The following is a 57671-nucleotide window of genomic DNA, read 5'->3' as shown; positions in this document are numbered from 1 at the left end:
TTTGTACCAGTAAAGTGCATTTGAAACATCTCCAAAAAGAGTTAATGCATCAAGAAATGTATTTTTTAGCGGCACATTATAACTTAGGTTGATATTACTGATTTTAATGTAAGTAGCATCATAAACATATTTGCTCATATTTGGAATCAACGTATTGTTTCCTGGAGCAGGCTGTGTTACGATATCTCCAGGATTTTTCCAGTAATCCATTGCGTTTACAGACAAGTTTCTGTTAATAGTGTTTCTGTATTTTGCAATGATTTCATCTGAAACTAATTTACTTCCTCCCCATTGATAAGCTCCTGTTATTGATAATGTTATATCATTATATGAAATTCGGTTGCTAAAACCTCCAAAAGCTTTAGGTTGTGTGTTTCCAATTGGTTCCCAGTCAGCATTTGTAAACAATCTTGCATAAGTAGCAGCATCATACACCTGACCATTCTTTTTTATCATATCACGACCTGTTGCAGGATCTACACCAACCCAATTAACTCCCCAAATTGTTGAAGTGCTGTGACCGATTTTTTGAGCGATAGCAAGGTTCGCTACAGAATATTCGTCTCCCAAACCTTTTAAGTCTGTTATTTTATTTTTTAAGGTAGCGATGTTAAAAGAGGTACTCCATTTAAATTTACCTTTTTGAAACCATTTAAATTTTGTTGTAAATTCAAAACCTTTGTTATACATATCAGCTGCATTTAATTCTACTGACGTATAACCATTTTCTGCTGGAATTTCGCGGGATACAATAAGATCAGATAAGTCATCGTAGTAATACTCTAATGTCATTTCTACAACATTAAAGACATTAAAATCGACTCCAGCATTAAATTTTTTATTTTTTTCCCAGCTTAAATGCCCGTTTGGAGCAGCACTCGGATTAGCATAATTTCCACCATTATAACCGTTTTGAGCAAAAGTGTATAAACCCTTAGAGCGATAAGAACCTATTCGTGAATTACCTGTAGAACCATAACTAACTTTTAATTTTAAGAAATCAATCCAGCTGTTTGATTTTAAATAGTTTTCATTACTTATAATCCATGCCAGACCTGCTCCGCTGTTTAAAGCAACGTTGGTATCATCGCCAAAAACAGAACTTTGGTCGCGTCTAAAATTTCCTAAGAAAAAATATTTCTTTTTATAATTATAGTTAACCTGTGAAAATAAAGAAACACGTGAAGCATTACTAATCTCGTACTCATAAGTTTGTTTTGTTCTTCTCTCATCTATTGTAAGCGTCTCAGGATTATCGTCTTGTAATGCATTTGAAACAGGATTAATAACATTTGGATTAATAAAACCAGTTCCTGCCATATAATTGAATTTTCCTTTTTCTTCAGCTAATTCAAATCCCAAAACTCCGTCAATGCCATTATTTTTATTGATTTCTTTATTGAAAAGGATTTGACCCTGCCAGTTCCATTTTGTTGTTTTTCTGTTATTAATGGCTCTTCTTCCCCAGTTATTATAAGTAATGCCATCCAAAATAAAACTACCGCTTGTACGACCACTTTCATTTTCTCCTGAGAAATAGCGGTCTTGTTCTTTGTCTTTAAAATCTATTCCAAAAAGAGTTGAGAATTTAAAAACATCATTAAGCTTATAATTTAAATTTAAGCTTCCTAATATCCCATAAGTATCAGTTTCATTTTTGTTTTGCGCAATAGCGGCTAACGGATTTCCTCCAGTTACACCTGTTAAACCAGTTAAAGTATAAGAACCATCTTTATTATAAGGACTTAAAGTAGGAAGGTAAGCAAATGAATAATAAATATTTGGAGCTGTTTTTTGTATGTAACTTGGATTCAAAAATAGATTTACATCTAATTTTGAAAGTTTATAACCTAAATTGATACCTGCATTTAATTGTTTTGTTTTATTTCCCAATTGAGGTTCATCAATATCTAAATATGATATATTAGTTCTGTAAGAGAATTTAGAATCTGCTCCAGAAACATTAAAATTATACTTATTGTAAATTCCATTAGTATTTAATAAATCAAACCAGTCAGTATTGACGCCGTTATAAGAAATAAGTGCGGTAGAACTTGTACCTTTTAGATATGCATTTCGCATCTCGGTATACTGTTCGCCATTTAAATATTTAATTTGATTTATGGCAGAAGAAACTCCAAGCTGGTTAGAAAAACCAAATTTTGTTTTTCCAACTTTTCCCTTTTTAGTTGTGATCAAAATTACACCATTTGCTCCATCTGCACCATAAATACCAACTGCAGCCGCATCTTTTAATACTGTAAAGCTTTCAATATTTTCGGGAGCAATTTGTGCCAATGGATTTGACAAACTTTCTGAAAATGAAGTTCTACCATTAAAGAAGGAGCTGTCAATAAAAGTTTCTTCGCTCATAATAATCCCGTCAACAATTATTAAAGGCTGAGTAGAAGTACCCGTTATGTTTCCATTTATTGGTGTCAAAGTTCCCTGACCTCTAATGTTGATTTTTACTGGTCCGCCAACTCCAGATGTGTTCTCAATTAAAACCCCTGCAATCTGTCCTTCAAGCATTTTATCTATACTTTCAGAAGCTTGTTGTACAGGAATATCTTTAGCTGTAATAGTTGAAATACTTCCTACAATTTCTTCTTTCAGTTTTTTAGTTCCGTATGAAGAAGTGATTACAACCTGATCCAATTCGTCACTAACTTCTTTAAGATAAAAAACAAAATCTTTTTTATAACCAGCGGTTTGAGTCTGTGTTTCCATTCCCAAGAAACCAACTTCAAGCACCTGATTTTTAATGTTGTTTCCTTTTAGTTCATAAGCAAATTTTCCATTATAGTCCGTTATAGCGCCCATTCCAGTTCCTTGAATGCGAATTGTTGCTCCAGGAAGTGGCTGTCTGACTTTTGCGCTGTAAACGGTTCCTTTTATAATTCGATCGGTTTCCTGTACATCCGAATTAGATTGGTCAATAGGCGTTGCATCTGTCAATAAAACCTGCTTTTTCTGAATGTAATAGGAGATATTTGTGCCTTTTAATAACTTTTTTAAAGTAGTTTCTAACGAAGCATTATCAACATCAATATCGGCTAACTGCTCTGCATCGATTTTTTTAGCATTATAAATGATTCTAAAATCAGATTGTGCTTCAATAGATTTGATAATTTGGCTTATAGGTTTGTTTTTGACATGTAAAGTAATGGTTTTGTTTTGCGCAAAACCTTTAAAACTGGATATAAGGAGGGCCAAGAAAAACAGAATTTTTCTTAAGTTATTGGGTATCATTAAAGTCATGTTTTATTTAGTTGTGGAAAATAGGTTTAATGGTAATTGTTTTTTGTTCAATAGAATAATTAAAAGGCGTGTCACGTTTTAGAAGATCTAAAATGTTTTCGACACTAGACTCACTGATTTTAATTGAGCCAGTAAAATTCTGTTTGGCCAAAACAGCATTTTCGTTGATGATTTCAACGTCGTAGGTACGCTCAATTATTTTTGTAATGGTAGAAAATGGGGTATTGTTGAAGGCAAGTTCACCTTGTGTCCAAGCTTCATAAAAAGAAGTATCAACATTTTTCGTTGTAATTTTCTTAGACTGATTCTGCCATATAGCCATTTGGGAAGGCTTTAGCAAAACAGTATTTAAAGGATTTTCTTTTTCAGACATTTTAATACTTCCTTCAACCAAAACACTGCTCACGGTTTTGTCTTCAGGGTAAGCACTTACATTGAAACGCGTTCCAAGAACTTCAATTTCAACCTGATCTGAATGTACAATAAACGGATGCTGCTTGTCTTTAGCAACTTCAAAAAATGCTTCACCGGTTAAATAAACATTTCTATTACCGTTTATACCAAATTGCTCAGGATAACGTAAAGTAGTTCCTGAATTTAAACTTACCAGAGTACCATCTGAAAGTTTTAGTTTAAATGTTTTTCCGTACGGAATTTTTAAGGTATTGTATAAAACGTCTTCATCCTGAACTTTTCCGAAATAAACAATCTGATCAGGGAATTTTCTGGCAACCAGTTCGCCTTTATCATTCACCAATGTATTCAGATTCTTTTCGGTAAAAAATTCCAAACGTCCATCGCCTAATTCCAGAACAACTTCTTTTGAAACAGCTGTTCTTTCATTAAAATAAAAAGCCAGTTTTCCTAAACCAAATAAAACAACAAGAATGGCCGCGTATTTAAAATACGTTCTTATTTTATTTTTTGGTTGTAATGCCACTACTGGAACTTCACGTGAAATAGTTCCGGAAAGCGCGGTTAAGGCCCAAGTCTTTTTTAAAGATATAAATTGCTTTTTGTTTTCTTCTGAGGCTTCAATCCATTCAAAAAGTTGCTGTACTTCTTGTTCTGAAGCTTCATTAGATAAGTATTTATAAATTATTTCCGATGTCATAAATGCGTTTTTAAACTTCTCGCTATTGTTAGTACACTTCAGAATTAAAATACCCTACCTTTTATTCTTAATTATTATAAATAAGGATAAAAATTAAAAATAAATAATCGGATAATTTGGTCTTTAAAATCTTCAAAGCCTTTGTCATATGGGCTTCTACGGCTTTTAAAGTCACTTCCATTTCTTCGGCTATTTCTGCATTTTTTTTATTCTCGAAACGTTTTTTTATGAAAACTTCACGGGTTTTTGGAGGCAGTTCACTAATAGATTCCTGAATAATGCGTTCTAATTCTGTTAATTCCAGAGTGTCAAATTGAAGAGAATTTAAAACTTCGATATCTAATTCTCTTTCTTTGTGGTTAAGGAGGTCATTCTTGAATTTGTCTTTCACTTTGTTGTGACGAATTAAATTCAAGCATTTAGATTTGGCGTAAGTAAACAAGAAAGCCTGAATTCCGTTAAGAGATTCCACATTTTCTTTGTTTTGCCATAAGTGTAGCAGGGCTTCCTGAGCAAGATTTTCAGCTTCATCAGGATCATAAATGAACTGAACGCTGAACGATTGGATTCTTCTGAAGTATTTATCGTAAAAAAAAGTATAAGCAGTTTCGTCGCCTTCTTTAAAGGAATGGAAAAGATCTAATTCGAAACTGTTATTTTGGTTCATTAAACGAAATTTACTTTGAAAAGCAATATTAAGTAAATTTTAAAAACTACTTGTACCTGCTAAGAAAGCGGCAAATATAAAAGTTTATTTATATTAATTCTAAATAAAATAAAATTAATGAATGTTTGAAGAAATTTTATTCAGAATAGGATTAGTTTAAGTGTTTTTTACCGCAAAGGACACAAGGTTTTTCCGATATGCTGGGCTTAAAAAAACGCAATCCGGATAGCTATCGGGACGCAAAGCTTTTTGTAGAAAACTTTGCGAACTTTTTATTTGAAGAATGTAACTTAAAACCTTAACGTTCTCTACTTTAAAAAAAAACTTATTTTTTAGCCACAAGTTAATATTAATTGTGAAGAAATTCATTGTGTTCCAATGGTTGAAACCATTGGCTATGTTTTGTAGTCTTTGCGAACTCTCATTACAAAGTTTAAATGCAAAGCTTAAAAAAAACTTTGTGAACTTTGCGTAAATCTTAGCGCCCTTTGCGGTAAAAAGAGATTAAAATCTGTGTTGAAAATTAATATTAAGAGGAAAAATTCTTTGTGTTCCAATGATTGAAACTTTACTTTACAGATTACTGTATAACAATTGTAAAGTATGAAAGTCAGAAGATCCATCGAAATATTTATGCAAGACTTCCTGAAAAATGGGTTCGCCATTTTGAACACTGGCAAATAATGTCATTGAAGATTTTAGCTTTTCGATATCATCATTTACAAATATTTCGTCGACTGTTTCCTCTTTTTTGATTAATTCGGAAGTGATTTCAACCAAATGTTTTCCTAAAATGGGATGTTCGAGAAAAGCAATAGCTTCATCGGCATTTTTAATTTCATAAAATTTGGAAGTATCGCTGGAACCCATTCCTTTTATTTGAGGAAATACAAACCACATCCAAGGAGATTCCTTTTTACCATTTTTAATTTCGTCAAGAGCAGTCAGATACAATTTGTTCTGCGCATCTAAAAAACGAAGCAGTTCATTATTGTTGTAGGCCATTACTTACTGATATTTTTGGGTGCTATCAGGTGATAAATCTACTGAAAATATATTTACTTGTATGTTATGTAATTCTTTTTTTTAACAGTGTTTTCAACCAAAAAGTTAAAAAAGAATTATTGGAAATTTGAAGAAAAATTTTAATAAAATAAAGTAGATTTTATAAGAGCAGTTTTTCAATAAATAATTATGTTTAACAGAAAAAATAGTACTAACAATTTATTTTATTGTTATAAAAGTGAGTTTTAATTCGTAATTCTGTTATGATTTTCCTATTTTTACTAGACAGGCAGTTTAATAACTGCTTTAATGAATTAAAATTTCAATTGATATTTACCACTTAAATATCAATTATTCTAATCGGGCAATTCGCTCACATAAAAAACAAATGCTTATGAAAATAGGATTAATCGGATTCGGAAAAACTGGAAAATCAGTAGCTTCAATATTATTAGAAAATAAAAATTTCTGTTTAGAATGGGTTTTAAGACAAAGTACCGTTTTAGAACACAGATCGGTTCCGGAATTTTTTGGAGTGCAGTCAGACGAACCCGGCTTAATCTATTCTAGTTCCAAAACTTCTATAGACGAATTACTGGAAAAACACCCAGTTGATGTTATTATCGATTTTTCTTCTAGTGAAGGGATTTATACTTATGGAGAAGTTGCGGCGAAGAAAAATGTAAAAATCATTTCGGCTATTTCGCATTATAAAGACAAGGAATTAGATTTTTTGAAAAAACTGTCTAAAAAAACAACTGTATTTTGGTCGCCTAATATTACTTTAGGGGTTAATTTTTTATTGTTTGCATCTAAATTTTTAAAGAAAATTGCGCCATGGGTTGATATTGAAGTGAATGAAGAACATTTTAAAACCAAACAAGGAACTTCTGGAACTGCTGTAAAAATTGCTGAAGCTTTGGATGTGGATAAAGAAAATATCAATTCGGTTAGAGCAGGAGGAATTGTTGGCAAGCATGAGGTTATTTTTGGATTTCCTTTTCAGACTGTACGTTTAATTCACGAATCTATTTCTAGAGAAGCTTTTGGAAACGGGGTTATTTTCGTTGCCGAAAATCTTAAAGAGAAAGAAAAAGGATTGTACAATTTTGAAGATATCTTGACGCCTTATTTTACTGTGTAGTTTTTTAGTTTGCCACGAAGGCGCTAAGGCACAAAGTTTTTTATTTCATTTTTGTCATTTCGACTGAAAGGAGAAATCACACTCGTATTTCCACAAAGAGAATCGCTAATCTTTGTAAAGTTTCTAGTGTGATTTCTCCTTTCAGTCGAAATGACAAATCACAAGTAATTATTTCCTAAAAGCCAAAGCTTTCATATATTCTAAATTCATTTTAGCAATTGAAAGTACCGAAATTCCCTGCGGACATTCAATTTCACAGGCTCTTGTATCGGAGCAGTTTCCAAAACCCTGAAGATCCATTTGTTTTACCATGTTAATAGCACGTTTGGGAGCTTCTACTTTTCCTTGTGGGAGTAGGGTTAAATGTGTTATTTTGGCTCCAACAAACAAAGCTGCGCTGGCATTTTTACACGAAGCAACGCATGCTCCGCAACCAATGCAGGCTGCTGCGTCAAAAGCTTCTTCCGCAGTTTCATAAGAAATAGGAATACTGTTGGCTTCAGGTGCTTGTCCCGTCGAAGCTCCGATAAAACCTCCTGAAGCAATAATAGTATCAAATGCTTTTCTATTTATTTTTAAATCGCGTAAAACGGGAAAAGCTTTGGCACGAAAGGGTTCGATATAAATGGTGTCGCCATCTTTGAAGCTTCTCATATGAAGCTGGCAGGTCGTTGTGTTTCTTAAAGGTCCGTGAGCCCTTCCGTTAATCATAACACCACATTGCCCGCAGATTCCTTCCCGGCAATCGTGATCGAATTCGATAACTCGTTCGCCTTGCTGAATTAAAATTTCGTTTAAAAGATCCAACATTTCAAGAAAAGACATATGTTCTGAAACTTCATCAATTTCATAATCTGTCATTTCTCCTTTTGATGAAGCATCAAACTGCCGCCAAATTTTTAGATAAAGTTTCATGGTATTTATGTTTGTTGTTTGTTGTTTGTTGTTGTCTTTAGTTGTCGGTTTTAGTTTTTTTTAGCGCTTATTTTTTTACTCTTAACCTATAACTTTTAACTCCTAAACTTATTTGTAGCTTCTTACCGCAAGTTCAACTGCTTCGAAAACTAAAGGTTCTTTATGGAGTTCTGGTTCTTTATTTTGTCCTTTCCATTCCCAAGCCGAAACGTAGCAGAATTCTTCATCATTTCGTACGGCTTCTCCATCTGGAGTTTGGTATTCTTCTCTGAAATGGGCACCGCAGGATTCTTCACGTTGTAAGGCATCATAGCACATTAATTCGGCTAATTCTATGTAATCGGCAATTCGGCCAGCTTTTTCCAGTTCACTGTTTAAAGTATTATCGCCTGTAATTCTAAGGTCTTTTTCAAATGAAGCTTTTAATTCTCTAATTTCAATTATGGCTTCTTCGAGATTTTTTCTGCTTCTGGAAAGACCGCATTTTTCGTAGAGAAGACGACCGATTTTTTTATGAAAATAATCTGCTGAAAGTGTTCCGTTGGTATGCAAAAAACGATCTAATTGTCTTCTGACAGCATTTTCAGCTTCTTCAAAAGCAGGATGATCTATGTCGAATTTTGTAGTGTTTAATTCGCCAGCCAAATAATTTGGAATCGTGTAAGGTGCAATAAAGTAGCCATCTACGCAAGCTTGAAGCAGTGAATTTGCTCCAAGACGATTGGCGCCGTGATCTGCAAAATTAGCTTCGCCTAAAGCAAATAAACCTGGAATTGTAGTCATCAATTCATAATCGACCCAAAGTCCGCCCATCGTAAAATGTGCCGAAGGTGAAATGAGCATTGGTTCTTTATAGGCGTTTATTCCTGTAATCTTTTCATACATGGTAAAAAGATTACTGTATTTAGCTTCAATTGTATCTTTTCCCTGCGCTTTGATAGCATCTGAAAAATCTAAATAAATAGCATTTTTCATTGGTCCAACGCCATGCCCGGCATCGATTCTTTCTTTGGCGGCACGGGAAGAAATATCTCTTGGCGCTAGATTTCCAAACGAAGGATAACGGCGTTCTAGATAATAATCTCGTTCTTCTTCTGGAATCGAATTGGCATTTCTGTCATCATTCGCTCTTTTAGGAACCCAGATGCGCCCGTCATTTCGAAGCGATTCTGACATTAAAGTCAATTTAGACTGATTTTCTCCATGCTGTGGCAGTGAAGTAGGATGAAATTGAATCCAGCTTACACCAGCCATAAAAGCTCCTTTTTTGTGCGCTCTCCAAACGGCAGAACTATTACAGCCCATTGCAAGAGTAGATAAATAATATACTTTTCCGTAACCGCCTGAAGCCAGTACAACGGCATCAGCCACATGGCGTTCCAGTTTTCCTGTTTCGAGATTTCGGGCTATTATTCCTTTGGCTTTGCCATCGATAACAACTAATTCAAGCATTTCGTGGCGTGTGCACAATGCTACTTTTCCTAAAGCGGCTTGTCGTTCTAGAGCTTGATAAGCACCCAATAAAAGCTGTTGTCCAGTTTGTCCTCTAGCATAAAAAGTTCGCGAAACCTGAACTCCACCAAATGATCGATTATTTAAATAACCTGCATATTCTCTTGCAAAAGGAACTCCTTGGGCTACAGCATGGTCAATTAAAGCAGCGGAACATTCGGCTAAACGATATACATTGGCTTCACGCGATCTAAAATCGCCGCCTTTAATAGTATCATAAAACATTCTGAAAGTGCTGTCGCCGTCATTTTTGTAGTTTTTTGCAGCATTTACACCACCTTGCGCAGCGACAGAATGTGCCCGTCTAGGAGAGTCCTGAAAACAAAAAGACTTAATATTATAGCCTTGTTCTGCTAAGGATGCCGCGCATGAAGCGCCTGCAAGCCCTGTACCAACGACTATAATAGTAAGCTTTTTTCGATTTGCCGGATTTACCAGTTTGGCTTTAGCTTTATAAGTATTCCATTTTTCTGAAAGTGGTCCTTCGGGTATTTTTGATTCCATCATTTTTTTGTGGTTTAAAATGAATTGATGCAAAATTGTAAACGCAACGATACTTTAGGGACTCTAATGTACTATAAAAATCTTATAAAATGAAATTATTGTTTGCTGATTATCATTAGGTTATTTAATTATGTCATGTTTAGGTAAAAATTATTTGTTTGATATGTCAAATAAATAATTATATTTGATATGTCAATTAATTATATCAGAATGAAGAAGAAAACACCAACAGGTACAGTACTTTATACTATTGAACAGACCATAAAGGAGTACAGGAAAATTTGCCAGAAAAACATTCAAAAGATTGTTAGCGATATTACGGTTGATCAATGTTTGGTATTAATTATTTTGAATGATAATTCAAATATTTCTCAGATCGAGATGGCAAGACTCATTTTTAAGGACAATGCTTCTGTTACTAGAATTATTGAATTAATGGTTAAAAAAGATTATCTGCTAAGAGAAGAAAACGAATTGGATAAAAGGAAATCGAAGCTTGTAATTACCGAAAAAGGTTTGCATACAATAGATTTGTTGACTCCTGTCTTTAATTTAAATCGAAAAACGGCACTCGATGGTTTGTCTGCAGAAGAAATTGAACAACTTGATCGAATTCTTCATAAAATAATTTTAAATTGTAAAACTTCATAAAAATGAAAAAACATATTGCATTGTTATTGTTTGTATTTTCGATTGGTTTATATTCAGAAAATACAACAGCTCAAAAGAAAGAAATCAATTTATCAGATTTAGATAAAAAGCTGGTTATAGATTCATTATCTAAAAAACTTGAAGAATTTTACATAAGGTCAAAAACGATTGGAGAAATCAGTAAAAAACTGAATGAAAATTTAAAAAAAGGAAGTTATAAAAATATTTTGCTTGCGAATGAATTTGCTTCAAAGCTTAGTGCAGATTTAATAGAAGCGAGTAAGGATTTGCATTTTAGGGTTATGTATGAGCCTGCTTGGGCAGAAAGCCAGCAAAAAGTCAAAGAAAAAGAGACACAGGAAAAGATTAAAGCGGCAGAATTAATAGAAGCTAAAAAGAAGAATTTTGGCTTTATGCAAGCTAGAATTTTGGAAGGAAATATTGGTTATTTAGAGTTTAATTATTTTGAAGATCCAGCAATTGGAAGTGAAACTGCTGCTTCAGTAATGCAATTCCTTAATAATACAGATGCATTATTAATTGACTTGCGTAAAAATAACGGAGGAGCTATGGAAATGGGACAATTTATCAGCAGTTATTTTTTCTCAAACAAAGAATTACCGCTCTATAAATACTATTATTTTGAAGAAAACAGAAAAAAAGTAGAAAGAGAAATGTGGTTATTGCCATCTGTTCCTGGGAAACGATTAGATGCAATTCCGATTTATATTTTAACAAGTGGTGCTACTTTCTCTGCTGCTGAATGGATGAGTTATTCTCTTCAAAATTTAAAACGCGTTACTATTGTTGGGGAAAAAACGGCTGGAGGTGCTCATCCTATAACTAGAACGGTATTGGCTAACGGCTTTTCTGTAAATATTCCGTTTGGAGAGGTCAAAGACCCAATTACCAATATGGACTTTGAAGGAAGAGGAGTAATGCCAGATATATTATGTAAAAGTGAAGAAGCGATAAACACCGCTCATTTATTAGCATTGAAAAATTTATCAGAACAAAATAAAGATGCTGCAAATGATCTTAATTGGTTTGTTCCTGTGGTCAAAAACAGACAGAAAGCTCTTGTTGTTAATGCTGAACTTTTGAAATCTTATGAAGGTAAATTTGGAAAATCTGAATTGGTTTTCGAAAACTACAATTTGTATTTTAGGTGGAACAACATAATCACACTTTTGTTAACACCATTAGAATCTGATTTATTTATAGTGGATGGTACTGACGATTATCGCATAAAGATTGTATTCGAAAATAACTCAGTAAGCGCAATTAAAAGAATCTACCGTGATGGACAGGAAAGAATCTATAAGAAAGATTAAGTATCAGAATTTTTAAAAATAAAAAAACTCCAAATGTTATAAACTTGGAGTTTTTTTATTTTCCGATAATTTCCTTACGGTGTAAAGTGCCCCACTCATTTAATGCCCCAATTACTTTATATAAGGTATGACTGTGTTCTGTTCTGGCATATTCAACAGTGGGCGGGAACGTATCATAAACAGTTCTGATGACCAATTTGTTTATCTCTAGATCTTTAAGCTCTTTAGAAAGCATTTTATCTGTAATTCCGTTGATGTCTTTAGAAATTTCCTTAAATCGTTTCGGTCTGTTTGATAAAGCTATCAAAATTGGGAGTTTCCATCTGCCGCTTAAAACCTCCAAGGCATCTCTCACAGGTAGTAATGCAGCAAGACATTCTTCTGGCTGACAGTTCATTTCTTTTGTTAATTCGCTCTTTGTTTTCATATAAATGATGTTACTATCCTCAAGGATAGCGCTATCCTTAAGGATAGTACTATAAAAGAGATAGCAAATGTAGATAAGTTTGTATCGTAAAACAAACAATAATAAGTTATGAGCCAAAAAATTCTACAAATAATTACCAGTACAAATGGAGAAAACTCGTTTAGCAATCAATTATCAAAAGCAGTTATTGAAAAATTAGCTGTAATTCATCCAGATACTGAGGTAAAAATACTTGATTTGACTAAAACACCATTGCCATATTTAACTAATTCACATATCAGTGCCGTTTATACTCCAGCAGAAGCACATACGCCAGAGCAAGCAGAAGTCTTAAAACATTCAGATGATGCGATACAAACTTTATTAGAATCTGATATAATTGTAATTGGCGTGCCATTGTATAATTTTGGAATTCCAGCAGTTTTAAAAGGATGGATTGATCAGGTAGCACGAGCAGGAAAGACTTTTAGTTATGCAGATGGAAGTCCAAAAGGTTTAGTTACCAATAAAAAGGTCTATCTTTCCATTGCTTCGGGGGCTATATTTTCTGAAGGTCCTTATAAAAGTTACGATTTTTCGGAATCTTATTTAAGGGCTGTTTTAGGATTTTTAGGAATGACAGATGTTACGACTTTCCGTGTAGAAGGAACAGCAATTCCAGATTTCGCAGCAAATGCATTGCCAAAAGCTTTGTCTTCTATTGAAGAATTTGCTTTTTAAAAATTGAATTTAGGTCAACTTTAAACAAAAATAATCTGCCAGATCTGCTGAATCAGCGGGAGTAATTTTTTAGCTCGCAGATTCAGCAGATTTTTTATAAAAGAAAATAAAACAACTTAAGATTATTTCTCAATTATCATAGTTACTCCCTGACCGCCGGCAGCACAAATAGAAACTAATCCTCTTCCTGAACCTTTTTCATTTAGTAGTTTTGCCATTACACCAATAATTCGGCCACCAGTTGCAGCAAAAGGGTGTGCGGCAGCCAAACTGCTTCCTTTCACATTTAGTTTTTCTCTATCAATGGCGCCTAACGTTTTCTTTAGGCCGATAGATTCGCTGAGTTCTGAACTTTCCCATATTTTTAAAGTCGCTAAAACCTGCGCAGCAAAAGCTTCATGAATTTCATAATAATCAAAATCCTGAAGATTTAGTCCTGCCTTTTCCAGCATTCTGGAAACAGCAAACAAAGGAGCTAATAACAAATTCTGCTGATTTTTAACGTATTCAATAGCTGCAATTTCTGCAAATGTAATATACGCCAGAATTGGAAGTCCGTTTTCTTTTGCCCATTCTTCGCTAGCTAAAAGAACACAAGAAGCACCATCTGTAAGAGGAGTAGAGTTTCCTGCTGTCAAAGTACCATTAACTTTATCGAAAGCAGGTTTTAGTTTAGCTAATTTTTCAATCGTTGAATCTTTTCTTAAATTATTGTCTTTTTCTAATCCGTTGAAAGGAGTAATCATATCATCAAAAAAGCCTTCATCATATGCTTTTGCCATATTCAAATGACTTTTTAATGCGAATTCATCTTGATCTTCTCTTGAAATTTTATAGTGTTTTGCAGTAATTTCAGTATGACCACCCATTGAAAGCCCTGTCTGAGATTCTTCGTTTTTAGGAACCAACGGACTTAAATCTTTTGGACGAAGTTTTAAAAAGGTTTTAATTTTTCCACCCAGCGATTTGGCTTGTCTGGCTTCCAACAAAATTTTTCTAAGTTTTTCACTTACGGCAATCGGCATATCACTGATGGAGTCAACGCCGCCAGCAATTCCAGATTCAATTTGTCCTAAAGCAATTTTATTGGCAATATAAACGGCACTTTCAATTCCTGTATCGCATGCTTGCTGCAAATCGCACGCAGGAGTTGCAGGATCAAGGCTTGTTTTCATTACACATTCTCGGATTAAGTTGTTGTCGTAGGTGTGTTTTATTACAGCACCACCGGCAACTTCTCCTAATAATTTACCTTTTAGATTGTATTTGTCAATAAGTCCGTTAAGAGCGGCTGTCATCATTTCTTGGTTTCCAACATTTGCGTAAGCGGTATTGGCACGTGCAAACGGAATTCTATTGTAACCTACAATAGCTACTTTTCTTATTGTATTAGGATTCATATCAGTAAGGTATTGGTTAAATCTGTCTTTGGATTTTTGCAACATAAAGATAGAAAGAGAATTCATTATACCACTTAATGTAGATTAATATTATGAAGAAATAACTTTAAAAAATAGCTGGTAAAAGATATTTTAGTGTCAAATGCATATAAATTGTTATATTTATTTAGAATGATTAAAAATAATTTGGATAAGTTAAGATTTGAATATACTTTTGGGGCTTTAATTTTAATCAAACCAAAATGAAAATAGTTTTTAATAAAAAAGTGTATTTTTTTGCATTGCTTTTGACTTCATTAAATATGATGGCACAGGAGTTTGGAAAAGTAACAGGAAAAGTTACTTTGATTGGTAACAAGCCCGCAGAAAATATTGCTGTTGCTTTAAAGGGAACAAAATATTCAGATGTTACAACAGTTTCAGGTCAGTATGAAATTACAAGAGTAAAACCAGGAACTTATACCATTGTGATAAGTGGTGTTGGTATTCAAGCATTGGAAGATAAAATCGTGGTTATTTCTCAAAAAACAACAAGTAAAAACTTTTCACTTTCTGAAACTCAGGAAGATCTTGATGAGGTAGTTATTACAAAAAACAAATATAAACAGGACAAACCTTCGTTATCATTGCGTCTTCAGACTCCTGTTCTTGAAATTCCTCAAAATATACAAATCGTAAGTTCTCAAACCTTAAAAGACCAGCAGATTACAAGTATGAGTGACGGTGTAATTCGTAATGTAAGTGGTGCAGTGCGTTTGGAACATTGGGGAGATTTGTACACTAATATCACTATGCGTGGTTCTCAAATTCAAGCTTTTAGAAATGGCTTTAACGTAGTTTCTTCTTTCTGGGGGCCATTAACTGAAGATATGAGTTTTGTAGATCATATCGAATTTGTAAAAGGACCGGCTGGTTTCATGCTTTCCAGCGGAGATCCAAGCGGACTTTATAATGTGGTAACTAAAAAACCAACGGGAATAACAAAAGGTGAGGTAAGTGCTATTGTAGGAAGCTATGATTTCTACAGAGTAAGTTTAGACCTTGACGGAAAATTAGATAAAAAGGGAAAACTATTATACCGTTTTAACGGAGCTGCACAAAAGAAAGGTTCATTTCGTCCATATGAACATAATGACCGCTATGTAATTGCACCAGTAATTTCATATCAATTTGATGACAAAACAAAATTGACATTTGAGTACAATTTTCAGTATGCAAATATGACAGAGGTTGGTTCTTATTATGTATTTGGACCAAAAGCAGGCGGTTACGCTACTATGCCACGTAATTTTACTATGACAGCACCAGGTTTGCCTGATACCAATATTCAAGATCATAGTGGTTATTTGCAATTTGAACATAAATTTGATGACAACTGGAAATTAACAGCACAGACTTCTTATTTTAAATATATTCAGCAAGGTTACAGTTCATGGCCATCCGCTGTAGGTCCTGCAACTACTGCAAATGGAGATATTGCAAACGGAGAAATTATTAGAAATGTGGGCATCTGGGATGCAGATAGTAATATGTTTCTAGGGCAGATTTTCGTAAATGGTAAATTTAGCACTGGAGCGGTAAGTCATAAAGTTTTAGGAGGAATAGATTTAGGAGATAAAGATTATGCTGCAGATTGGGGACAATCTCATGATCTTGATACCGCTGCTAATCCTTTTAATATTTATAACCCAAATTACGGAACTCCATCAAACGGTTTCCCACAATTTGATCATGATACGCCACTTAGCCAAAGAGCTGGAGGACTTTATGGTACAAAATATGCTGCGGGTTACATTCAGGATGAACTTGGTTTTTTTAGTAACAGATTAAGATTAACCCTTGCAGCGAGGTATACATGGATTAGCCAGACTAGTAGCTATGAGACAGAACCAAACGAGGATAGTCATATAACACCTCGTGCAGGTTTAAGTTATTCTATTACTAACGATTTAGCGGTTTATGGATTATATGATCAAGCTTTTACACCTCAATCAGGGGTTGTAAGAGATGGAGAATTAAAACCATTAACAGGTAACAACGTCGAATTTGGTATCAAAAAAGATTGGTTTGATGGTTCATGGAATACTACCTTATCCGTTTATAATATTATAAAGAAAAATGAATTAACTTCAGATCCGTTAAGTACTCCGCAGAATCCAACTAAAATTGTTTTAGGTGAAAAAAGAGCTCAAGGTTTTGAATTTGATTTAAGAGGAAAAATATTTGATGGTCTTAATCTGATCGCAAATTATGCTTTTACAGAATCTACTGTGACGAAATCTAATGTAAGTGGAATTAATGTAGGCGATGTTGTTCCTGGATATTCAAAACATACAGCAAATGCGTGGCTGAATTACACTGTTCAATCTGGTAAAATAAAAGGATTAGGTGCTTCAATTGGGGGAACTTTCCTTGACGGACGTGAGACAGATACTTGGGGCGAAGGTCTTCAAAGATTACCTTCTTACTTTAAGTTAGATGGAGGTGTATCTTACGAAATCGGAAAAGTAAAAGTTACGGCAAACGTATTTAATATTTTAGATAAATATCTATACAGCGGTTCTTACTACGAGTGGTTGCAAGCTTACTACTGGCAGGCAGAAGCAGGAAGAAACTTTAGAGTTGGTGTGACTTATAAATTTTAAAGGTGCTAAGGTTCTGAGAAGCTAAGATTCTAAGGTTTCAAGGTTCAGAGGAACAAAAGAACAAACAATTGATATCTATAGATTTATGAATTGCCTCCAGTTTTAACTGGAGGTAATCGATAAATAGAGAGAGAAAGGCTTTAGCCAAACTTTATTAGTTTGGCTAAAGCCTTTTCTGTTTTCTTCTCTTTTTTTATCCATCTAAAGCTGGACGCTATTCAATTGTTGAAATAATAAATAGCTGCTTAATCTGCCAGAATCATTTTAATCCCGATAGCTATCGGGAGCGTGAAAATTTAATTACAAATATTATTAAAATAGAAATAAATAAAAAATCCTTTTAATCTATGTATCCCGATAGCTATCGGGAGTGGCAAAAGATTATCCCTTTCTAATCAATGGAATTAATTTTGTTCCAATTAATTCTATTGCGCTCATTAATTGTTTGTGCGTCAATCCAGCATTATCCATTTGGAAAGTAAAACGGTCAACGCCTCCAAGTGCTTCACTATGACGAAGGATTTTCTCAGCAGCTCTTTCCGGACTTCCAACAATTAAGACTCCTAAATCATCAATTAATCCGTCAAATTTGCCTTTCGTTACGGGAGGCCAGCCTCTTTCATATCCTAGTTTTGTCCATAATTCGGCATAACCTGGATAGTATTCTTCGATTGCACTTTCTGTTGTGGTTCCAACATAGCCAGGCGAATGCAATCCAACTTTTAATTCGTTAGCTTTAAAACCCGCTGCTTTTCCAGCTTCTCTATATAAATCAATTAAAGGTTTAAAACGATGTGTTTGTCCGCCAATAACGGCAACCATTAACGGAAGACCAAGTGAACCCGCTCTAATAAAAGATTCAGGAGTGCCTCCAACGCCAAGCCAGATTGGTAGTTTTTTCTGTAAAGCTCTTGGATAAACTGGTAAGTCATTTAAAGCGGGACGAAATTTTCCTTCCCAAGTCACAAACTCATTATCTCTAATTTGTAAAAGCAGTTCCAGTTTTTCTTTAAAAAGAGTGTCATAATCTCTCAAATCATATCCAAAAAGCGGATAAGCTTCAATAGCAGAACCACGACCAACAACAATTTCGGTTCTTCCTTTTGAAATTAAATCTAAAGTGGCAAAGCTTTGATAAACACGAACAGGATCCGCCGCGCTTAAAACCGTTACAGCACTTGCTAAACGAATATTTTTTGTTCTTGCCGCCGCCGCACTTAAAATAACGGCTGTAGCAGAATCTAGAAATTCTTTCTTGTGATGCTCTCCAATTCCGAAAACATCAAGACCAGCCTGATCTGCAAATTCGATTCTCTGCAATAACTGCTCCATGGCATCAACACTACTCAACGTGTTGTTATCGCCATACATTGCCGAAGCAAAACTGTCTATTCCTATTTCCATAAATGCTATAAAATTTCAATTTCAATATCAATACCAATATCAATGTAAAATCTACAATTTTCTAATGAGAAAAACCGAATGAAATACTGATAATAATAATGACAATTACAATTAAAGTAATGCCTACATATAAATAATCTTTCTCCAATAAAAATGAAAAAAGCGATAGTAAAACACGTAATACAGGAGTTAAAAACAATAAAATAATTCCTGTGAAGATTAAAGATGCGCCGTCTCCCTGAATTGCTCCATGGTAAACTGAAGCGATTACTTCAAATATATTTCGGTCATTTTCTTTAAAAACAGAATAATCTTCAATCTGGCTTCCGTGGTTCATTAAATAAACAATTCCACCAATAAAAGCGACTGATAACGAAATCCAAACACCATAACGTAGTAAGTTTCCGATGATGGTTTGAAAGTCTTTTTCTCCAAATTTTTCTTCTTGTACCATATTAGATTTTTCCATTTAGTCCGTTATAAATCATATTTACTGCCAAAACAAAAATCAGGCAGGCAAAAAATACTCTTAATTTTTTCGGATTTGTTTTCACTAATATTTTAGCGCCAGCCATTGCTCCAAACAAAACGCCAATTACAACCGGCATACAAATTCCAGGTTCGATATATCCTTTCTGAATATAAATTACGGAACTTGCCATTGCGGTAACACCCATCATAAAATTACTGGTTGTAGTAGAAACTTTAAACGGAACTCGCATAATATTATCCATTGCAATTACTTTAAAAGCACCCGAACCAATTCCGAGTAAACCAGACATCATTCCGGCAACGCCCATCATACTGAAACCGCCAATCACATTTTTGGTTCCGTACTTGATAACTTCACCGTCGTGAGCAGGATAAGTACCATCTAATTTTAATTTTTTAGCCAATGGACTAGATTCTAAAACAATATGTTCTTCTTTTTTACGAAGTGAATTAATTGCTGAGAAAATCAACGTTAGTCCAAATAAAACTGCAATAAATGAAGTAGGGGCAACGGTAGAAAGTAAAGCACCACAAACCGCACCAATCGTAGTGGCGATTTCGAGAAAAATTCCCATTCTCATATTAGTAATTCCTTCTTTTACATAAGCGGCAGCAGAGCCTGAAGAAGTTGCAATTACCGAAACCAAAGCGGCTCCAATGGCATAATGAATATCGACTCCGAGAAGAATTGTGAGCAGCGGAATGATTATAATTCCCCCGCCCAAGCCTGATAATGAACCGATAAAGCCTGCTAAAAAGGCACCGAGTATCATAATCAGTGTAAAGGTAAGTATTGTCATTTAAAATATGTTTTTGTATTTGCTAATTTACGAATACATATTTGTTCAAGACCTTAAATATACCTTAAAAATATTTTTGCTTTTATAGGGATTTTTTTAACCGCAAAGTGCGCAAAGATTTTTACTCAAGATTGCGAATACAAACGCAAAGTTCGCAAAGCTTTGTCAATATACAGCTTTGCGAACTTTGCGTTTTTTTATAACCTCGCATAAAAAAATCTTTGCGCCCTTTGCGGTTAAATTTTTGTTTGGAAATGCCTGACTAAACCTTCAATCTCAGCTTAGTAGGCGGATAACCAAATATCCTTTTAAAAGCAATACTAAAATTAGAAACATTCTGATACCCCGAAAGAAGACTGATTTCCTGAATGGAAAGTGTAGTGTCTGTTAAAAAATGTCTCGCTTTATTCATTCTGATTTCCTGCAGATAACCAAAAACAGTGTCGCCAAAAACAGTCTTAAAACCTTCTTTCAGCTTAGTTTGGTTTACGCCGACTTTTCTAGCCAGTTCTACAATAGTAAACGGATTGTCAATGTTTTCACGAATTAACTGCGCGGCAAATTTTATTTTTTCAACGTCGTCTCCAGCTAAGTTTCTGGATTGTTTTTCGATGTCTAAATTATGATGACTTAAAGCAATAAGTTCATAGATTTTAGATTCCATATAGATTTTTCGGGTCAAACCGCGGTAAAAACAGTTTTTGATGTCTTCTATAACGCTGAATATTTTAGCACTTATTTTGATTTCGTTTTTAGCTAAAGCGTTGCTATTATTTTTTTGAATATTATTAAGGAAACTGTCCATTATTTTAGATTCCCCTTCGTATTTAGTCAATACATTTAAAGGAAGATGGATGTCAAAAGTATTATATACAATATCTTTTTTGAAGTCAATTTTGGCATGATTGTCTTCGGCAGAAAGAAAAGTGATGTTTCCAGACATTGGCGAAGCATAACCTTTTGCAGAGCCAGGATTTATGTATCCGATTTTTTGATTCGTAAGATTAAAATGCATTTCTAATAATGAAGAATCTCCATGCCCAGAAATCGCAACATCATCATGTAGTTGATAGTTTCCCTGAAGAATTGATAACTCTTCTGTAATAGTATGTTCGTGGAATAAAATATCGCCTTTAGGTGTGACAAATTTGATGTCTTTTTCGTGCTGAAGTACTGTTTCAGGCAGTTGTAGTTCTGGTTTTTTATCTATTTCTAGAAAATCCACAAAATCATCTGAGTCAATTTTAAATGCCATCCTTTATACTTCTAAATTCATAATTAAAACTTCCACTTTCATAAATGCATCGATTGGTAATCAAATACTTTTGCACTGCAAATATAATTTATAATAAGTTTAAATAAAAACAGCTTTGACATTTAAATTACACCTTATGTTTATGTTTCTGGTTGGCTTGTTCGGTGCAAATGCCTGTCCAGTATATATTCATATTGAAGATAATCTTGGAAATCCTGCTTCAGGTTTAACCGTTTTGGTTAACAATAAATCAATGGGAATCAGCAATAGTTCAGGAATTCTGGAGTTTTCGCTTAACGATGGAAATTACACTATTGAAATTGTGAAAAACGATATTATAAAATCTAGAAAAACCGTTTCTGTTGTTTGTGGTCAGGACAATCATTTTAAATTTCAATTAGATTCTCCTAATAGTGATTCGGCCAATTTAAAAGAAGTTACTATACAGAATAAAAGTGTAAAAAAACAGATCGAAGAATCTCCTTTTTCGGTTCAGGTTATTGATTTTAAAAAACAATATGATAAAGCGGGCGATGTTGGCGATTTTTTAAACCGAGCTTCGGGAGTAAAAATCAGAACTAACGGAAATATAGGCTCTCAAGTACAGGTCAATCTGGGCGGACTTCAGGGAAAAGCGGTTCGTATTTTTAAAGACGGAATTCCAATTGAGTTGTTTGGACACGGTTTCAGCCTTGGAACTATTCCCGTAAACATGCTGGATCGTGTTGAAATTTACAAAGGCGTTATGCCAGTTTATCTGGCTTCAGATGCATTGGGAGGCGGTGTAAATCTTGTTACCAGAACTTCCACTAAAGATTTTGCTGAAGTATCGTATGAAATTGCTTCTTTCAATACACATCGTGCGACAGCCAATTTATATCTTCAAAATAAAAACAATTTCTACGGAGGTTTTAATGGTTCTTTTAATTATTCTGATAATAATTATAAAGTAAATGTCCCAATTCAAAATGCTACCAATGAAGAGTACAGAAATGTAAAACGTTTTCACGATATGACCAGATCCAATTATGGAGAAGCATTTGTGGGATTAAAAGAAAAAACATGGGCAGATGATCTTCGTCTGACTTTAATTTATTCTGATTTTTATAAGCAGATTCAAAATGATGCCGGTATGGTAAGTGTTTATGGACAGGCATTTTCTAAGGAGCAGAATTACACGGGAATGATCAATTACCGCAAGAAATTCTTTGATGATAAGCTTAAAGTAAATTTCCTGACGAATTACAGTCATTTTAATACCAAATTTATTGATACTACTACAGTTCGTTACAATTGGTTAGGAGAAGTTATTGCTGAGAACATGCAACAGGGAGAGATTAGAACAGGAAACAATCAGCGAATGAAATACAATTTTGTTTCTTCGAGATTGAACTTGGAATATGAACTTTCTGATCGTAATTTTTTAGAATTCAGTCAATTGTATTATGCGCAACGCAGAAAAGGAAGCGATCCTCTTGGAGCAGTTTCTGTGATTGACGGAGTTGATGTTTTGACCGTTCCGGCAACTTATCGAAAAGATAATATGGCATTCGCCTGGCGTTCATTATGGCTTGATAAGAAATTAGAAAGCATTGTAGCAACCAAATATTATCATTATTATACAGATGGATACACAACTGATAATTACGGTTTTGCATGGAAATCTTCAAAAGATGACAGTCAGTTTGGCTATTTAGGAGGACTAAAATGGGAAGAGAACAATTATTTATTGAAGTTTTCTTATGAATATGCAACGCGCCTTCCAGATGAATATGAAATTTTTGGAGATGCGAGATTAGTAAAAGAAAATCTAGATCTTAATCCTGAAAAAAGCCATAATCTGAATTTAAATGGTCAGTATTCTATTATAAAAGAAAACAGCAGCTTAACCTTTTCTGCCAATTTATTCTATAGAAAAGTTCAGGATATTATTTTTCTAGAATTGGATATTCCGTTCAACCGATACATTAATTATGAGAATTCAGAAATAAAAGGTTTTGAATTTGAAACCAATTATGCTCCAGCAAAATGGCTGAATACAGGATTTAATGTAACCTATCAAGACATTCGAAGAGTTGGAATTAAAGAAGCTGCTTTTAAATACTTAAATGATTCTAGAGTGCCGAATATTCCGTTTTTGTTTGGAAACTTTTGGGCGAATACTTTCTTCGGAAACTTATTCGAAAAAGGAGACAGCTTAAATTTTACTTGGAATGCTAATTATACACATAGATTTTTCTTAGTTGAAATTCCAAAAAATCAGGAACCGCCTTTATTTGGTTCCGTAAAAGATTTCCAAACCTCATTAATTATTCCGAGAGACGGCAGAATCGGACAGTTTTCTAATGATGTGGGAGTTTATTATCATTTTGCAGATAAAAAAACAACGGTTTCAGGCGAGTGCCGAAACATTGGAGATGTCCGATTGTACGACAATTTTAACGTGCAGCGACCTGGAAGATCATTCCATCTTAAACTAGTTTATAATTTTTTTTAAATAAAACCAATAAATCAGATCAACTATGAAAAGAAGCAACTCACTTCGTTCAGTACTGGCAGGGATAGCTGCTTGTATGCTTTTATTTTCTTGCAGCAGCAATGATGATAATAATACTCCGGACAACGGAAACTCAGACGATACTTTGCCAAAAAATGAAACTTGGATTATATACAACGGTGCTGCTAACTGGAGCGGTGGTGTTTATGCCTTAAAAGACAATAAATCAAGAGAAATCAACCTTTCTGGATTACCGTTTTTACAGGTAACTTCTTCTTTAGGTGGAAGAGTATTTGGAAAAAGTCTTTTTAAAGTAAATGACGTTTCTAATGCAAAACAAGGAATCAATAAAATGGGACTTGATGCAACTGGAAAAGTGGTAGATCAAGGATTTTTAGCATCTCTTTCTAATGCTTACGAAACAAACTATTTAGTAGCAAGTGCAACAGAAGGTTACTATTGGGATAAAGTAAGAGGTGGATTAAAATTACAGAAATTCAATCCAACTACTATGGAAAGAACTGGGGAAATTGATTTTTCTTCACTTTCAGAAGGACAGCCTTTAGAATCTATCGGGCAATTAATCATTGCAAAAAGAGAAAATAAATTATATCTAGATTTATTATTAGGAGATAAAGCAGCAGGAAACTGGCAGGTAACTCCTGTAGTAAAAGAAGTAGCTATTGCAGTTTATGACTTGACTACAAACAAAATCGAAAACGTAACTAAAATGGGTACTACAACTAATTTAGGTGTATTTATTGACCACGTTTTATGGAGTTTAGACGAAGTTACAGGAGATTTATATTTTGCTTCTGTTGGTGATATGAAAACACAGCCAAGTGATTATTCGTCAAAAATCCTTAGAATCAAAAAAGGAGAAGTTAATTTTGACACTACATTTGCACTTGACATGAAGTCTTACCAATTCCCAGCTGAATTCAACAGACTTTTTGCTTATAACAATAAAATCTATACTACAATTCCATCAAGAGCAGTTTCTTACTATGGAGGTGGACAGCACGGAGTTAGATACAGAGACGATGTTTGGTTCTGGAATGAAATTGATGTAACGACTAAAAAAGCAACTCGTTTGAACATTCCACCAGATAATTTCTACACAACTCAAAATCCATTCTACCACAACGGAGATATCTATTTCTTATCCAACAGTACTTCAGATGGTTTTTCAGGAGTTAATCAATACAATCCTGTTACAAAAGAAATTAAAGAAACTTTCCGTTTAAAAGAAAGCGGAAGAATTCAAGGATTTGATATTATCAAAGACTAATTTTTAGTAGTTAGTAGTTAAGGGTTATTTGTTAAGGGTTAAGGGTTAAGAGTTAGAAGTTGATCATCAACGTTTAACTCTTAACCCTTAACTTTTATATCCTATTATCAACAGCAAAAGCCGTTTTACCAATATTAGCAAGCAAAAGTGCGGCTGCAACGCTTGTCCAGACCGAATAATCAAAAGGCGCTTTTACAGAAACTGAAACCGCCATTGCAAATCCGAAAAAGAACAATAAAAAAGCAGTTCCTAAAGCTGCGATTCTAGTTTTAAATCCAAACAATAATAGCAGACTGAGTATAACTTCTAAGAAAGTTGCCATTGCACCCAGAATCTCGGCAATTGATTTGTCTGCATAAGGATTTAGGGTTTGAGTATACATTACGAAGTTTTCCCAATTTCCCCAAGCGACTCCATTTGAGCCCGGCGCTCCCCAAATTCCAAATCGATCAGCTACTGCTGAAAGCATTGTGATTGCTAAAACTATTCTTAAGATTAAACCTGCTTCCAGTATGGTTATGTTTTTCATTTTAATGGATAATTTTATTTCAGTATCATTAACGAATTCTTTTAAAATAAATAAAAGAAAATCGTTCGGTTATTTGTAATAACGACATAATGATCGCCAAATTGTTTAAAATAGCCGATAAAATGCATAAAAAGCAATTGAAAACTTTAAAGAGGGTAATTTATAATTCAGGACTTATTTGAAGATGTTCGAGTTTTTTTTCCACCAAAGTTTTTTCGCCCACGTTCTTAAATCCGAGTTTTAAATAAAGATTTTTTGCGAGCGGATTATCTTCTTCAACTAATAGACCTAAAGTCTGTTTGTTTTGATGTACATATTCGTTAATCAAAAACTGAAGTAGTTTAGAGCCAATTCCTTTTCCCTGATGATTTGGGTTTACCCCCAAAGAATCGATATAAAATTCACCGGCACGTGTTTCAAACTCCGGATCAAATTCCGGGTTATAATGTGCTCTGACGTATTCTATAATTGGATTACGTAAAGTTTCTATATCAGAACCATTGTAAATATTGACTGCGCCAATGATTTCTCCATTTTCCTCAGCCACAAAACAATTTTGATAAGAATACTGATTGCTTTCTCTTTCTATAAAATATTCCAGAAAGTCTTTCGCGGAAGCGTAATCTTTCTTAGTTAAAAATTTATAGACAATATCTTCCATTGCTAATAATAATATAGGTGCAATATATTTAGAATCGGATTTGTTGGCTTTTCTGATATTCATTTTAAGAAATTTAGATGTAACAAATTTAAAGTTTTATTTAAACACATAGAAACATAGTTATTGTTTGTGGATAAAGGCGTTTTACTTGCATAAATAAACATAGCTTTCACGTATGCGATACTTACTTCTCAATCTTGTCATCCTGACGAAGGAAGGATCTTCGTAAGTAGCTCCGTATAGTGAATCGCCAATCTTTGTAGAGTTTCTTGCGGAGATCCTTCCTTCGTCAGTATGACAAAACTGTGCGGGAGACTATGTGAAAAAAATATATTCTCCCGCAGATTCTGCAGATTTAGCAGATTAATTCTGGAAACATCTGCATAATCCGCTAAATCTGCGAGAAAAAGAATTCTATATAAATAGTCAATATATTTTCACGTAGATTTATAAGGATTTGAGCAGATTAAAAAAAAATCTATGTTTATCTGCTTAAATCTGCAGAATCTGCGTGAAAGAAAAAATCTTAGTCTCTTTGAAAAAAATATATTTCTCCCGCAGATTCGGCAGATATTGCAGATTTGAATTGGGGATATCTGCTTAATCCGCTAAATCTGCGGGAGAAAAAAACTTTAGCCCTTTGAAAAAAATATACAAATTTTGCCCCAACTTATACCAACATTAACATTCAAACAGCGACTATCTTTGTTACTATATTTTAAACCAAAAATTTAAAACAATGAAAGCAATAGGATTTAAAACCTCATTATCTATAGAAGAAAAAGACAGTTTTATTGAATTTGAAACTACGAAACCAATACCCGGAGCACACGATTTATTGGTAAAAATCGATGCCATTTCAGTAAATCCAGTCGATTTTAAAATTCGCCAGAGCTCGGCAAAAGATACCGTTTTGGAAACTCCGAAAATTATCGGCTGGGATGCTGTCGGAATTGTACAGGCAGTTGGCGAAAAAGTAACTTTATTTGAAGTAGGAGATCTAGTTTATTATGCCGGAGATATTACCAAGCAAGGAAGTAATGCCGAATTTCAGATTATTGATGAAAGAATTGTCGGTAGAAAGCCAAAAACGTTAAGTGCTGAAGAATCAGCTGTAATTCCGTTAACCGCTTTAACGGCCTGGGAAATTCTGTTTGACCGAATCAGAGTTAATGCTGACAAAGACAAAGGAAAATCAATTCTAATCATTGGAGGCGCGGGTGGAGTAGGTTCGATTGCGATTCAGTTGGCGAAGAAAATTGCAGGATTAACTGTTATTGCAACCGCATCACGTCCTGAAACTATTGATTGGTGCAAACAACAGGGAGCCGATTTCGTAGTTAATCATAAAGATTTAGTGAAATCAGTAAGAGAAGCAGGTTTTGAAAACGTTGATTTTATCTTGGATTTTGTAGACACCAATGCCTATTGGGATACAATGGTCGAATTAATTAAACCTCAGGGACATATCGCTTCGATTACAGGAAGTGCTGAACCTTTAGTTTTGAATAAATTGAAAAGTAAAAGTGTTTCTTTTTCCTGGGAATTGATGTACACCCGCTCTATGTATCAAACAGAAGACATGGTAGAACAGCATAATATTCTCAATATTGTTGCTGATTTGTTGGACGATGGCATATTGAAAACAACTCTAAAAGAAACCTATCACGGACTTACAGCAGAAAATTTAAAGAAAGCACATCAGCTTTTAGAATCTGGAAAGACGATTGGTAAAATTGCTATTAAATTCTAAAAGGTTTTCTACTTATTGAAAAATATCTTTGGATATAATTTTAAACACATAGAAACATAGATTTAACCTTTAAACTACTACTCTCAATCTTGTCATTCCTCGCTCCTCGGAATGACAAACTGGGTGAACTATGTGTTAGAAACTAGTTTCTTTCTCTATTCTTTTCGAAATATAAAAATCTATGTTTCTATGTGTTTAAATATATTTTACATTTAATCAATTATTTAGAATAATTTTAAATAGTATTATTTGAATCACAACAATTTTTGTATTTTAGCCGAATTACAAGCCTAATTTGTATTTCATTTTTTAAAACCCAAAACTAAATTGTTATGATTTCAAAAAACACAGACCTTGGATTATTACTAATAAGAATCAGCGTTGGAGGTTTAATGCTTTTCCACGGAATTTCAAAAGTGCTTCACGGAATTTCTTTCCTTGTTGACAATATGGGCGCATTTGGATATGCTGTTTATATTGGTGAAGTTTTAGCACCAATTGCTATTTTATTAGGTTTCCGTACCAGAATAGCAGCGGTTCTTCTTGCCGTTACCTGTATTGTAGCGATTGCTGTGGCACACGCTCAGGATATTTTCTCGATCAGCGAACACGGAGGATATGCTTTAGAATTGTTAATGCTTTACTTTTTTGGTGCTATTGCTCTGTTTTTTACCGGAGGAGGAAAATATGCAGTCTCTAAAAATAATAAGTGGGACTAATTTAAAAGTCATTTTATAAAATAACAAAAGCTCTAAATTTCGATTTAGGGCTTTTTTTGTTTCAAGTTTGAAGGATCAAGAATTATAAATATTTATGCATAAGTTGAGAATCTTTGAAAGCTTTAAAATAAAATGAAGCAACTAAACCTTGCTTTCTTTGCGAAAATCCTTTGAGAACTTTGCATTACAAAAAAACTACTTTTATCGGATAAAATCACACTTTCACAGAACAGATGCTATATTCTACCGATCATTATTTTAATTGATATACTCTCGATATACTTTTGATTCCAATTAAAACCTTAAAATTCAAAAATATGTCACCATTGTCACCGCTTATCTGGATCATAGTCATTTCGCCTCTTTTAGTATTGGCACATTTTAAAACGGAGCAATCAAATCTTAAATACGTTGCTTTTTTTATTCTTTATTTTTTGGCTGATATGCTGTTACAGCAATACGGAAAAGTATTAATGCCGTTAGATTTTCTGGGTTTAAAGTTCAATTGGTCAGGAAAAATACTAAGTTTATTTTTAGGAATGTTGATCATTTTCTCCGTTTCCAAAGAAGAAAGAATCAAAATCGGATTTACCTCGAAAACCAATTCAAAAACACAATTAAAGTTTGGATTACTGTTTTTTCTGGGATTCACTTTATTTGATTTCGTTTTTAAAATGATCTTATTTCCAAAAGGCGAAACATTCGATTTAGAAACTTTTCTTTTTCAGGCGACAATGCCGGGCTTAACAGAAGAAATTGCTTTTAGAGGTATTTCGTTATGGCTTTTAAACAAAGCTTTTGCGCCAAAATGGAAGTATCGCGGAATAGAATTTGGCTGGTCGTTTGTTATTATAACCGTTTTATTTGGAGTAGGGCACGGAATGGTTTTAGACCAGGATTTGCATTTAAAGTTTGACCTTGTCACGATCATTTATCTTACACTGATTTCGTCTTTAAGCGTAGGTGTTTTGAGATGTTTTTCAGGGAATCTGATTTATTCTATTTTGGGGCATAACGCCATTAATTTGATCAACGCTTTAATTAGAATTTTATAATTTTTGTGTGTGGATCATTTTTAAACACATAGAAACATAGTCATTTGTTTGTCTAAAAAAGAATAGAGAAAGAAACTAGTTTCTCACACATAGTCCACACAGTTTGTCAGGATAACAAAATTATCGTGTTAAAAAGTGGAAACCACATTCATTAAAGAACTGAAAAGCCTTGAACCGCAAAGAAAAACTATGTTTCTATGTGTTTAATATTACATCAGCGAGAAAAAATAAATTATATTTGAAACTGCTTTACAACTGTATTACATGCCAAATACCACAACTGCTTCGGGCTATTTTTTAGATAAAATAGCGTCCTTAAACTTTGATCTGTTTTTTACCAAAAGAAATCGAATTTTACTGCATCTTTTGATGTGGTTTGTGTTTTCTGTTTTATTGTTTTTGAGTTATGTAATCGGTTATCATTTGGTTTATTTTGATGCCGTTCTGCTTACTATAAGAATGGCTTTGGTTAATATTATTGTCTTTTATATGTTGTTTTATCTTTTGCTTCCAAAGATTTTCTCAGTAAGCAAAACTAGAATTATAGTGCTTTTAGTGTTGGTTTTCCCAGTTTCGATTTTTCTATGGATGGCTTCAACATACTTTGTTTCCCTTTTATATTATATTTTAGGTCTTGAAGTTGATTTTGGAGAATTAAAAGGCGTCATCAAAATGAGTGCAGAACAGACTTTTTTAGAAGCTGTTTCTTTAAAAAGAATGCTTTCGCAGACTATAATCATTATTTCTCTGCTTTCCCCTTTTTGTTTTGCTAAGATTTTGGTTGAAATTGTAAAACTATACCACAGGAAATTTCAAATAGAGAAAGAGAAATTGGCATTGGAAATTCAGAATATTCAAATGGAAAAAGATTTTCTGAAAGCGCAATTAAATCCACATTTTTTATTTAATACTTTGAATAATTTATACGGATTAACGGTTAGGAAAGACAATCTCGCGCCAGAAATTATCCTGAATCTTTCGGATATTATGAGTTATACTTTGTATGAATCAAATACTGAAATCGTTCGCCTAGAGAAAGAATTGGATTTTATCCAAAATTATATCGCTTTAGAAAAGATGCGTTATGCTGATGAAGTCAATATTCAGGTCAATATACAAGGAGAAAACCAAACCGCAGGACTTTTTATTGCACCACTTTTGACTTTTACTTTCATTGAAAATGCTTTTAAATACGGATTAAAAAGCACTCAAAATGCCTTTGTAAAACTTGAGATTAAGATTGAAAACAACACGTTTTGGTTGAGTTTAGAAAATGATGTTGATGAAAGTTTTACAACTGAGAATTTCGGTGGAATAGGAGTAGAGAATGCCCGTAAACGTCTGGAATTATTGTATCCGGATCAATACGAATTGGAAATTAAAAATCTAAAATCGTCTTTTAAAGTTGATTTAAAAATAGTTTTAAGAAAGTAATGGAAAAGTTGAAATGCATTGTCGTAGATGACGAACCGATTGCGAGAGATATTATAGAGTCTTTTATTAGCGAAATCCCTTTTCTGCAATTGGAAGCTTCATTTGGAGAACCTGCAAAGGCATTGATGCATCTGCAGGAAAATACAATTGATATTGTGTTCAGCGATATAGAAATGCCAAAATTCACAGGTTTAGAACTGGTACAATCCCTTACGAACCCTCCTGTCATTATTTTTATAACAGCGCACCGCAATTTTGCTTTGGATGGATTTGAAACCGGGGCTTCAGATTATCTGGTAAAACCGGTTCGTTTCGATCGTTTTTTAAAAGCGGTAAATCGCGCCAAAGAATACCTTTCATTAAAGAAAACAGCTTCTGTACATCAAATCAATTCAGATCGCATTTTTATTAAATCGGAAGGAAAACTGATTAAGATTTTATTGAATGAAATCCTTTATGTAGAAGCGCAGGACGATTATTTGAAATTTGTCATTAACGGCGGATCTTATAAGACCTTAGGGACTTTAAAAGCAATGGAAGAAGTTTTGAAACTTCCAATGTTTTTTCGTGTTCAGCGTTCTTTTATCCTAAATCTTGAAGCAGTCAGAAGCTTAAATGGAAACAGGATCGAATTGATTGATGGGAAAAATATTTCTGTGGCTTTGAATAAAAAGGAGGAATTGTATTCGCTGTTAGGAATTAGATAATTTTTTTTAACCGCAAAGTCCGCAAAGGATTTTCGCAAAGAAACGCAAGGTTTAGTTATTACATTTTATTTTAAGTTCGCAGAGAGATAACTAAAAGCTCCAATTTTCAAACATAGACCGCGGTTTCAACCGCGTGGACGTCCAGATATGCATTGTGTTATATGCGTTGTGTTCCTGCGGTTGAAACCGCAGGCTATATTTTAAAAACATTTTGACTTAATTTTTTATAACTCTTTACTATTCCTTAAAGTTTGTCATTGCAAGAAACTCAACAAAAATTGGCAATTAAACTATTGCTATGTGTTTTGATGTAAATGAAATGCCTTTTTGCGTTAGTAGTATCTATGTTTCTATGTGTTTAAAATAATTAACGATTCGTCTGAATATAATCCGAAGGCGACATATTAAAATGCTTTTGGAAATTTCGCCCAAAGCTCGTTTGTGATTTGTAACCTACCATTTCTGCGATTTCGTACATTTTATAATTTTCATTCAATAATAATTCCGCGGCGCGTTTTAAGCGAACAATATTAATCAGTTCGTTTGGACTTAGATTCGTGATGTCTTTGATTTTTCGGTATAAAGTCGAACGGCTCATATTCATGATTTCGGCAAGCGATTCTACACTCAAATCCTGATCGGTAATGTTTTTAAGGATTTCATCGTCGAGTTTTTTTAGGAATTTTTCATCCGTTTTATTGTGGGCGATGCTTTTAATATGCGAAAGAGGTGAACTCGCGTAGTAATTCATAATCTGTCTTCGGTTTTCGATCAGATTATTGGCCTGTACTTTTAAATAATCCATAGAAAATGGTTTCGCGATATAAGCATCGGCGCCCACTTCAAGTCCGTCAATTTGTGATTTGAGCGAGTTTTTCGCAGTTAATAAAATAACGGGAATATGACTCGTTTCCAGATTGGTTTTAATGGTTTTGCACATCGTAATTCCGTCCATAATTGGCATCGAAACATCGGAAATTACCAATTGAATGTTTTCGTTATGAATGATTTTCAGCGCTTCTTCACCATTTTCAGCTTTCAAAATAGCATAAGTTCCAGCCAATTCTGAGGTAATAAAACTCAAAAGATCTTCATTGTCTTCAACCACCAAAATCTGTGCTTTTTCGTTTTTGATTTCAACAGTTTCTTTCGATGTTTCAGTTTCTTCTTCCTCTTTTTTAGAATCGGCGTAAAGCATAAATTCCTGTTCCTGATGTAACGGAACAGTCAATTCGAAAATGTTATAATTTAAATCTTCCACTAATTTCAAATTTCCGTTATGCAATTGTGCCAACGAATGCGCTAGCGAAAGTCCAATTCCAGTTCCGGAAGCCGTACTGCTGTCATCGACTCTAAAGAAAGGTTCAAAAATCTTGTCTTTTAAATGAATCGGAATCACATTTCCGTCATTTTTTACAATTAAAGTCAGTTTCTTTTCATCTCGAAACAAAGAAATGATGACTTTTTCGTTTGAGTATTTGATGGCATTATTGATTAAATTGCTTAAAATCTTTTTAAAGGCTTCTTTATCAACAAAAGCAAAAATATCTTTTTCACCCAATTCCAATTCAAACTGAAGTCCGCGTTCTTCGATTAACTGGCTGAATCTTAAATGAAAGTTTCGAACCATCGAAGAAATATTCGTTTCAACAAAAGTCAGTTTCAATCCGCCAATTTCCGATTTTCTAAAATCAAGTAATTCGTTAACTAATTTCAACAAACGGGAAGTATTTTTTTTCATGATCGAAAGATGTTGAGGAACTTCTTTCGATTCGTATTCTATGCCTAAAAGTTTCTCCAAAGGCCCTTTTATCAAAGTCAACGGCGTTCTGATTTCGTGTGCTACATTCGTAAAAAAATCAATTTTAGCCTGATAGATTTCTTTTTCTTTTTCATCATTCAGATGTTTGATTTTGCGGTTATTCTTAATCTGAGTAAGATTCTGCGAATAACGAATGATGTAGTAGAATCCGGCGCATATTAATACGAAATAGAGAATATAAGCCAAAGTACTCGCGTAAAACGGTGGCAGAATCGTGATTTTTAGTTTCACTTCCTTACTCCAAACACCAAAACTATTTAAGGATTTTACTTTAAAAACATAATCGCCAGGCGCCAATTCGGTAAAGAAAACCTTGTTGTTTCTTCCTAAATAAACCCAATCATTGTTTACATTTTCCAATTGAAACCAATATTCGGTCAATTCTGGCGCGGTATAGTTTAAAGAAGCAAATTCGAGATTAAATGAAGACTGACTGTTGTTGAGTTCCAATTCGTCCAGAAACGAAATTGATTGTGAAATAGGCGAGTCGGGACTGTTTACTTCGATATCCTTATTATTGATCTGAAGATTGGTGATATAGATAAAAGGAGTGTATTTGTTTTTGGTAAAATGCTTCGGATTAAAACTGATCATTCCGTTCAGATTTCCAAAATACATATCGCCGTTTGCATCTTTAAAAGCCGAATTGTAATTAAACTGATCACTCAATAAACCATTTGCAGTAGTAAAAATCTTGATTGTTTTATGATCCGGGCCAAATTTTACCAAACCTTTAGAAGTCGTTAGCCATAAATTTTTAGCATCATCTTCTAAAATGGAATAGAAAACGTTGCTTGGCATTCCGTTTTTGGTAGTGAATTTGGTAAAAGTGTGTTTCTTTCGATCCACCAGATTTAAACCATTTTCTGTAGCAATCCATAAATTTTTGGAACTGTCTTCAAAAATAGCATTCATGGTATTGTTGCTGATTCCATTTGGATTTTTATAATCGTAGGTAAAAACCTCTTTCTTTTTGGTTTTCGGATTATAAAACAACAAACCGTCGCGATAACTTCCCGCCCAAAGATTACCGTCGCTGTCTTCTTTAAAATTGGTATAATGAAAAGTCTCCGGAAAGAATTTCAGGATTTCAAAATTATCAGCCTGTTCATTATATCGGTAAAGGCCAGATGTAGTCACGACAATCAAATCGTTATTTTTCATTTCATAAAAAGAAAAAATAAAGTTGCTGTGCAGACCGCTTCCATCATTGGCACTGTAATGTTTTAAAATCTTGCCGGAATTTCGATCTAGAACATCCAAGCCATGCTCAAAAGTTCCGACCCAGATTTTGTCTTTTCTTGGCATTAAAGCATGAATATTATAGTAGGAAACAGGATAAGAAGTAAATTTTTGTGTTTTCGGATTAAAACGATTTACACCCGCATCTTCCGTTCCAATCCATAAATCACCTTGATCGTCTTTATGAATTTCTCTGACAGCGCTTCCGCTAATAGAATTCTGGCCTTCCTGCGGAAAGTATTTTTTAAACTGGGTATATTGTTTTTGATGATAATTGACACCGCCAAAATAAGTTCCAATCCAAACACCATTTTCTTTATCAATCAAAATAGAATAGGCAGCATTGTCTGAAATCGCATACGGATCATTGTAATTCTTTTTAAGATTTACAGCCGTTTTGGTCTTTAAATTATAAACATAAACGCCGGATTCGCTTGCAATCCAAAGTTCATCGTTTCCTCTTTTCTTAAATTGACGAACAAAAACGGGTTCTTTAATGCCAAATTTCAGTTCGTTTGTCGTTTTGTCTTTTCGATTGTAAATCAGAATTCCGTCGTCTTGTGTTCCAATTACGACATTTTCTGGATCAACGGCATAAATTACTGTAATTCTGAAATTCGCTTTATTCGCTGGCGGATTTAAGGTAATATTTTCAAAAGAATGATTTTCTTCTGAATAATGATAAATCTTATTTAAAGAAGAAGCCCAGATTTCGCCTTTGTAATCTCTCGTAATAGAAGTAGAAACAAAATATTTGTTTGGGTTGAAAGTGGTCGTTTCTTTTTTATTTGGTGCATACTTATACAAAATGTTGCCCGAAATGAACCAAATGTTGCCTTTTAGGTCGTGATTGATGTCATTGATACGATCATTAATGGCTTCATTCAAAATCGAGAAACGATCCAGCTTCTTGTCATAATGATATAAACCTTTATCGGTTCCAACCCAGATGGTGCCATTATTTTCATGTAATGACTGAATATAATTGCTTCCAAGGCTGTGAATCGGATCTCCATTGCTTCTGTAGGTCTTAAAACGATAACCATCAAAGCGGTTCAAGCCATCTTTTGTTCCAAACCACATAAAACCGTCATTGTCTTGTAATGAGGTTAATACGGTATTGTTAGAAAGCCCTTCTTCGACCTGAAAATGTTTAAAATAATATTCCTGAGCATTTGAAAAATGTATCGAAAAAATGCTGAAAAGTAAAAAAAGAAAGAATTTACGCATAAGCTGTTTTTTAAGGCTGAAATCAATGTTTCTGCAAATCGTCTCAATATTCTACAAAATGTTGCAAGGCTTGTTAATATTGACCTTTTTTGTACAATTTGAATCATTTGCGAGAGATATTGACACAAATGAAGCATTTTATTTTGAATAAAAAGCGCCTAATTTGAATTTTCAAATAAATGATATTGATAAAATTTTAAGGTTAAAAATATACTATCAATAAAATAAACTTTGAAAAATCGAACCATTAACAATTTTGAAACAAAATGAACAATTTAGTACTAGAAAAGAATATTGATTCTTTACTTGTTCGATTTCCGGACGATTAAAAACGCAATATTTCCAACCAAACCACAAAAAGAAATGAAACTATCTAAAATGCAAAAATCAATGAAAACAAAGCTCACTCACTTTTTAACGAAGAGATATTACCTCTTAGTTTTCTTTAGTTTATTACTGCAGTCCGCTTTTGCCCAACAGATCACGGTTACGGGAAAAGTCACAGCCGCTTCGGGAGAAGCGATTCCTTTTGCGAATGTTTTAATAAAAGGAACACAAAATGGTGCCGCTACAGATTTTGACGGAAGCTTCAAAATTGCAGTCGGCGGGAATCAAACATTAGTTTTCAGCTCGCAAGGCTACAAAACGACAGAAGTTGCAGTTAACAACAGAACTTCAATCAATATTACTTTAGAAGAAGATGCCATGAAACTCAACGAAATTGTTGTGGTAGGTTATGGATCGCAGCAAAAGAAAGACCTTACCGGAGCTGTTTCTTTAGTAAAACCAGAAGAAATTCAAAAACGCCAGGTTACTACAGTGGCAGACGGATTACAAGGTTTAGTTACGGGAGTTAAAGTTCGTGGTGGCGGACGTCCTGGGCAGGAAGCGAATGTAGAGATTCGTGGTCTTAAAAATCTTCAAAATACAAATCCTTTGTATGTAATTGATGGTTTAGTAACCACAGGAAATAGAGATTTTAACCCAAATGATATTGAAAGTATTCAGGTTTTAAAAGATGCTTCGGCAGCCGCTATCTACGGTTCAAGAGCTGCAAATGGAGTAATCATTATTACTACTAAAAAAGGAAAAAAAGGCCCGTTGCAAGTTGAAGTTTCGGCAAAAAGCAGTTTTCAAATCATGCCTCGTTACAATTTGATGGGAACTGAAGAGTTTGCTAAATGGAATAATATGGCCTATGATAATGCTAAAGCAGATAGTGGCGGAAATACTATATACAATAGGCAAAATCTTAACATGGCAGTAAATACGGATTGGCAAGATGCTACATTCAGAACCGGAATGATTCAGGACTATAATGCTAGTTTTTCTGGAGGAAACGAAAATTCTACGTTTTTTATGTCCGCAAATTATTTTGGAAATGAAGGAACGGTTATTGGAACTGATTTTGATAGAATTTCATTCCGCGTCAACTCAAGTGGTACAAAAGGAATTTTCAGTATTGGAGAAAACTTGGCTATCAGTAATTCTAAAACAGATGAAATGTCTGGGAATCCAATTATTGATGTGTATAGAATGACACCAACAATTCCGCTTTATGATGCTTCAAATCCAGGAGGATATGGGTACGGAAAACAAGGCGTTGCAGATACTTTTGGTACAAACCCTCTAGCAATTGCTGATTTTGCGAATACAACAAATGAAAATTTCAGAATTAGAGGAAACATCTGGTCTGAATTAAAATTTGCTCCTTGGCTGAAATATCGCTTCAACTTTGGCTACGAAACCAGTTTTGACTCTTATAAATTCATGAGAAAAGTAGGAAACTGGACTTTAAACCAACCGGTAGATCCATCTCAGACAGATCAAAACAAAGGAAGATCCCAGACTACGTTGTTCGAAAATACTTTGACTTTTAAAAAAGAATTTGGTAAACATGATCTAACGGTTTTGGTGGGTCAGACTTTTCAAAAAGACAAATACGATCAGATTTATGGAACAAAGAGAAATCTGCCAATGAATTCGGGTACTGGACAGTATTATGAAGTTTTAAATCAGGGAGATTCGCCGGTAGTTGGTGGGTTTATTAATGAAGCAGCACTTGCATCATATCTGGGAAGAATTGAATACAATTATGACAATCGTTATTTATTGAATGCTGTTTTAAGACGTGACGGATCATCAAGGTTCAGTGATGAAAACAAATGGGGTAATTTTCCTTCTGTTTCAGCAGGCTGGAGAGTAAGCAACGAATCTTTCTTTAAATCTGAATTCATTAAAGATTTAAAATTGAGAGCGAGTTATGGAGAATTAGGTTCTGGAAATATTGGTTACTACGAATACAAAAGCTTCGTAAACAATTTTGGAGCCATTGTGTTAGGTAATGATCAGAATTTGTTTTCTTCTGCTGCTCAGGTCAAATTGTCGAATTCACAATTGCGTTGGGAAAAATTAAAACAAACCAATTTCGGTTTAGACTTAGCGGTTTTAAATAATGATTTACGTTTTACGGCAGATTATTTTATTGCCCGTACACAAGATGTATTGTTTGGTTTCCCAATTTTATTGACTACTGGAAATGATGGCGGAAATCCAATTTCAAATGCTGCAACTGTAGAAAATAAAGGTCTTGAATTGGAATTGGCTTATAACAAAAAAATCAACGAATTCTCTTTTAATGCTTCTATCAACTTTACAAAAGTAAATAATAAGCTGGTTTCATTAGGAAATGGTCAAAATGAAAACATTTCAGGAAATACCATCACAAGAGCAGGTAATCCAGTTGGAATGTGGTATGTGTTGCAGACCGATGGATTGTTTCAAAACCAACAGGAAATTGACAACTACAAAAATGCAAATGGTCAGGTAATTATGCCAAATGCTGTTCCTGGAGACATTCGTTTTAAAGATGTTAATGGAGACGGACAAATTACCAGTACAGATAAAGCTATTGTGGGAAGTCCGTGGCCGGAATTTGAAATGGGTCTAAATGCAGGAGCAGAATACAAAGGTTTTGACTTTTCTATGAACTGGATTGCTTCGCACGGAGCTACTGTTTACAATGGATTTAGAAGTGTTGTCGACAGATTTGATGACAATAGTAACTATAGAGCTGGTATTCAGCCTTGGACACCAGAAAATCCTAATACCGATTTTCCTAGAGTAACAAAAGGATCTACATTAAATTCAAGAGGAGACAGTGATCGTTTCTTAGAAAACGGAGATTTTATCAGATTGAAATATATTGGATTTGGATATAATCTGCCTCAAAGTGTTTTAAAGAATTCAGGTATTTCAAGAGCGAGATTGACATTATCAGCGCAAAACATTCTTACCATTACAAAATATAAAGGTTTAGATCCTGAATTTACAAATAGTAATATTTTCGAAAGAGGTGTAGATAATGGCGCTTTCCCAAATCTTAAAACGTATTCACTTGGTGTTGATTTTAGCTTTTAATTAAAAAAATAGCATAATGAAAAAAATAATTATACTAACCGCAGCTTTTCTAGGTCTTGTTTTTACTGCTTGTGAAAACGAACTAGACCTGAACAGCCCTAATGATATAACAGTTGACCAATATTGGAAAACTGAAAGTGATGCACAAGCTGGTGTAAACTCTATTTATGCCATGTTTTACAAAGATGGTCTTTGGGCAAGATGGATGTATTTCCGTTTAGATTTGACTTCTGATGAAGGTTATAGTGTGAGTCCGTGGACGGAATTGGCAGATTGGACGAGGTTCAATTACATCAATTATAATTTTTGGGAAGGAAATGCGGTAACATGGAGAGACAGCTATAAAGCGATTTTTAGATGCAACCAAGTTTTAGCGAATGTTCCAAATATCACTTTCCAAAATGAAGATGATAAAAAGAAGATTATTGCTCAGGCTAAGTTTTTCAGAGCCTTACATTACTATTATCTAGCAGTGATCTGGGAAGACGTTCCGTTGGTTTTAGATCCGTCTACACCAGCAGATTTGCCACAACAAAAAAAGGTGGATGAAATCTGGGCTCAGATTGAAAAAGATTTGAATGAATCTTTTGATGATCTGCCAGCGAAATGGGGAACAGATCAGACAGGGAGACCTGATAAAGGAGCTGCAAAAGCATTTTTAGCAAAATTATACATGCAGCAAAGAAAATGGTCTGATGCGAAAACAGCTCTTGAATATTTAATAACAGGCCCTGGAGCAAGATACAGTTTGGTGGCGAACTACAGAGATAATTTTACAGACGTAAATGAAAACAACAGCGAATCTGTTTTTGAAATCCAGTTTGGAGACCAAAGAAAAGGAGGAACTGACGAAGCACAAAATGCAGCAGTTTCCAGTAACCGTTGTCAGTTTTTTGCGCCAAGAGGAATTGGATGGTCTGATGGACAAGCTCGTTTTTGGTTAGTGAATGCTTTCAAAGAAGAAAAAAACAAAGACGGCAATTTGGATATTCGTTTGAGATGGACTTTATATTATCCTGATTTATTGGCTGATTTTGGAGACAAAACCTATAACAGAAACTGGGAATGGAATAATAATGAAGCCTGGTTCAGAAAAGGAAGTCGTGATTATTATAGAGATAATGAAGACTACTACAGCCAGGTAAACTACAGATTGGTTCGTTACGGTGATATTTTATTGCGCTATGCCGAAGTTTTAAACGAATTAGGAAGTACTGCCGAAGCTTATCAATATGTTGATCAGGTAAGAGCTCGTGTAAATATGAATCCTTTAGCAACAGCGCATCCTGAAATTGGAAACGACCATGACAAGTTCCTAGAGCGTTTGAAAATGGAAAGAGTTTTAGAATTATGTGGAGAAAGTGTTCGCTGGGAAGATCTAAAACGTTGGGGAGATTTAAATACTCAGGCTGCTGTTGATAAAATTGCGCTTCGTGATTCAGATTTTAAAAACTTCAAAGTGGGGAAAAATCACAGAATGCCAATTCCGCAAAGCGATGTAGATAATAATCCAAATCTGGAGCAAAACTCAGGATATTAAAAACTAATTTTTTGAGGGAATCAGATTTATTGGTCTGATTCCCTTATCATAAAGAACAATTGTTCATAATAACAATATTGAAATGAAGAAAGTAAAATTGTGTCTGACAGTAATGTTGGCAGGATTAGTATTGCTAAGCTGTAACAACAAAAAGAGTACTTCTGAAGAAAAGAAAAATGAAACCGCTTCGGTTGAAACAAGAGAAATCTGGACAAAAGATCAGGCCAATAAATGGTATGCAGAACAGCCTTGGTTGGTTGGGGCAAATTATTCTCCTAGCACAGCTATAAATCAGTTAGAGATGTGGCAGTCGGACACTTTTGATCCCAAAAGAATTGATCAGGAATTAGGCTGGGCAGAAAACTTAGGCATGAACGTTATGCGTGTCTATTTGCACGATTTATTGCACGAGCAAGACGCTGAAGGTTTGTATAAACGCATGGATCAGTTTCTTGAAATTGCAGATAAACACCACATTAAAACACTTTTTGTGTTGTTTGATTCCTGCTGGGATCCGTTTCCAGTTTTAGGAAAACAAAGAGCTCCAAAACCGCATACTCACAATTCAGGCTGGGTGCAGTCTCCGGGACAAAAAGCGCTTCAGGATAAAACACAATATCCTCGTTTAGAGAAATATGTAAAAGAGACCGTAGCTCATTTTAAAGATGACAACCGTATTTTAGGCTGGGATGTGTGGAATGAGCCGGATAATATGACAGGGCCTTCGTATGAAAAAGTAGAAATCAAAAACAAAGTCGATTTGATTCTGCCACTTTTAAAAGATGTTTTTGCCTGGGCGAGAGAAAGTAATCCGTCACAGCCATTAACTTCAGGAGTTTGGGTTGGAGATTGGAGCGACGAAGCGAAAATGAAACCAATGCACAAAATGCAGATTGAGCAGTCGGATATTGTTTCTTTCCACAATTATGATAAACCAGCAGATTTTGAAAGAGTGGTAAAACAATTACAGCGTTACGGAAAACCATTGATTTGTACAGAATACATGGCTAGACCAAACGGAAGCACTTTCGAAGGATTTTTGCCTCTTGCCAGAAAATACAATGTTGGCATGATCAACTGGGGATTTGTGGATGGAAAAACACAAACCAAATACGCTTGGGACAGCTGGACAAAAACATACACTGCTGAGCCAAAACTATGGTTTCACGACGTATTGCACACAGACGGAACGCCATACATCAAAGCCGAAACCGATTTAATCAAAAAAATGACTTCTGAGGCAAATAAGAAATAAAGATCTTTTAGTCACAGATTTCACAGATTAAAATGATTAAGGTTTGTGGCAAAAAAATCAAACACATAGAAACATAGATTTTAAAATTATTAAAAAGAATGTAAAAGAAACTAGTTTCTACACATAGTTCTCGCGTAGTTTGTCATTCCGAGGAACGAGGAATCTCCTCTGGAAACTCTACAAAGATTGGAAATTCGCTACGGAGTTACTTGCGGAGATTCCCCGTTCCTCGGAATGACAAGATTGCGTAAGCTATGTTTATTAATGCAAGTGAAACGCCTTTACCGGCAAAGTAAATCTATGTTTCTATGTGTTTAAAAAATCATTTTAATCCTTTAATCTGTGGCAAAAAAAATAATCAGCGGAAACCCGTTTCATCAGTTTAATCCGTGGGCAATAAACTAAAATGAACAGCAATGAAAACACACACAATAAAACAACTCTTTTTTCTAGCGGTGATTTTTGCTAGCTTTTCAGCGAAAGCACAACAACCAGATCCGCCGGGACAAGTTAAAGGAAACGAAAAACCAAAGAATGAAGCCTATCTGTTTGCTCACATGACGCATAACGATTACGGCAGACTGTACTATTCTGTAAGCTTGGATGGATTGCATTGGGAAAATCTAAATAATGGAAAACGCGTTTTTGAAGAGTACAAAGGACATCCGGATATCTGCAAAGGGCCAGATGGAAAATATTACATTGCAGGAAATACAGGTGATGATGCTAAAAGCATCAATATCTGGGTTTCGGATGATTTGATTACTTGGAAAAAAAACTCCGATTATACGCCCGATTTAAAAAGCACGCCTGATTATGGAAACGCTTTACAGCGAATTGGAGCTCCAAAATTATATTACGAAAAAGATTCGCAAAAGTTTATCATGACCTGGCATACGCCGCATTTGGAAGGTACAAAAGAAGATGGAGAGCGTTATTGGGCAAGTCAGCGAACATTGTATGTTTTGTCTAAAGATTTAAAAACTTTCGAGGGGCCACCAAACCGTTTATTCGACTGGGATATGGGAACCATCGATGTTTTTATCCGTAAAGTAGGCGATTCCTATTATGCCGTAATTAAAGACGAAACGTATCCAACTTTGTATTGGACAACAGGTAAAACTATTCGAATTGCTAAATCCAAAAATCTTTTAGGACCTTATTCTTTGCCCCAGCAATCTATCAGTCCAAACTTCAGAGAAGCACCAATGCTGATTCCTTCTCCAGATGATAAAATATGGTATATGTATTACGAACAATACCCAGGAGTTTCGTACGGATTATCTATCGCAGATAATCTAAATGGACCTTGGTATCAAGCCTCAGGTTATACTTTTTTCTCGGATTGGGATAAATACAGTCTCCCAGAAAAAGTACGCCACGGCTGCATGATTACAATCTCTAAAAAAGAATACGACAGTTTGGTCAAGAAATTCGGGAAGAAGAATTAAGATGGGAGTATTAAGGATTAAGAGAAGAGATATGCTAAAAGTAAGTGAGGACTACTCAGAAAAAATCTTAACACTTAATACAATCTTGATACTCTCCAAAAATATGGTTAGTTAAGTTAGTTTAGTTCAGTAATTACCAGGCTTATGTGGAGATAAGTCTGGTAATTCAATTTTAGTTTAGAAAACACGATGGCATTTTTTTAATTGAAAATTGCCTCAAATATATATACAGCATGAAAAGAAAAAGTATCGTTTTTATCGCTTTATTATCTGTTTTGATGGTAAATGCGCAATGGAAACCTCAAGGCGACAAAATCAAGACCAAATGGGCAGAACAGGTGGATCCAAATAAAACATTGCCGGAATACCCCCGTCCAATTATGGAGCGTAGCCAATGGAAGAATCTGAATGGTTTGTGGAATTACAGTATTCAGGAATTTGGAAAAACAGCACCTTCAAAATATGATGGGCAAATTTTGGTTCCGTTTGCCACCGAATCAAGCTTGTCTGGAGTGATGAAAGAAGTGGGAGCTAAAAACGAACTTTGGTATGAAACCAATTTTTCAATTGAATCAGGATGGAATGGCAAAAACATTCTGTTGCATTTTGGCGCTGTAGATTGGAAAACAGAGGTTTTTGTGAATGATGTAAAAGTAGGATCGCATACGGGAGGTTATACACCATTTTCGTTTGATATTTCGCCATTCATTCAAAAAGGAAAAAATCAGAAATTAGTTGTGAAAGTTTGGGATCCATCAAATGACGGGCCTCAGCCAAGAGGAAAACAAGTTAAAAATCCGGAAGGAATCTGGTATACGCCTGTTACCGGAATCTGGCAGACGGTTTGGATTGAGCCTGTAAATGCTAAAAATATTACGGAATTAAAAACAACTCCAAATATCGATCAAAATACCATTAGTATTAAAGCTGAAGTTAACGGAGCTGAAAAAGGGGATTTAGTGGAAATTTCTGTTTTTGATAACGGAAAAGAAATTGCCAAAGAAAAAGCGGTTGTTGGAGAGAGTAATGATATTGTCTTAAATTCTCCAAAATTATGGTCGCCAGAAAATCCGTTTTTGTATCAGACTAAAATTCGCTTGATCAGCAAAAATAAAGTGGTTGATGAGGTAAAGAGTTATTTTGCGATGCGTAAAATTTCTTCCAAAAGAGATGAAAACGGTATTTTGAGAATGCAGCTAAACAACAAAGATTATTTTCAATACGGACCTTTAGACCAAGGCTGGTGGCCAGATGGATTGTACACTGCTCCGACTGACGAAGCTTTGAAATACGACATCATAAAAACAAAAGAATTAGGTTTTAATATGATTCGTAAACACGTAAAAGTAGAGCCGGAACGCTGGTATACGCATTGTGATCAGCTGGGAATTCTGGTTTGGCAGGATATGCCAAGCGGGGACGAGCAGCCAATCTGGCAAAACAGAAAATATTTTGATGCAACAGAGTTGCAACGTTCTGCAAAGTCCGAAGAAATCTATAGAAAAGAATGGAGAGAGATTATGGATCATTTGTATTCTTATCCAAGTATTGTGGTTTGGGTTCCGTTTAACGAAGCTTGGGGACAATTTAAAACGGTTGAAATTACAGAATGGACAAAGAACCACGATTCAACCCGTCTGATTAATTCTGCTAGTGGAGGAAATCATTTTCAAACTGGCGATATTTTGGATTTGCATAATTATCCAGGTCCAGAAATGTATTTGTATGATGCAAGAAGAGTTACAGTGCTGGGAGAATATGGCGGAATCGGTTTGCCACTTGAAGGACATCTTTGGAGAGCAAATGACAACTGGGGTTACATTAAATTTAAAAATGCAGGTGAAGTTACCACCGAATACATAAAGTACGCGGAAACGCTTCGAAAATATGTTAAAACGGGATTCTCTGCAGCGGTCTATACTCAAACAACAGATGTTGAAGGAGAAGTAAACGGTTTTATGACTTACGATCGTAAAGTTGATAAAATGGATTTCAAGGCTGTAAATAAAGTCAATACAGAAGTTATAAATGCTTTGAATCAAAAATGATTTTTTCCTCTCGCAGATTTGGCAGATTTAACAGATAAAATAATCTGCACGATCTGCCAAATCTGCGGGAAAAATTCAAATAAAAAAAAACTAAAATGAAAAAATACCTATTTCTTTTCCTGTTCACGACAATAAGTTTTGCGCAGCAAAAAACATTTACAAACCCAATACTGCCATCGGGAGCAGATCCTTACAGTACTTACTATAAGGGCTATTATTACTACACTAATACCTTGGGAAATAAACTCGTTTTATGGAAAACAAAAGACTTGTCAGATATAAAAAATGCTGAAAGCAAAGTAATTTGGACACCACCAAAAAACACGAATTATTCTGCTGAAATCTGGGCACCGGAGTTTCATATTATCAACGGAAAATGGTATTGTTATTTTGCTGCCGATAATGGCGATAACAACAATCACAGGATGTATGTTTTGGAGAATAAATCCTCAGATCCGTTTAAAGGGAATTTTGAATTTAAAGGCAAAATCGCAGCAAAAACTGATAAATGGGCAATTGACGGAAATGTTTTTGAATATAAAAAACAATTGTACATGATTTGGGCAGGCTGGGAAGGAGATACCAATGGGCAGCAGAATATTTACATTGCTAAAATGAAGAACCCATTAGAAATAGACGGCGACCGAGTTATGATTTCTGCACCAACATACGACTGGGAAATACATGGTGCCTTGCATGATGATGTAAATCCGCCACAGGTAAATGTAAATGAAGGGCCTCAGTTTTTAGAAAGGAATGGGAAAATTTTCATTGTGTTTTCGGCAAGTGGTTGCTGGACTGATTTTTATGCTTTGGGATTGTTAGCTTTTAATGGCGAAGATAATCTATTAGATCCAAATGCTTGGAAAAAATCTCCTGAACCCATCTTCAAACAATCGGAAAAAAATAAAGTTTACGCACCGGGACACAATTCATTTTTCAAATCTCCAGACGGAAAAGAAGATTGGATTTTGTATCACGCCAATTCCAATCCAGGAGAGGGTTGCGGAAACAAAAGATCTCCAAGAATGCAAAGAATAGATTGGGATACAAATGGATATCCAGTTTTGGGTGAGCCAGTGAGTGAAGAAACCAAGCTGGCAATTCCGTCAAAATAACAACAAAATTTTAAAATTCGATAAATGAAAAATATTCAGATTACTGCGGTTTTAATATTGGCACTTTTGCAATTCAATTGTAAAGACAATAAAAAAGAAAATTCAGTTTCAAAAGAAACCGCTGAAATTGCTGCAGATTCGGTAAAAACAGTCTTAGAAACTAAAAATTTCGATACTATCATCGACGGCAAAAAAGTGGGTTTGTATTGGATTGAAAACAAAGGGATAAAAGCTGCGTTTACCAACTATGGCGGGCGATTAGTAGGTTTATGGGTTAATAATAAAAACGGAAAACCAACTGATGTCGTGGTTGGAATGAACAGTGTAAAAGGCTTTAAAACTGCAACTGAGCCGTATTTTGGTGCTACAATTGGAAGAGTAGGCAACAGAGTTGCATTAGGTAAATTTACGCTGGAAGGAAAGCAATATCAAATTCCGTTAAACAATGGGAAAAACGCATTACACGGCGGTGTGAAGGGATTTCAGGATGTGGTTTGGAATGCCGAAAAGACAAACGAAAACACTTTGGTTTTTACCTATCTTTCGCCAGACGGTGAGCAAGGTTTTCCTGGGAATTTAAATGTAAAAGTAACTTATACGCTTACAGAGGATAATGCCGTAAGAATGGAATACGAAGCGACAACGGATAAAACCACCATTGTCAACTTAACTAATCATGCTTTTTTCAACTTAAACGGAGAGGGAAGCGGTACGATTTTAAATCACGAATTACAGATTTACGGAGATAAATTTACGCCAGTAGACGAAGGTTTGATTCCGACAGGAGAACTAAAATCTGTGAAAAATACGCCTTTTGATTTTACTTCAAAACATACCATTGGTGAAAGAATCGAAACCAAAGACGATCAGCTGAAATTTGGGAAGGGTTACGATCATAATTATGTTCTCAGTACTGCTAAAAAAGATGGTTTTGTTCATGCAGCAACAATAAAAGGAGATATTTCAGGTATTACTTTAGATGTTTACACAGAAGAAATTGGTTTACAGATTTATAGCGGTAATTTTATGCAGAGTAAAAATACCTTTAAATCAGGTGCAAAAGATGATTTTAGGACTGCCTTTGCTCTTGAAACACAGCATTTTCCAGATGCTCCAAACCAGCCAAAATTCCCTCAGATTACATTAAAAGCAGGAGAGAAGTATCATACGGTTTCTTTGTATCAATTTTCAGCTGAAAAGTTATAAGTTTTAAGTTAAAAAGTTACAAGTAGAGAACCGTTTTTTGAAGAAGATTTTAGCACTTCTTTTTCACAAAATTAAAATAGGTTTTTTGAGTAAAATAGCTATTTTTTGCCTGAATTTCTATTATAGAGGTTTTCTATAGTTGCTATTTAACTATTTGATATTTAGTTTTTAAATAAAGTTAATTAAATAAAAAGTTTAATGATGGTTATGAAAAAATATTTTAGCTTATTTGCACTATTTTGTGTCTTTTTTTGCTGTTCTCAAGAGAAAGAAACGGGCAAAAAAACGGCTCAAAAAGAATCTCCGATTCTGTTGGCTGATCCGACTATTTTTTTTGATAATGGAGTTTATTATTTGTACGGAACGACAACTGGCGAAACGCCGCTAAACGGAGAAGGATTTATGGTGTATACATCAACCGATCTTAAAAAATGGAAAGGTCCTGTTGGAGTACAAAACGGGTTGGCGCTTAAAAAAGGAGACGCATTTGGAACAAAAGGTTTTTGGGCACCGCAGGTTTTTAAATACGAAAACAAATTCTACATGATTTATACCGCTGATGAGAATATTGCTATCGCAAGCAGTGAAAGTCCGATTGGGCCATTTAAAAGCGATTTAAAGGCTTCAATGTTTAATTCGGGGAATCAGATCGATCCGTTTGTTTTTATTGATCAGGACGGCAAAAAATACCTTTATCACGTACGTTTGACTAATGGGAACCGAATCTTTGTCGCAGAATTAAATAATGAGCTGTCTGGAATTAAAGAAGAAACATTAAAAGAATGCATTTCTGGATTACTTCCTTGGGAAAATACTCAAAATGTATCTTGGCCAGTTACAGAAGGTCCGACGGTACTAAAACATAATGATTTGTATTACATGATTTATTCTGCAAACGATTTTAGAAATCCAGATTATGCAGTAGGATATGCAACAGCAAAAAGTCCTTACGGTCCTTGGGAGAAAGCAGCGGATAGTCCAATTATAAGCCGTAAGGATGTTGGAATTAATGGAGTAGGCCATGGTGATGTTTTTTATGATAAAAACGGAAAAATGAAATATGTTTTGCATACTCATTTTAGCAATAGCGGTGTTTCGCCAAGAAAAGCAGGAATTATCGATATTGATTTTGAAGGAACTAAAATCAAAGCAAATGCTAAAAGTTTTGTTTTACTGAACGAATAAAAAGCTTTGTGATTTTAGAGTTAATAACGCGGAAAGAGATGCCAATAGCATCTCTTTTTTAATGGAAATTGATAGTCATTCAGCAGAGATCGAATATTAGTATTGTCTATCTCGGCTCAGATTCGTACATTGTTCAAAAATAAAAATCATGAGTCAGAAGATAGAAGATTTAATTCCGCACAGAGCCCCATTTTTGTTTGTGGATGAAATTATCTCGTATACAACCGAAACAATCGTTGGTTTAAAGACCTTTACAGAAAAAGATGTTTGGCTTCAGGGCAGTTTTCCGGAATTAAGTTTTGTTCCAGGAACCATTTTAATTGAAGCTATGGCACAAGTCGGTGGCGCAGGAGTGAAGCTTTTGGGTGTTGCTGACGGCGTTTTTGGATTGGTAAGTTTAGACAATGTAGAGTTTTTTGCTGGCGTAGAATTCAAAAAACTAGTAAAGTTTGTCGTGAAGAACATTCGCTTAAGCGAAAAAATTATCAAACAAGCTGGAGAAGCTTTTGTTGATGATAAATTGGTTTTAAAAGGGGAATGGCTGTGTGTTAAACTTCAATAAATAGAAAATTGAGTACAATCGAATTCTTAACACGTCTTGTGGTAGCTGCAATTGCAGGACTGATCATTGGTTTTGAAAGACAATGGCATCACAAAGAAACGGGATTGAAAACCAATACACTTGTGGCAATTGGTGCTGCAACTTTTGTTTTGCTGTCGATTAAAGTAGCAGAAACAGAAGCCAATATTGACGTAACCCGTATTACTGCCCAAGTAGTAATGGGAGTTGGATTTTTAGGTGCAGGAGTTATCTTTCGCGAAGGCGATAATGTTCATGGATTAAATTCAGCAGCGACAATTTGGTGCAGTGCTGCGATTGGAAGTACTGCTGCTTCAGGTTATTTCTTAGAAGCTTTAATTTGCACGCTTATCGTCATTCTCATCAATACCGCTATCGAGCCTATTGATAAATGGTTGAAAAATAGAAAGGGGTAAATTCCAATATTTAAAAGCCAAATTCCAAAATATAAATCTCAAATCCTAAACGCACTGCTTAGAATCTAAAATCTGAATTCTAAAGTACAAATCTCTACATTTTAGTGATAATGAATTCGCTTCTTCGGTTCATTTGGTGCTGTGCATCGGTACATGGAACTCCATTTGAGCAATTATTGATTAATTGTGTTTCTCCGTAACCAATGGCGCTTTCAATTCTTTCCGGAGCAACTCCCTGCGAAATCAGATAATCTCTTGTAGCTTTTGCTCGTCTGTCAGACAGTTCTAAATTGTATTGATCGTTGGCTCGGGAATCGGTATGAGATTCGATTTTGATTACGATGTTGTTGTACTGATGCATTAATAAAACCACTTTATTTAATTCTATTGCAGCATCATAGCGGATATTGGATTTGTCTAAATCAAAAAAAATGATACCGATTTTTATTTTTAAAACACCATTTTCACGGGCGATTAATGCAGGATCTAAACCAATAAGAGCTTCGGTTTTTCCAGAACTGTTTGCTGTTGTAATGGCTTTAGTATTGTTGTTATAGTTCTCTTTTGAGACTTCAATGTTATAAGCAGTATTACAATTTACATTGTTATTGAAATCATATTTTCCGTCCAGCTGAGAAACGGTTTCAGCAATTTTGATACCGTTTGCATTTTTTAACGTTACCATAGCTCCTGCGATTCTATTGTTTGAAATCGCATCAAAAACATAACCGCTAATGGCTTGGTTGCAGGAACGTTCAAAAGAGTAAATATCATCATCACCTTTTCCTGTTTTTCTGTTAGAACATACAAAACCTTTATTGGTCGTTTCGTTCACAATGTAACCAAAATCATCTCGATTACTGTTTAATGGTGCGCCAAGATTGTTAGGAGTATCAAAAAAAACATTATTTATTCGACTTTCAAAAACATCTAAACCTCCTAAGCCTAAGAATCCGTCAGAAGAAAAATAGAGTGCCTGATCTGTAATGTAGGGAAACATTTCACGGCCGGTTGTATTTATTTTCTTGCCCAAATTTTTAGGTTCAGAAAATTGATTATTACCTAAAATATCCACTACGAAAATATCTGTTGAACCAATCGTGCCAGGCATATCAGAAACAAAATAAAGCCTTTTACCATCTTTGCTTACGGAAGGATGTCCAACGGAATAATTATCGCTGTTAAAAGGCAGTTCTTTTATATCTTTCCATGAAACCGTGCCGTTGCTGTTTTCTGTAGCTGTAGCAGAAAAGATTTTGAGATTATTAATGCCTTTGCTGTCGCGTTTTAGTTTGCCGTTATAGTTATTTCGGGTAAAATAAATGGTTTTTTCGTCGGGAGAAAAGGCAATACAGGCTTCATGATATTTTGTGGTTATGTCTTTCCCAAAACGCTCTTTAAAAGTAACATTAGACTGGGTTTCGCTAATTTTTCCCAATTGCATATTTAAGTATGGCTGATCGTTCCATCCATATCTATCGGTTTTCCAATAGGAGGAATCGACAGTAGTAGAGTAAACCAAATCGCCTTTGTAATACATTGGGCCAAAATCGGAATATGCCGAATTAATGTCTAGATTTTCTAGCAGAAAAGATGGTTTTATGTTTTCAATATCTTCCAGTGTTACGTTTTTTAATGAAAAGTTCTTGGCTCTGGCATCGGTTGATTTTTGTTTCTCGGCGAAAGCCTTCATCCATTTTTTTGCCAGTTCATAATTTTGAATTCCCTGTAAGGATTGCGCATAACGAAATAGATATTCAGCAGAAACCTCATTTGGATATTCTGAAATTAGTTTTCCATACCATTTTGAAGCACTTGACATTCTGGTATTGAAATAATAAGCATCTCCAAGTTTTTGAAGTATTTCTTTTGAAGCATCTCCATTGTTTATAGAAAGTTCATACGATTTGGCAGCCTCAACATAATACATCTTATCAAAAAGAGCATCGGCAGTTTTGTTCTTGGTCTGAGAATAAGTCAGCTGTATGACCAATAATGCGAGTATAGTAATTGTTCTTTTCATAGACTGTCCATATTAAAAGAATCTTGGTGATTTAAGTCCTTTTTTGCGTGAAACCAGTTCAAAACGAAGCATAATTTCATGCGTACCGCTGTTGTAATTCTGCAATGCGGTTGTGGTGTAATCGTAAGCATAACCAGCCATAATCATTGGTGTAATTTGGATGCCAACCAACCCGCTTACAGAATCCGATGTCCGATAAGAAACACCAAGTGTAAGAGCATTATTAAACATAAAATTGGCTGAAAAATCGGCAATAATAGGAGCACCAGCAACATATTTTACTAAAACAGTGGGTTTGAACTTGGTATGTGCCGAAAGATCAAACACAATACCGCCAATAAGATATAAGTGCATCCTTTCGTTAACAAGATCATCGGCAATATCGTCATAAGTATATCGCTCTCGGGTCATAAAATTAGGAATCGAAAGTCCGATATAATCTCTTTCGCCGTGCCAGTATAATCCAGCACCCACAACAGGCAGAAATTTATTAGTTATGTTTTCACGGAATTGCACATCGGGATCTTTATGGCTTCCTTTAGACCAATCGATATTGATAACACGTCCGCCTCCTTTTATTCCGAAAGAGAGTTTGTGTGATTCACCAGATTTAATGGTATAAGAGAAATTAGCATCTAAATATTGTTCTTCGGTTGGACCAATTTCTTCGTTTACAATCGAAATTCCAAGACCTACATTTTTCCCAACAGGCGTATCCAGTGTAAAACTTTGTGTATCTGGAGCACCTTCAATTCCAACCCATTGTGTTCTGTAAATTCCGGTTATGGCTAAATGTCCCAGCGAACCTGCGTAGGCAGAGTTTACTGTGAGTGTATTGTACATGTACTGTGTATATTGTGGGTCTTGCTGTGCAAAGGCTCCATATACTGAGAATAGAGTTAGTAGTGCGAAAACCTTTTTTATATTTTTAATCATAGCCAATTTATTTTGGTTAATCCTATTCTTAAATTTTTGTTTTTCCTGATGATTTTATTTTAGATAAACCCATCCAGATGTTTTTTTAGATCCATCTCCTAAATCAAGAATATAGAAATAGGTGCCTTCTGGAAGCGTTTTGGCAGAACCGTCTGCTTTTCCATCCCAAGTATTGTTATAGCCTTTTTTGTAATACACCAGATTCCCCCAACGGTTAAAGATTTCCAACTGATTGTTTGGATATCTGTCGATACAATCAATATAGAAGAAGTCGTTTGTACCATCATCATTTGGCGAGAACTCATTGTAAATTTTCAGACAGTTTGGAGAAACCGTAGCGCTGTCCTGATTATTTGCCGAATTGGTGTCAATCTGATCCAGTTTTGTTAAATGTGCTGTATTCAAATAATCATTAAAATCAACCACTTTAACAATGAGAGTCAATGTTTGTAAAGCTCCTGTATTAATTGTCGGAATGTTCCAGATACCAGTTTTAACATCATAAGTTCCTGAAGTAACAGTTGAACTTACGAAAGAATATCCTTTTGGAAGTAAATCCTGAAGTTCTACGTTTGTAGCAGTTAGAGTGCCTAGATTTTCAGCAGTTATCGAAAAAGTCACCTGAGTATCCATTGGAACATCTGTTTTATCTACTTCTTTGTTGATAGCTATATCTGTAGAAGGAATGTTTATAAATTCAGAATCTTCGTCATCTTCGCTTTGATCTCCGTTATCGTTATTTGGTGTTGAATCCGGATCAAACTGATTACTTGCCGTAACCTGGGCAATATTTACATAATCGACACTTTCCAATCCAAGCGGATTTGCAACAGTGGCTTGATAGGTTAATGAAATACCTCCCACAGGAACTGTTAAGTTTACCCATTTAATGGTATTTAGGCTAAAAATACCGCCATTGTTGATGTTAGAAATGTTCTTGTAACCAAGCGGAATAATATCCTCAACAGCGACTCCTGTTGCTGTACTTGGTCCTTCATTGTTAAGTTGCAAGGTAAAGGTTACGACTTCGTTTACGTTTGCGTTTTTATTGTTTACTGTTTTTTCCAGGCTTAAATCGGCTACGGCAACATTGATGGTTAAACTGTCATAATCGTCTTCTGTTGTAACACCGTTGTTTGGAGTCGAATCTGGATCGGGCAGATTGCTGGCAATGACTTCCGTTACATTTGTATATTCATTTCCAGTTCCCGATGGCGGATTGACACGAGTGTAGATATCAAGTGACTGATCGGTTCCGTTAGCAATATTACCGACATTCCAAACTCCAGTTATATAGTTATACAAACCGCTGGTTGGACTACTGGTTAAATAGGTAAATCCAGGAGGCAGTAAATCTTTGACCATTACACCGCTTGCATTGGCAGGACCATCATTTTTAACGGTAACGGTGAAAATAACGGTTGCTCCAACATCATAAACATTATTTTGGTTTAATGCCGTTTTGCTGATGGATAAATCTGCCATTACAATTACCGGCGTAACCGAAATACTATCGTAATCATCTTCTGTAGTGACTCCGTTTCCAGGTGTACTATCAGGATCAAATTGATCCGATGTCATGATTTCGGCAATATTTAAGTATTCATTTGGTGCTCCAGTTGGGCTTTTTACATTCACGTTTAGTAATAAAGTATGACTGTTTCCAGGCAGGATAATTCCTGGATTCCATTCACCAGTTGAGCGGTCGTATGCGCCGGAAGTTGAATTATAAAAGATATATTCATATCCGGTAGGGATAATGTCTCTTACGGTTACTCCTGTAGCTATACTAGGACCTGAATTGGTTACAGTAATCGAGAACGTAATTTGTGATCCTACATTTGGTGTAAGCATATTATTAATTACTCTTTTTTCTATAGAAAGATCAGCTACAGCTGGAACTGGATTTAGTAGTACAGAACTGATGTCATCTTCGCCACTGGCACCATTATTTGGTGTTGAATCGGGATCTAACTCATTAGAAGCATATACTTCAGCAATATTTTGATAAACACCGGTAGTATTTACTTTGGCAGATACCAACAAAGACTCAGAACTTCCGTTTGGAATCGATCCGATATCCCAGATTCCTGTAGTATTGTAATATTGTCCGGCAGTTGAACTGTATACGATATATTCATAACCGCTTGGTAAAAGATCTTTTACTTGGACTCCAGTTGCAGTTTGTGGCCCGCTGTTATTTACTGTTATTTCAAAAGTAATAGTTGCTCCAAATATCGGACTTAAATTACCTCCAACAACTGCTTTAGTAAGCGATAAATCGGCCATAGGAACGACAGGCGTAGTTATAGCACTTGCATAATCATCTTCTGTAGTAACTCCATTATTTGGTATTGAATTTGGATCAGGCAGACTGCTGGCGGTAACTTCGGTCGTGTTTAAGTAATTCCCAGTGGCGTTTACAATCGCTGTTAGTTGAAGTGTTTGAGAATCCCCATTAGCTAAAGAACCAATATTCCACTTTCCAGTTGTACTAACATAAGTTCCTTTTGTAGCAGTAAAATTGCTAAAGGTATAACCGGAAGGAAGTAAATCTGTAACTTCAACTCCGGTAGCATTTTGCGGACCTTTGTTGGTAATAATAATTTCAAAAGTTACAGCAGATCCAATTAAAGGTGTAGCGCTGCTTACTGTTTTAGTTAAAGTTAAATCTGCCGATTGTCCTAAAGGTGCAGTTGTAGCAGTTGCATAATCATTTTCTGTTGGAATTGCATTTCCCGGAGTTGAATTTGGATCTGGGAGATTGCTTGCCGTTACTTCTGCAATATTTTCATAATTCCCTGTTGAATTTACGATCGCTGTGATTCTTAAAACTTGAGAATCTCCATTTAGAAATGAACCAATTGTCCATTTTCCAGTTGTAGCATTATAAACACCTTTTGTCACGCTGTAATTCACGAAAGTATATCCAGATGGAAGTAAATCGGTTACTTCAACTCCAGTTGTATTTTGCGGACCGTTATTGGTCGCAATTACTTCGAAAATAACTGGAGAACCAACTAGAGGTGTTGGATTGTTCACTGTTTTGGTTAAAGCTAAATCAGCAGCTTGTGCATTTGGAGTAACAGTAGCTGTTGCATAATCATCTTCAGTTATAACACCATTATTTGGAGTTGAATCAGGATCGGGAAGTGCGCTTGCGGTTATTTCAGCAACGTTTACGTAATTTCCTGTCGGATTTACTACAGCTAGAATTTGCAGGGTTTCTGATTTTCCATTAACTAAGTTTCCAACAGTCCATAATCCTGTTATTGGATTGTAAGTTCCTGTAGAAATAGTAAAATTAGAATACGTATAACCATTTGGAAGCAGATCGGTAACGGTTACGCCTGAAGTGTCCTGTGGACCATTATTCGTTACAACCACTTCAAAAGTAACCAAAGAACCTACTAATGGAGTAGCATTGTTAACTGTTTTAGTTAAAGATAAATCTGCGGATAGTGCTGTTGGCGTAATTGTAGCAGTTGCATAATCATTTTCTGTTGGAACACCATTATTTGGAGTTGAGTTTGGATCAGGAAGATTGGCTGCAGTTACTTCGGCAATATTTAAATAATCTCCTGTGGCATTTACAATGGCAGTAATTTGTAATGTTTCAGATTCGCCGTTGTCCAAATTACCAATATTCCATATCCCTGTTGTTGAATTATAAGTTCCTGTTGAAACTGTATAACTGCTGAAGGTATATCCTGAAGGCAATAAATCTGTTATTTGAACACCTGTATTATCTTGTGGACCATTATTAGTAACAACAACTTCAAAAGTTACGAGAGATCCGGTTAGAGGATTGGTATTGTTCACTGTTTTGGTTAATGATAGGTCAGATGATTGTGCTGTTGGCGTTGTTGTAGCTTCAGCATAATCGTCTTCCGTTGTAATTCCGTTATTTGGAGTCGAATCTGGATCAGGCTGACTGCTGGCTGTTATTTCTGCACTATTAGTATAATTTCCTGTTGCATTGACTAAAGCTGTGATTTGTAAAGTGTGTGTCGTTGCAATTGGCATGCTTCCAACTATCCAAAGTCCAGTTACAGCATCATAACTTCCGGCTGTTGCAGTGTAAGAAATATAAGTGTAACCAGAAGGCAGTAAATCAGTAACGGTAACATTATCTGTAGCCTGAGGTCCTGCATTGTTTACCTGAAGGTTGAAAATTACTTGTGAACCAGCAAGCGGAGTAGCATTATTTACTGATTTAGTTAAAGATAAATCGGCAGAGGTTGCAATTGGTGTTGTTGTCGCTTCAGCATAATCGTCTTCCGTTGTAATTCCGTTATTTGGA

General features: G+C 34.9%; 40 protein-coding genes (1 of these 40 running past the window's edge). 22 read left to right on the top strand and 18 right to left on the bottom strand.

The window, feature by feature from the left end; translation table 11 throughout:
* The 4 genes from GSY47_RS10285 to GSY47_RS10270 all read right to left on the bottom strand — a co-directional run.
* Positions 1-3252: the 5' portion of a SusC/RagA family TonB-linked outer membrane protein gene (locus GSY47_RS10285; RefSeq protein WP_246611309.1), read on the bottom strand. Its footprint begins 96 nt before the window's first position; only the first 3252 of its 3348 coding nucleotides appear in the window; its start codon is at positions 3250-3252; its stop codon lies off the left edge, out of view.
* 16 nt (positions 3253-3268) lie between these two features.
* Positions 3269-4375 (bottom strand): FecR family protein, encoded by a 1107-nt coding sequence (locus GSY47_RS10280; protein WP_179003469.1) that lies wholly within the window; start codon positions 4373-4375, stop codon positions 3269-3271.
* 67 nt (positions 4376-4442) lie between these two features.
* Positions 4443-5042 (bottom strand): RNA polymerase sigma-70 factor, encoded by a 600-nt coding sequence (locus tag GSY47_RS10275; RefSeq protein WP_179003470.1) that lies wholly within the window; start codon positions 5040-5042, stop codon positions 4443-4445.
* Positions 5043-5615: 573 nt separating this feature from the next.
* A complete protein-coding gene (locus tag GSY47_RS10270; protein WP_179003471.1) occupies positions 5616-6047 on the bottom strand; it encodes a DUF1810 domain-containing protein in 432 nt (143 codons plus the stop codon).
* A gap of 394 nt (positions 6048-6441) precedes the next feature.
* On the opposite strand from GSY47_RS10270, the gene GSY47_RS10265 reads away from it, so the two are divergent.
* Entirely contained in the window at positions 6442-7191 is a 750-nt protein-coding gene (locus GSY47_RS10265) for a 4-hydroxy-tetrahydrodipicolinate reductase (protein WP_179003472.1), read from the top strand.
* Between the two features lie 168 nt (positions 7192-7359).
* Here GSY47_RS10265 and GSY47_RS10260 read toward each other — a convergent pair whose 3' ends face one another.
* Together GSY47_RS10260 and GSY47_RS10255 are read right to left on the bottom strand one after the other, a co-directional pair.
* Entirely contained in the window at positions 7360-8106 is a 747-nt protein-coding gene (locus GSY47_RS10260; RefSeq protein WP_179003473.1) for a succinate dehydrogenase/fumarate reductase iron-sulfur subunit, read from the bottom strand.
* 108 nt (positions 8107-8214) lie between these two features.
* A complete protein-coding gene (locus tag GSY47_RS10255; RefSeq protein ID WP_179003474.1) occupies positions 8215-10125 on the bottom strand; it encodes a fumarate reductase/succinate dehydrogenase flavoprotein subunit in 1911 nt (636 codons plus the stop codon).
* A 207-nt stretch (positions 10126-10332) separates the two neighbouring features.
* Here GSY47_RS10255 and GSY47_RS10250 point away from each other — a divergent pair, with 207 nt between their 5' ends.
* Both GSY47_RS10250 and GSY47_RS10245 read left to right on the top strand, forming a co-directional pair.
* Positions 10333-10773 carry a MarR family winged helix-turn-helix transcriptional regulator gene (locus GSY47_RS10250; RefSeq protein ID WP_179003475.1) on the top strand — a complete coding sequence of 147 codons (441 nt, stop codon included), beginning with the start codon at positions 10333-10335 and terminating at the stop codon, positions 10771-10773.
* Positions 10774-10775: 2 nt separating this feature from the next.
* Complete coding sequence (locus tag GSY47_RS10245; protein WP_179003476.1) at positions 10776-12107, top strand: S41 family peptidase; 1332 nt, start codon at positions 10776-10778, stop codon at positions 12105-12107.
* A gap of 55 nt (positions 12108-12162) precedes the next feature.
* On the opposite strand, the gene GSY47_RS10240 is transcribed toward GSY47_RS10245, so the two are convergent.
* Positions 12163-12534 (bottom strand): winged helix-turn-helix transcriptional regulator, encoded by a 372-nt coding sequence (locus GSY47_RS10240; protein ID WP_179003477.1) that lies wholly within the window; start codon positions 12532-12534, stop codon positions 12163-12165.
* 108 nt (positions 12535-12642) lie between these two features.
* Here GSY47_RS10240 and GSY47_RS10235 point away from each other — a divergent pair, with 108 nt between their 5' ends.
* Entirely contained in the window at positions 12643-13254 is a 612-nt protein-coding gene (locus tag GSY47_RS10235) for an FMN-dependent NADH-azoreductase (RefSeq protein WP_179003478.1), read from the top strand.
* Between the two features lie 122 nt (positions 13255-13376).
* On the opposite strand, the gene GSY47_RS10230 is transcribed toward GSY47_RS10235, so the two are convergent.
* Positions 13377-14654 (bottom strand): acetyl-CoA C-acetyltransferase, encoded by a 1278-nt coding sequence (locus GSY47_RS10230; protein WP_179003479.1) that lies wholly within the window; start codon positions 14652-14654, stop codon positions 13377-13379.
* 242 nt (positions 14655-14896) lie between these two features.
* Between GSY47_RS10230 and GSY47_RS10225 the strand changes: the two genes are divergently transcribed.
* Positions 14897-17299, top strand: coding sequence for a TonB-dependent receptor (locus GSY47_RS10225; RefSeq protein WP_179003480.1), 2403 nt, complete (start codon positions 14897-14899; stop codon positions 17297-17299).
* Between the two features lie 381 nt (positions 17300-17680).
* On the opposite strand, the gene GSY47_RS10220 is transcribed toward GSY47_RS10225, so the two are convergent.
* From GSY47_RS10220 to GSY47_RS10205, 4 genes are all read right to left on the bottom strand, one after another.
* Positions 17681-18703, bottom strand: a complete 1023-nt coding sequence (locus tag GSY47_RS10220; protein ID WP_179003481.1) for an LLM class flavin-dependent oxidoreductase — start codon at positions 18701-18703, stop codon at positions 17681-17683.
* A 61-nt stretch (positions 18704-18764) separates the two neighbouring features.
* Positions 18765-19172, bottom strand: coding sequence for a DUF1634 domain-containing protein (locus tag GSY47_RS10215; RefSeq protein ID WP_179003482.1), 408 nt, complete (start codon positions 19170-19172; stop codon positions 18765-18767).
* Entirely contained in the window at positions 19159-19995 is an 837-nt protein-coding gene (locus tag GSY47_RS10210) for a sulfite exporter TauE/SafE family protein (protein WP_179003483.1), read from the bottom strand. The genes GSY47_RS10215 and GSY47_RS10210 overlap by 14 nt, the downstream gene beginning before the upstream one ends.
* 262 nt (positions 19996-20257) lie before the next feature.
* On the bottom strand, positions 20258-21250 hold the full coding sequence (locus GSY47_RS10205; RefSeq protein ID WP_179003484.1) for a helix-turn-helix domain-containing protein: 993 nt from the start codon (positions 21248-21250) through the stop codon (positions 20258-20260).
* Between the two features lie 136 nt (positions 21251-21386).
* On the opposite strand from GSY47_RS10205, the gene GSY47_RS10200 reads away from it, so the two are divergent.
* Positions 21387-23747 (top strand): TonB-dependent receptor plug domain-containing protein, encoded by a 2361-nt coding sequence (locus GSY47_RS10200; protein ID WP_179003485.1) that lies wholly within the window; start codon positions 21387-21389, stop codon positions 23745-23747.
* Between the two features lie 25 nt (positions 23748-23772).
* Entirely contained in the window at positions 23773-25038 is a 1266-nt protein-coding gene (locus GSY47_RS10195; RefSeq protein WP_179003486.1) for a hypothetical protein, read from the top strand.
* Positions 25039-25132: 94 nt separating this feature from the next.
* On the opposite strand, the gene GSY47_RS10190 is transcribed toward GSY47_RS10195, so the two are convergent.
* Positions 25133-25567, bottom strand: a complete 435-nt coding sequence (locus GSY47_RS10190; protein ID WP_179003487.1) for a DoxX family membrane protein — start codon at positions 25565-25567, stop codon at positions 25133-25135.
* 160 nt (positions 25568-25727) lie between these two features.
* Complete coding sequence (locus GSY47_RS10185; protein WP_179003488.1) at positions 25728-26291, bottom strand: GNAT family N-acetyltransferase; 564 nt, start codon at positions 26289-26291, stop codon at positions 25728-25730.
* 676 nt (positions 26292-26967) lie between these two features.
* On the opposite strand from GSY47_RS10185, the gene GSY47_RS10180 reads away from it, so the two are divergent.
* The 5 genes from GSY47_RS10180 (at position 26968) to GSY47_RS10160 (ending at position 31896) form a co-directional block, all read left to right on the top strand.
* A complete protein-coding gene (locus GSY47_RS10180; RefSeq protein WP_179003489.1) occupies positions 26968-27981 on the top strand; it encodes a zinc-binding alcohol dehydrogenase family protein in 1014 nt (337 codons plus the stop codon).
* Between the two features lie 332 nt (positions 27982-28313).
* Positions 28314-28700 (top strand): DoxX family protein, encoded by a 387-nt coding sequence (locus GSY47_RS10175; protein ID WP_179003490.1) that lies wholly within the window; start codon positions 28314-28316, stop codon positions 28698-28700.
* A gap of 317 nt (positions 28701-29017) precedes the next feature.
* Complete coding sequence (locus GSY47_RS10170) at positions 29018-29755, top strand: CPBP family intramembrane glutamic endopeptidase (protein ID WP_179003491.1); 738 nt, start codon at positions 29018-29020, stop codon at positions 29753-29755.
* 264 nt (positions 29756-30019) lie between these two features.
* Entirely contained in the window at positions 30020-31189 is a 1170-nt protein-coding gene (locus GSY47_RS10165; protein ID WP_179003492.1) for a sensor histidine kinase, read from the top strand.
* A complete protein-coding gene (locus GSY47_RS10160) occupies positions 31189-31896 on the top strand; it encodes a LytR/AlgR family response regulator transcription factor (protein ID WP_179003493.1) in 708 nt (235 codons plus the stop codon). Before GSY47_RS10165 ends, GSY47_RS10160 begins: the two co-directional genes overlap by 1 nt.
* A gap of 367 nt (positions 31897-32263) precedes the next feature.
* Here the strand turns inward: GSY47_RS10160 and GSY47_RS10155 are convergent, their stop codons facing one another.
* Positions 32264-36190, bottom strand: coding sequence for a hybrid sensor histidine kinase/response regulator transcription factor (locus tag GSY47_RS10155; RefSeq protein ID WP_179003494.1), 3927 nt, complete (start codon positions 36188-36190; stop codon positions 32264-32266).
* Between the two features lie 390 nt (positions 36191-36580).
* Here GSY47_RS10155 and GSY47_RS10150 point away from each other — a divergent pair, with 390 nt between their 5' ends.
* The 10 genes from GSY47_RS10150 (at position 36581) to GSY47_RS10105 (ending at position 50409) form a co-directional block, all read left to right on the top strand.
* Positions 36581-39610 carry a SusC/RagA family TonB-linked outer membrane protein gene (locus GSY47_RS10150; RefSeq protein ID WP_219071254.1) on the top strand — a complete coding sequence of 1010 codons (3030 nt, stop codon included), beginning with the start codon at positions 36581-36583 and terminating at the stop codon, positions 39608-39610.
* A gap of 16 nt (positions 39611-39626) precedes the next feature.
* Positions 39627-41150 carry a RagB/SusD family nutrient uptake outer membrane protein gene (locus tag GSY47_RS10145; protein ID WP_179003496.1) on the top strand — a complete coding sequence of 508 codons (1524 nt, stop codon included), beginning with the start codon at positions 39627-39629 and terminating at the stop codon, positions 41148-41150.
* Positions 41151-41232: 82 nt separating this feature from the next.
* Positions 41233-42405 (top strand): glycoside hydrolase 5 family protein, encoded by a 1173-nt coding sequence (locus tag GSY47_RS10140; RefSeq protein ID WP_179003497.1) that lies wholly within the window; start codon positions 41233-41235, stop codon positions 42403-42405.
* A 416-nt stretch (positions 42406-42821) separates the two neighbouring features.
* Positions 42822-43856, top strand: coding sequence for a glycoside hydrolase family 43 protein (locus tag GSY47_RS10135; protein WP_219071253.1), 1035 nt, complete (start codon positions 42822-42824; stop codon positions 43854-43856).
* Positions 43857-44089: 233 nt separating this feature from the next.
* Complete coding sequence (locus tag GSY47_RS10130; protein ID WP_179003499.1) at positions 44090-45904, top strand: glycoside hydrolase family 2 protein; 1815 nt, start codon at positions 44090-44092, stop codon at positions 45902-45904.
* A 95-nt stretch (positions 45905-45999) separates the two neighbouring features.
* Entirely contained in the window at positions 46000-47022 is a 1023-nt protein-coding gene (locus GSY47_RS10125) for a glycoside hydrolase family 43 protein (RefSeq protein ID WP_179003500.1), read from the top strand.
* Positions 47023-47046: 24 nt separating this feature from the next.
* Positions 47047-48228: an aldose epimerase family protein gene (locus tag GSY47_RS10120; protein WP_219071252.1), complete on the top strand. Its 1182-nt coding sequence runs from the start codon at positions 47047-47049 to the stop codon at positions 48226-48228.
* Between the two features lie 201 nt (positions 48229-48429).
* Positions 48430-49413, top strand: coding sequence for a glycoside hydrolase family 43 protein (locus tag GSY47_RS10115; RefSeq protein ID WP_179003782.1), 984 nt, complete (start codon positions 48430-48432; stop codon positions 49411-49413).
* Between the two features lie 148 nt (positions 49414-49561).
* Positions 49562-49975, top strand: coding sequence for a 3-hydroxyacyl-ACP dehydratase FabZ family protein (locus GSY47_RS10110; RefSeq protein WP_179003502.1), 414 nt, complete (start codon positions 49562-49564; stop codon positions 49973-49975).
* A gap of 8 nt (positions 49976-49983) precedes the next feature.
* The gene (locus GSY47_RS10105) at positions 49984-50409 is read left to right on the top strand and encodes an MgtC/SapB family protein (RefSeq protein ID WP_179003503.1); all 426 of its coding nucleotides are present in this window, start codon (positions 49984-49986) and stop codon (positions 50407-50409) included.
* A 94-nt stretch (positions 50410-50503) separates the two neighbouring features.
* Here the strand turns inward: GSY47_RS10105 and GSY47_RS10100 are convergent, their stop codons facing one another.
* The 3 genes from GSY47_RS10100 to GSY47_RS10090 form a co-directional block, all read right to left on the bottom strand.
* Positions 50504-52432 carry an OmpA family protein gene (locus GSY47_RS10100; protein ID WP_179003504.1) on the bottom strand — a complete coding sequence of 643 codons (1929 nt, stop codon included), beginning with the start codon at positions 52430-52432 and terminating at the stop codon, positions 50504-50506.
* A 12-nt stretch (positions 52433-52444) separates the two neighbouring features.
* Positions 52445-53368: a PorP/SprF family type IX secretion system membrane protein gene (locus GSY47_RS10095; RefSeq protein ID WP_179003505.1), complete on the bottom strand. Its 924-nt coding sequence runs from the start codon at positions 53366-53368 to the stop codon at positions 52445-52447.
* Positions 53369-53422: 54 nt separating this feature from the next.
* A partial coding sequence (locus tag GSY47_RS10090) for a T9SS type B sorting domain-containing protein (RefSeq protein WP_219071251.1) occupies positions 53423-57671 on the bottom strand: 4249 nt, incomplete at its 5' end.

Source organism: Flavobacterium quisquiliarum (assembly GCF_019308285.1).
GTDB lineage: Bacteria > Bacteroidota > Bacteroidia > Flavobacteriales > Flavobacteriaceae > Flavobacterium > Flavobacterium quisquiliarum.
This window is presented reverse-complemented; position numbering and strand designations above follow the sequence as displayed.

Excerpts from the sequence above, each read along its gene's own strand:
- GSY47_RS10275 (WP_179003470.1), bottom strand. The coding sequence starts at position 5,042 with ATGAACCAAAATAACAGTTTCGAATTAGATCTTTTCCATTCCTTTAAA.
- GSY47_RS10185 (WP_179003488.1), bottom strand. The coding sequence starts at position 26,291 with ATGAATATCAGAAAAGCCAACAAATCCGATTCTAAATATATTGCACCT.
- GSY47_RS10095 (WP_179003505.1), bottom strand. The coding sequence starts at position 53,368 with ATGATTAAAAATATAAAAAAGGTTTTCGCACTACTAACTCTATTCTCA.
- GSY47_RS10125 (WP_179003500.1), top strand. The coding sequence starts at position 46,000 with ATGAAAAAATACCTATTTCTTTTCCTGTTCACGACAATAAGTTTTGCG.
- GSY47_RS10230 (WP_179003479.1), bottom strand. The coding sequence starts at position 14,654 with ATGAATCCTAATACAATAAGAAAAGTAGCTATTGTAGGTTACAATAGA.
- GSY47_RS10260 (WP_179003473.1), bottom strand. The coding sequence starts at position 8,106 with ATGAAACTTTATCTAAAAATTTGGCGGCAGTTTGATGCTTCATCAAAA.
- GSY47_RS10205 (WP_179003484.1), bottom strand. The coding sequence starts at position 21,250 with ATGGCATTTAAAATTGACTCAGATGATTTTGTGGATTTTCTAGAAATA.
- GSY47_RS10195 (WP_179003486.1), top strand. The coding sequence starts at position 23,773 with ATGAAAAGAAGCAACTCACTTCGTTCAGTACTGGCAGGGATAGCTGCT.
- GSY47_RS10110 (WP_179003502.1), top strand. The coding sequence starts at position 49,562 with ATGAGTCAGAAGATAGAAGATTTAATTCCGCACAGAGCCCCATTTTTG.
- GSY47_RS10190 (WP_179003487.1), bottom strand. The coding sequence starts at position 25,567 with ATGAAAAACATAACCATACTGGAAGCAGGTTTAATCTTAAGAATAGTT.
- GSY47_RS10120 (WP_219071252.1), top strand. The coding sequence starts at position 47,047 with ATGAAAAATATTCAGATTACTGCGGTTTTAATATTGGCACTTTTGCAA.
- GSY47_RS10265 (WP_179003472.1), top strand. The coding sequence starts at position 6,442 with ATGAAAATAGGATTAATCGGATTCGGAAAAACTGGAAAATCAGTAGCT.
- GSY47_RS10250 (WP_179003475.1), top strand. The coding sequence starts at position 10,333 with ATGAAGAAGAAAACACCAACAGGTACAGTACTTTATACTATTGAACAG.
- GSY47_RS10245 (WP_179003476.1), top strand. The coding sequence starts at position 10,776 with ATGAAAAAACATATTGCATTGTTATTGTTTGTATTTTCGATTGGTTTA.
- GSY47_RS10225 (WP_179003480.1), top strand. The coding sequence starts at position 14,897 with ATGAAAATAGTTTTTAATAAAAAAGTGTATTTTTTTGCATTGCTTTTG.
- GSY47_RS10145 (WP_179003496.1), top strand. The coding sequence starts at position 39,627 with ATGAAAAAAATAATTATACTAACCGCAGCTTTTCTAGGTCTTGTTTTT.
- GSY47_RS10100 (WP_179003504.1), bottom strand. The coding sequence starts at position 52,432 with ATGAAAAGAACAATTACTATACTCGCATTATTGGTCATACAGCTGACT.
- GSY47_RS10270 (WP_179003471.1), bottom strand. The coding sequence starts at position 6,047 with ATGGCCTACAACAATAATGAACTGCTTCGTTTTTTAGATGCGCAGAAC.
- GSY47_RS10115 (WP_179003782.1), top strand. The coding sequence starts at position 48,430 with ATGGTTATGAAAAAATATTTTAGCTTATTTGCACTATTTTGTGTCTTT.
- GSY47_RS10235 (WP_179003478.1), top strand. The coding sequence starts at position 12,643 with ATGAGCCAAAAAATTCTACAAATAATTACCAGTACAAATGGAGAAAAC.
- GSY47_RS10210 (WP_179003483.1), bottom strand. The coding sequence starts at position 19,995 with ATGACAATACTTACCTTTACACTGATTATGATACTCGGTGCCTTTTTA.
- GSY47_RS10180 (WP_179003489.1), top strand. The coding sequence starts at position 26,968 with ATGAAAGCAATAGGATTTAAAACCTCATTATCTATAGAAGAAAAAGAC.
- GSY47_RS10150 (WP_219071254.1), top strand. The coding sequence starts at position 36,581 with ATGAAAACAAAGCTCACTCACTTTTTAACGAAGAGATATTACCTCTTA.
- GSY47_RS10175 (WP_179003490.1), top strand. The coding sequence starts at position 28,314 with ATGATTTCAAAAAACACAGACCTTGGATTATTACTAATAAGAATCAGC.
- GSY47_RS10140 (WP_179003497.1), top strand. The coding sequence starts at position 41,233 with ATGAAGAAAGTAAAATTGTGTCTGACAGTAATGTTGGCAGGATTAGTA.
- GSY47_RS10135 (WP_219071253.1), top strand. The coding sequence starts at position 42,822 with ATGAAAACACACACAATAAAACAACTCTTTTTTCTAGCGGTGATTTTT.
- GSY47_RS10160 (WP_179003493.1), top strand. The coding sequence starts at position 31,189 with ATGGAAAAGTTGAAATGCATTGTCGTAGATGACGAACCGATTGCGAGA.
- GSY47_RS10255 (WP_179003474.1), bottom strand. The coding sequence starts at position 10,125 with ATGATGGAATCAAAAATACCCGAAGGACCACTTTCAGAAAAATGGAAT.
- GSY47_RS10155 (WP_179003494.1), bottom strand. The coding sequence starts at position 36,190 with ATGCGTAAATTCTTTCTTTTTTTACTTTTCAGCATTTTTTCGATACAT.
- GSY47_RS10240 (WP_179003477.1), bottom strand. The coding sequence starts at position 12,534 with ATGAAAACAAAGAGCGAATTAACAAAAGAAATGAACTGTCAGCCAGAA.
- GSY47_RS10220 (WP_179003481.1), bottom strand. The coding sequence starts at position 18,703 with ATGGAAATAGGAATAGACAGTTTTGCTTCGGCAATGTATGGCGATAAC.
- GSY47_RS10170 (WP_179003491.1), top strand. The coding sequence starts at position 29,018 with ATGTCACCATTGTCACCGCTTATCTGGATCATAGTCATTTCGCCTCTT.
- GSY47_RS10215 (WP_179003482.1), bottom strand. The coding sequence starts at position 19,172 with ATGGAAAAATCTAATATGGTACAAGAAGAAAAATTTGGAGAAAAAGAC.
- GSY47_RS10200 (WP_179003485.1), top strand. The coding sequence starts at position 21,387 with ATGTTTATGTTTCTGGTTGGCTTGTTCGGTGCAAATGCCTGTCCAGTA.
- GSY47_RS10130 (WP_179003499.1), top strand. The coding sequence starts at position 44,090 with ATGAAAAGAAAAAGTATCGTTTTTATCGCTTTATTATCTGTTTTGATG.
- GSY47_RS10280 (WP_179003469.1), bottom strand. The coding sequence starts at position 4,375 with ATGACATCGGAAATAATTTATAAATACTTATCTAATGAAGCTTCAGAA.
- GSY47_RS10165 (WP_179003492.1), top strand. The coding sequence starts at position 30,020 with ATGCCAAATACCACAACTGCTTCGGGCTATTTTTTAGATAAAATAGCG.